At 54.7% G+C, this 42,756-nt stretch carries 35 protein-coding genes and 1 pseudogene; 21 read left to right on the top strand and 15 right to left on the bottom strand.

Annotated elements, in window-relative coordinates:
• From VJ162_RS17995 to VJ162_RS17975, 5 genes and pseudogenes are all read left to right on the top strand, one after another.
• Window positions 1–506 (top strand): annotated as a pseudogene (locus VJ162_RS17995) (hypothetical protein); the annotation flags it as partial.
• A gap of 230 nt (window positions 507–736) precedes the next feature.
• Window positions 737–2,221, top strand: a complete 1,485-nt coding sequence (locus VJ162_RS17990; RefSeq protein WP_324666188.1) for an ATPase domain-containing protein — start codon at window positions 737–739, stop codon at window positions 2,219–2,221.
• A gap of 311 nt (window positions 2,222–2,532) precedes the next feature.
• Window positions 2,533–5,574, top strand: a complete 3,042-nt coding sequence (locus VJ162_RS17985; RefSeq protein WP_324666187.1) for a PAS domain S-box protein — start codon at window positions 2,533–2,535, stop codon at window positions 5,572–5,574.
• Window positions 5,575–5,928: 354 nt separating this feature from the next.
• The gene (locus VJ162_RS17980) at window positions 5,929–6,624 is read left to right on the top strand and encodes a hypothetical protein (RefSeq protein WP_324666186.1); all 696 of its coding nucleotides are present in this window, start codon (window positions 5,929–5,931) and stop codon (window positions 6,622–6,624) included.
• 1,384 nt (window positions 6,625–8,008) lie between these two features.
• The gene (locus tag VJ162_RS17975; protein ID WP_324666185.1) at window positions 8,009–8,227 is read left to right on the top strand and encodes a hypothetical protein; all 219 of its coding nucleotides are present in this window, start codon (window positions 8,009–8,011) and stop codon (window positions 8,225–8,227) included.
• 459 nt (window positions 8,228–8,686) lie between these two features.
• On the opposite strand, the gene VJ162_RS17970 is transcribed toward VJ162_RS17975, so the two are convergent.
• Window positions 8,687–9,043, bottom strand: coding sequence for a DUF7718 family protein (locus VJ162_RS17970; protein ID WP_324666184.1), 357 nt, complete (start codon window positions 9,041–9,043; stop codon window positions 8,687–8,689).
• 329 nt (window positions 9,044–9,372) lie between these two features.
• Between VJ162_RS17970 and VJ162_RS17965 the strand changes: the two genes are divergently transcribed.
• The 5 genes from VJ162_RS17965 to VJ162_RS17945 all read left to right on the top strand — a co-directional run bounded on the left by VJ162_RS17965 (window position 9,373) and on the right by VJ162_RS17945 (window position 13,753).
• Complete coding sequence (locus VJ162_RS17965) at window positions 9,373–9,759, top strand: HVO_A0114 family putative DNA-binding protein (RefSeq protein WP_324666183.1); 387 nt, start codon at window positions 9,373–9,375, stop codon at window positions 9,757–9,759.
• Window positions 9,760–9,919: 160 nt separating this feature from the next.
• On the top strand, window positions 9,920–10,210 hold the full coding sequence (locus VJ162_RS17960) for a transposase (RefSeq protein ID WP_324666182.1): 291 nt from the start codon (window positions 9,920–9,922) through the stop codon (window positions 10,208–10,210).
• Entirely contained in the window at window positions 10,210–10,899 is a 690-nt protein-coding gene (locus VJ162_RS17955; protein WP_324666181.1) for a hypothetical protein, read from the top strand. The genes VJ162_RS17960 and VJ162_RS17955 overlap by 1 nt, the downstream gene beginning before the upstream one ends.
• A gap of 733 nt (window positions 10,900–11,632) precedes the next feature.
• Entirely contained in the window at window positions 11,633–12,802 is a 1,170-nt protein-coding gene (locus VJ162_RS17950; protein ID WP_324666180.1) for an AI-2E family transporter, read from the top strand.
• A gap of 216 nt (window positions 12,803–13,018) precedes the next feature.
• Complete coding sequence (locus VJ162_RS17945; RefSeq protein WP_324666179.1) at window positions 13,019–13,753, top strand: CBS domain-containing protein; 735 nt, start codon at window positions 13,019–13,021, stop codon at window positions 13,751–13,753.
• Window positions 13,754–14,058: 305 nt separating this feature from the next.
• Here VJ162_RS17945 and VJ162_RS17940 read toward each other — a convergent pair whose 3' ends face one another.
• Both VJ162_RS17940 and VJ162_RS17935 read right to left on the bottom strand, forming a co-directional pair.
• Window positions 14,059–15,528 carry a transposase gene (locus VJ162_RS17940; RefSeq protein WP_324666189.1) on the bottom strand — a complete coding sequence of 490 codons (1,470 nt, stop codon included), beginning with the start codon at window positions 15,526–15,528 and terminating at the stop codon, window positions 14,059–14,061.
• Window positions 15,529–15,657: 129 nt separating this feature from the next.
• Entirely contained in the window at window positions 15,658–16,257 is a 600-nt protein-coding gene (locus tag VJ162_RS17935; protein ID WP_324666178.1) for a hypothetical protein, read from the bottom strand.
• Between the two features lie 416 nt (window positions 16,258–16,673).
• Here VJ162_RS17935 and VJ162_RS17930 point away from each other — a divergent pair, with 416 nt between their 5' ends.
• From VJ162_RS17930 to VJ162_RS17915, 4 genes are read left to right on the top strand one after another with little or no spacing between them, the layout of a single operon-like run.
• Complete coding sequence (locus VJ162_RS17930; protein ID WP_324666177.1) at window positions 16,674–17,024, top strand: hypothetical protein; 351 nt, start codon at window positions 16,674–16,676, stop codon at window positions 17,022–17,024.
• Window positions 17,025–17,029: 5 nt separating this feature from the next.
• Complete coding sequence (locus VJ162_RS17925) at window positions 17,030–17,899, top strand: FAD:protein FMN transferase (protein WP_324666176.1); 870 nt, start codon at window positions 17,030–17,032, stop codon at window positions 17,897–17,899.
• Complete coding sequence (locus VJ162_RS17920) at window positions 17,883–18,170, top strand: hypothetical protein (protein ID WP_407066879.1); 288 nt, start codon at window positions 17,883–17,885, stop codon at window positions 18,168–18,170. The genes VJ162_RS17925 and VJ162_RS17920 overlap by 17 nt, the downstream gene beginning before the upstream one ends.
• Window positions 18,170–18,712: a hypothetical protein gene (locus tag VJ162_RS17915; RefSeq protein WP_324666174.1), complete on the top strand. Its 543-nt coding sequence runs from the start codon at window positions 18,170–18,172 to the stop codon at window positions 18,710–18,712. Before VJ162_RS17920 ends, VJ162_RS17915 begins: the two co-directional genes overlap by 1 nt.
• 81 nt (window positions 18,713–18,793) lie before the next feature.
• Here VJ162_RS17915 and VJ162_RS17910 read toward each other — a convergent pair whose 3' ends face one another.
• The 4 genes from VJ162_RS17910 to VJ162_RS17895 form a co-directional block, all read right to left on the bottom strand.
• Window positions 18,794–19,315: a winged helix-turn-helix transcriptional regulator gene (locus VJ162_RS17910; protein ID WP_324666173.1), complete on the bottom strand. Its 522-nt coding sequence runs from the start codon at window positions 19,313–19,315 to the stop codon at window positions 18,794–18,796.
• Window positions 19,316–19,318: 3 nt separating this feature from the next.
• Window positions 19,319–19,606, bottom strand: a complete 288-nt coding sequence (locus VJ162_RS17905; protein WP_324666172.1) for a hypothetical protein — start codon at window positions 19,604–19,606, stop codon at window positions 19,319–19,321.
• Between the two features lie 311 nt (window positions 19,607–19,917).
• Entirely contained in the window at window positions 19,918–21,945 is a 2,028-nt protein-coding gene (locus VJ162_RS17900) for a heavy metal translocating P-type ATPase (RefSeq protein WP_324666171.1), read from the bottom strand.
• A gap of 523 nt (window positions 21,946–22,468) precedes the next feature.
• On the bottom strand, window positions 22,469–22,900 hold the full coding sequence (locus tag VJ162_RS17895) for a universal stress protein (protein WP_324666169.1): 432 nt from the start codon (window positions 22,898–22,900) through the stop codon (window positions 22,469–22,471).
• Between the two features lie 236 nt (window positions 22,901–23,136).
• Here VJ162_RS17895 and VJ162_RS17890 point away from each other — a divergent pair, with 236 nt between their 5' ends.
• Window positions 23,137–25,737, top strand: coding sequence for a cation-translocating P-type ATPase (locus tag VJ162_RS17890; protein ID WP_324666168.1), 2,601 nt, complete (start codon window positions 23,137–23,139; stop codon window positions 25,735–25,737).
• Between the two features lie 19 nt (window positions 25,738–25,756).
• Here VJ162_RS17890 and VJ162_RS17885 read toward each other — a convergent pair whose 3' ends face one another.
• Together VJ162_RS17885 and VJ162_RS17880 are read right to left on the bottom strand one after the other, a co-directional pair.
• Entirely contained in the window at window positions 25,757–26,338 is a 582-nt protein-coding gene (locus VJ162_RS17885) for a VIT1/CCC1 transporter family protein (RefSeq protein WP_324666166.1), read from the bottom strand.
• Between the two features lie 5 nt (window positions 26,339–26,343).
• Window positions 26,344–26,634: a DUF211 domain-containing protein gene (locus tag VJ162_RS17880; RefSeq protein WP_324666165.1), complete on the bottom strand. Its 291-nt coding sequence runs from the start codon at window positions 26,632–26,634 to the stop codon at window positions 26,344–26,346.
• Window positions 26,635–26,736: 102 nt separating this feature from the next.
• On the opposite strand from VJ162_RS17880, the gene VJ162_RS17875 reads away from it, so the two are divergent.
• Window positions 26,737–28,719, top strand: a complete 1,983-nt coding sequence (locus VJ162_RS17875) for an oxidoreductase (protein ID WP_324666164.1) — start codon at window positions 26,737–26,739, stop codon at window positions 28,717–28,719.
• A 163-nt stretch (window positions 28,720–28,882) separates the two neighbouring features.
• Window positions 28,883–29,752, top strand: coding sequence for a universal stress protein (locus VJ162_RS17870; RefSeq protein ID WP_324666163.1), 870 nt, complete (start codon window positions 28,883–28,885; stop codon window positions 29,750–29,752).
• Between the two features lie 329 nt (window positions 29,753–30,081).
• On the opposite strand, the gene VJ162_RS17865 is transcribed toward VJ162_RS17870, so the two are convergent.
• Complete coding sequence (locus tag VJ162_RS17865; protein ID WP_324666162.1) at window positions 30,082–30,927, bottom strand: DUF6920 family protein; 846 nt, start codon at window positions 30,925–30,927, stop codon at window positions 30,082–30,084.
• A gap of 609 nt (window positions 30,928–31,536) precedes the next feature.
• Here VJ162_RS17865 and VJ162_RS17860 point away from each other — a divergent pair.
• The 3 genes from VJ162_RS17860 to VJ162_RS17850 all read left to right on the top strand — a co-directional run bounded on the left by VJ162_RS17860 (window position 31,537) and on the right by VJ162_RS17850 (window position 35,010).
• A complete protein-coding gene (locus VJ162_RS17860; RefSeq protein WP_407066880.1) occupies window positions 31,537–31,974 on the top strand; it encodes a universal stress protein in 438 nt (145 codons plus the stop codon).
• A 266-nt stretch (window positions 31,975–32,240) separates the two neighbouring features.
• Window positions 32,241–34,274 carry a heavy metal translocating P-type ATPase gene (locus VJ162_RS17855; protein ID WP_324666160.1) on the top strand — a complete coding sequence of 678 codons (2,034 nt, stop codon included), beginning with the start codon at window positions 32,241–32,243 and terminating at the stop codon, window positions 34,272–34,274.
• Window positions 34,267–35,010 (top strand): phosphatase PAP2 family protein, encoded by a 744-nt coding sequence (locus VJ162_RS17850; RefSeq protein ID WP_324666159.1) that lies wholly within the window; start codon window positions 34,267–34,269, stop codon window positions 35,008–35,010. Before VJ162_RS17855 ends, VJ162_RS17850 begins: the two co-directional genes overlap by 8 nt.
• A 53-nt stretch (window positions 35,011–35,063) precedes the next feature.
• Here the strand turns inward: VJ162_RS17850 and VJ162_RS17845 are convergent, their stop codons facing one another.
• Genes VJ162_RS17845 through VJ162_RS17835 form a run of 3 tightly spaced genes read right to left on the bottom strand, consistent with a single transcriptional unit; the run spans window position 35,064 to window position 36,663 of the window.
• Window positions 35,064–35,870 (bottom strand): recombinase family protein, encoded by an 807-nt coding sequence (locus VJ162_RS17845; protein ID WP_324666157.1) that lies wholly within the window; start codon window positions 35,868–35,870, stop codon window positions 35,064–35,066.
• A 60-nt stretch (window positions 35,871–35,930) separates the two neighbouring features.
• The gene (locus tag VJ162_RS17840) at window positions 35,931–36,335 is read right to left on the bottom strand and encodes an HVO_A0114 family putative DNA-binding protein (RefSeq protein ID WP_324666155.1); all 405 of its coding nucleotides are present in this window, start codon (window positions 36,333–36,335) and stop codon (window positions 35,931–35,933) included.
• A gap of 22 nt (window positions 36,336–36,357) precedes the next feature.
• A complete protein-coding gene (locus tag VJ162_RS17835; RefSeq protein ID WP_324666153.1) occupies window positions 36,358–36,663 on the bottom strand; it encodes a toxin-antitoxin system TumE family protein in 306 nt (101 codons plus the stop codon).
• A 722-nt stretch (window positions 36,664–37,385) separates the two neighbouring features.
• Here VJ162_RS17835 and VJ162_RS17830 point away from each other — a divergent pair.
• Window positions 37,386–38,543 carry a restriction endonuclease gene (locus VJ162_RS17830; protein WP_324666151.1) on the top strand — a complete coding sequence of 386 codons (1,158 nt, stop codon included), beginning with the start codon at window positions 37,386–37,388 and terminating at the stop codon, window positions 38,541–38,543.
• Between the two features lie 185 nt (window positions 38,544–38,728).
• Here the strand turns inward: VJ162_RS17830 and dcm are convergent, their stop codons facing one another.
• Window positions 38,729–41,008, bottom strand: coding sequence for a DNA cytosine methyltransferase (gene dcm, locus VJ162_RS17825; RefSeq protein ID WP_324666149.1), 2,280 nt, complete (start codon window positions 41,006–41,008; stop codon window positions 38,729–38,731).
• A 91-nt stretch (window positions 41,009–41,099) separates the two neighbouring features.
• Window positions 41,100–42,398, bottom strand: coding sequence for a DNA cytosine methyltransferase (locus VJ162_RS17820; RefSeq protein WP_324666147.1), 1,299 nt, complete (start codon window positions 42,396–42,398; stop codon window positions 41,100–41,102).
• Window positions 42,399–42,756: the final 358 nt, after the last annotated feature.

The raw sequence follows: 42,756 nt of genomic DNA, 5'->3' as shown, positions 1-42,756 counted from the left end.
CCTACCTGCACGCCGATGACCCCGATGCGCTCCCGCTGGGCGAGGACGTGCTTGACGGCCTCCAGTTCGGGGGCAAACGGAACTACGGCTACGGCATCACGCGGCTGAAGGACACGCAGATTGTCGACCTCGACAACCTGGACTACTCCCGGATCGAGGACGGGGATGCCTTCCTCGTGGAGGTGACGACGCCGTTCGTTTTGGAGTCGGAGTACCCCAAGGCCGCCGACCAGGACGTCCCGTGGTGGTGGAAGGAGAGCCGTCGGGATCTCCGTGAGCGAGAGGAGAAAATCCTTGAGCAACGGGAGGTCTACAAGCTCCAGACGGTGGACCACGGGCAGGTCGTGAAGTACGAGGGCGACCGTCCGGTGGAGACCGCAAAGAGTGGTATCCTTCGGGTCGGTAGTCACTCGAAGTACGGCTTCGGAGAGCTTCGAGTGAAGCCGGTCGAGCCTCGATCAGACCTGTGTAAGAAATCAGAGAAGAACGGCGAAACAACGGAGTGAGAAATCCGAACGATGACAGCCGAATCGGCGACTAAACATCACGCGGTTCCGTGAATAAAGAAATCGTATTCACAACAACTGTTATAGTAGACCTTGCTAACCAAGCCACACTGCTTCCCATAGGAAGTCGTTAAAACGGAAAATGGCTGGCATTGATAAACTGTCGGTGTGTAAAAGAGTAACACAGACACTGTCTGTTCGGGATTTCGTTGCCGATACACAAATTCACCATGTCTCTCGATAACACAGAAATCTCGCAGATAAGTACTGGTGTTGATGCTCTTGATGAGCTACTACGAGGAGGATTTATCCAGAATCGGATGTACCTGGTCACCGGGGAGCCAGGGACCGCAAAAACAACACTCGCCATGCACTTCCTCCACGAAGGACTTGCCAACGACGAAACAGTCCTCTATATCCATGGGGAAGAATCCGCCGAGGAACTCAAAACCAATGCCGCCCAGTTCGGCATCGATATAGGCGCTGTGGAGTTTCTCGATCTCGGCCCCGATTCGGACTTTTTCACCGAAGATTCATCCTATGACCTCGTCGATTCCGCTGACATCGACCAAGAACGCTACACGGAGGTGATTCACGAGGCAATCGAAGAAATCGATCCCGAACGAGTCGTCATCGACCCAATTACCCAACTCCGCTATCTCGAATCCTCGGACTATCATTACCGCAAGCGGCTCCTTTCGTTTATCCGGTTCCTCAAAAAGCGAGGCGTCACAATTCTCGCTACGGCCAGCTTAAACACGAATCAAAAAGCTTCCGCAGATATCCGCTCGCTGAGTGATGGCGTCGTCACACTGTCCCGTGTCGCCGATGGGCGGCGCATTGAGGTAGTGAAAAATCGGGGCGTCGGCCAGATTGAAGGCGATCACGGGGCTGAAATCCGCTCTAGCGGACTCGAAGTGTACCCCCATGTTCAATTGGAACCGTCCGACCGTGAATTCGATCCGACCCCAATCAGATCTGGTATCCCCGAACTCGACGAGATGGTCGGCGGTGGGTTCGAACGCGGCACAGTGACCTTCATCACCGGTCCAACTGGTGTCGGGAAAACTACGCTTGCGACATTATATCTCGTCCAAGCGCCACGACAGTTGGGCAAGTCGGTGATCTATCTCTTCGAGGAACGGATCGAAACGTTCGAACACCGATGTCTATCTCTCGGAATCCCAATTGACGAATTGCGCGACGAGGGACTCCTCTCAATCCACGTGATTGAACCGGGGACGCTCTCCGCCGAAGAGTTCGCCCACAAGGTGCGATATGAGGTTGAGGAAAAAGATGCAGAGACGGTTATGGTTGATGGTGTGAGCGGCTACAGCTCGGTGATCAAGGGCCACAAAGACGGTCTTCATCAGGATCTCCAGTCGCTAACTCGCTATCTTGTCAACAGGGAAGTGACCGTCTTCATCACCGACGCAACGCACCAAGTAACAGGCCTCTCATCCGCCACCAGCCACGAGATCAGTCAAATCGCAGATAATCTCACATTCATCAGTTACGTGGAAATTCAGAGTTCGCTTCGAAAGGTTGTCGGCGTACTTAAAAAACGAACTGGTGGGTTCGAATCCAGCTTTCGTGAATTCGAAATCACCGCAAACGGTGTCCAAATCGGTGAGCCTTTGACGGAATACAGCGGGATCATTCACGGTTCACCACGGGCCGGCGGACCACCACAAAGAAACCACAAGTCAGAATAATGACGCAAACACGGACACCCCCCAGCGAACCGAGCGAAACATCTGAGACGGTTCAATTACTCGTCGCCGATGCTGGAAACCGGTCAGCAATCAGTAGAATGCTGGACGACCGATTTGATGTGAAAACGGGTCAGACTGTCACGGACGCTGATCTATATCTCATCGAAGATCACCTTTTCCCCGAGTATCGAGCAGTGTTACGCGAGCGGATCGAGCAAGAAGACCCGGCATTCTGTCCAGTCGTTCTGATTCAACGCGAGAGTACGAATCTAACGCAGAGAAACAAGGACTCGTCTGCCCACGAGGGAGGTGTGCCCTACGACGAGGTGGTGGACGCCCCGATCAATCCACCCCAGTTGAGACGGCGCTTACACTCCTTACTTGTCCGCCGTCGGCAGTCTCAGGAGTTGATGCAGCAGGTCTCGGCATTGGAGGAGCGTGAGCAACGGCTCCGCCGTTTCGAGCAGGGTGTCGAATCGACTAGAAATGGGATCATTATGACCGGCCCTGCCGGCACAATTCAGTACGTGAACCCAGCTCTCGAATCGATTGCCGGATATACTGAAGATGAAGTCCTCGGAGAGTCCCCACAGATGCTCTTGCCCGAAGGGGCTGGAGATGTCTTCGACGATGAGTTCTGGCAAACGTTGGCGGACCAGACGGAATGGGAGGAAGACATCATTATTGCACGCAAAAATTCTCACCGGCGAGTCGTCAATGCAACGACTACCGCTCTCCGCAATGCAGAAGAAGAAACTGATGGATTCGTCATCGTACTCAGTGACATCACCGAGCGAATTCAGCGAGAACAAGACTTGGAAGACAGAGAAGCAGAACTCAATCTGCTTCGCCAAATTTTGACGCGATATCTCCGCCACAATCTGCAAAATAACCTCACCGTCATCCAAGCCAGAGCAGAGTTGCTGAAAGAAGACGAGTCGCTGTCACCAGAGCAGATCGAGTGGGCAGAGACGATCATCGAGAACGCAGAAGATCTCATCAAGATGAGCGATACCGCTCGGACCTACAGTTCACTACTCGGAAGAGGTGCCGAGTTGTCAACGTTTGACCTCTCGAAAATCATAACAGAGGGGGTTCAAGCAGTCCGACAAGACCATTCTGACGTTAGGTTCGAACTCGATGTTCCCGACTCGTGTGACATTCGTGCCCGAGAAGGGATTCAACGTGCGTTCGAGGAACTGATCGACAATGCTGCACGACATAATGATATGACGGAAGCGTGGGTGCGTATTCAGGTACAAGATCGTGACGGTGTACGACTAGTAATTGAGGATAACGGGCCGGGAATACCCAATCTGGAAATAGAGTCTTTGGACAGTAGGGCCGAAACACCGCTCACACACAGTCAGGGTGTCGGATTATGGCTCAGTAAATGGCTGATCGAGGGAGTCGAGGGAGAGCTATCCATCGATATAACGGACACAGGGACACGCGTTACCGTTGATTTTCCGTCCCTTGCCACAATCGGTTCGACTGGGCAAGAAATCACCACGCTGAAAGAGCGTGAACAGCGCTTACAGACGATCAAAGATCGGATGACCGATGCGGTAATCGAGGTCAGTGCCGATTTTACTGTCACTCAGCTCGACGAACGAGCTGAACGCATTCTCGACAAAGAGGCGGATACTGTATTGGGTCACCGTTTGTGGGATGTGTTTCCGGCTCTTACAGACACACAATTCGAACCGGTCATCCGAAACGCTATGGAATTCCGCTCATCAACGAGTGTTGAAGGGTATTTGGAAGAGATAGACACCGGTCTGGAATTTGCCATATATCCTGAGTTTGACGGAGGGCTCACGATTTACACCCGGGACATAACAGAGCGCAAGGAACAAGAGAAAGTACTTACACGCAATACCCGCGCAATAGACAAAGCACCCATCGGAATCACGATTACCGATCCGAGCCAGGAAGACAATCCCATCATCTACGCGAATGACCGATTCCAAGGACTGACTGGCTACTCGGACACGGAGAGTCTCGGCCGGAACTGTCGCTTTCTCCAGGGCGAAGCCACCGATCCCGAACCGGTTGCGAGGATGCGAGAGGCAGTTGACAACGAAGACAGCGTCTCCGTTGACCTCCGGAACTACCGGAAAGACGGCACGGAGTTCTGGAGCCAAGTGTCGATTGCACCCGTCCGTGACGAGGATGGGTCAGTCGTCAACTACGTTGGCTTCCAGCACGATATATCCGACCAACGACGACGCAATCGGGTCCTCCGCGAGATGTATGATATTGTTTCGGATCGACATCAGTCATTTGAGGATAAAGTACAGGCGCTCCTGGAACTCGGTCGAGGTGCACTCAACGCGGAGTACGGGACGCTATCAGAGATCCGTGGTGAGGAGTACTTATTCGAGTTCGTTGCGACGGACGATGACAGCATCCAGTCTGGAGATGTAGTCCCAGTATCAGTCACGAACTGTGAACTCGTCGCCAGTTCCGAAGAAACCCTCGTGGCCGGTGATATCGAACGCGATGCCCCGGAGCAGACTGACAGGGATGGCTTCACCGAGTGGGGAATCGCGTGTTATCTCGGAGCCCCAGTGTTTACCGGGGACGAGGTCTATGGGACATTCTGTTTCTACGGCACGGAGGCTCGATCCGATCAGTTCTCCGGGTGGCAAGTCACGCTGGTAGATCTTATGAGTCGCTGGGTGAGCTATGAAATTCAGCACCGAGAGGCGAACGAACAACTGCAACAGACGAACGAACGATTAGAGCAATTCGCGTCGGTCGTCTCTCACGACCTGCGGAATCCCCTTAATGTTGCTGATGGTCACTTAGAACTGGCGGACAAAGAGTATGATAGTGACCACCATGATGCAATCGGTCGAGCACTTGGTCGAATGGAAGTGCTAATCACTGATTTGCTGGCGCTTGCTCGGGAGGACAAAAGTACGACCGAGAAAACCGCTATCAGGATTACAACGCTGACGGAGAACTGTTGGGATAATGTCGATACCGGGAATGCCAGCATCGTCACCGATATAGAGCGGACAATTCGAGCCGATGAGGGGCGACTGAGCCAGGTATTCGAGAATCTCATTCGCAACGCTGTCGAGCACGGAGGTGACAGCGTGACGGTCCAAGTCGGCGAACTGGACGACGGCTTTTACCTCGAGGACGACGGCCCCGGTATTCCTATGGACGAACGTGACGATGTGTTCGACGCGGGCTACTCGACAAGCGACAAGGGGACCGGCTTCGGGCTGAGCATCGTCAAGCGGGTCATCGATGCTCATGATTGGGAAATCAACCTAACTGAACGTTCCGGGGGTGGTGCGCGGTTCGAAATTATCGGCGTTGAGTTCGCTGCTGAATAGCTGTTCTGGGGTGAGTAATCCGCTCACTCGAAACTGGAGGGAGTCCCATAAGCAATACGCGCGGTCTATTCAGCACTCGCCATTCTACCGAGCTTCGAACAAGTCAATTCGACAACTGCTGAATTTAGAGCGTGAAGTCAGCACACATAGTTCTGTCTCAATCAGCGTTAGACTCACATTCAAAACAACCTAAGTTCGATTATAGCTTGGTGTGTCAGGCCAAACGCAGATGCCGATGAAACCCTGATAGAAGTTGTGTCTCTACGGATTCCAGATTCACTCTCCGATTTCATTGACGAGGTAGAATCCTCCTCGAAGACACTCTTATGGCTTAATCGAAACGAACCGGAGCCGATGGCAAATCTTCTCTCTCGGGTATTCGAGAACCAGTCAGTCACAGTAGCAGAACGCCACATACCAGAGGGCGCTGACAATCTCATTTGTTTGATTGAGAACGGCGAAGTGATCGCTACCTCACCCTTCTGGCCGCTTGCACAGAGTTTTTTAATGGTTAATTCTGATCGCTACCGGACGGGAACCCAACAGTCAAATATTGGTAACTTTCCGGATGTACTGACTGGTCTTGACGAGGTCGAGTTCACCGTTTGTGGCTTTCCACAGTCAAATAAAGAAAAGCTATTATCGGTGCTGATCTCCCGATTCATTGAGTACCGGGCACTTGAATCCGAAGCAGGAACGTTTCACGCAACCTTCCAGCGTTTGTCTCGGCTTGACGATGAATATGGGACAAAACAAATCTATGAGTGGCTCGGCGAGAGTGATGTTGAAACACATGTCTATGGCATTCGAGATGATCCAACTGCCGTCAAAGATATCGATGTCACTATCCACAACGGGTCCTCTTTAGCGTACCACCGCTCGTGGGTTGTTTTGTTTCAACCGCCAGCTGAGAGGTGTACTGAGAGAGATTGTGATGGGCCAGTCGCGTTAGTTGCCGTCGAAATTGATGACAACGTTTGGCGCGGATTGTGGACATACGATGCTGACCGGGTTAGTCGTCTCAAGTCGCATTTGACCCACGTATTCTAATGAATGGCTCTCTGGCGGGGCTTTGTTCACTCCATCGGTGATAGATACGCGCCCTCTCTTGCACACCACATCCCAACCCATCCAGAATGTGTCAGCAACCGCTCTGCAAGACTCAAAAGGGGGCGTTCAGCATGATATCCTCATTACTTTCATGCGGAGGTCAACGAATCAATTGTTCAGCATACGTGCTTATTGGCCAGGCTGATTTGAAAATCGTCTACACTCTTGATTCCGTAAGTCAAGATGGTGAGTTGGGTACGTAGAGCGATGTTGTCTGAAGCGTGCCAATCCTTCGTCTAACCGGCTAAAGGTCTGGTCTAAGTCACATTCTGAACAGGTGAGCCTGTAAGTGATACTGAATATTGAGTGCCCATAGTGATATGTCCTGTCTATGATGTGCCATGGCCAAAATATATTGACCGGTTTGACTATCTCGCTCTGACCGACTCTTTGTGTAAAATAAACTGTACTTTATCTTGCAGATCTCATTCGATCTTTCCAAAAGCTATCAGAATCCGCGTGCCACAGGCAGAGGATGTATGCAGCAGACTCACTCTCCTCGGAGAATTCTCAACCGGCTAGGTGACTGTCTTTCAGAGCAATCAACTGATGTGTACTCTAGATAGTGAGCGCCTCCAACAGTTGTTAGCACTCCATCAGTAACGGGCTGACTGATAGAAAGTGCTGAGCGTGAAATCTGTACAATAACTTTTTTCAGGCGGTTGCGAATGGGACGAGACTGTAGCTCGTCTGCATTTCTGCAAGCATCCAGTACATTACTCCGCTGCCGATCATTACCAGTACAAGTAGGCCATTGAGGTAGAGTCTTTCTCTGACACTAATCATAATATATAATTGTTTTGTATACAGATAATGTTACCGCATCTCTAATATGCAAATTTTGGCATACTGAGTGCAAGATGCCCGCTATTCATCCCTCACGATTTATACCAATCTATTTCTAAGTAGTCAGAAATGTCATACGAAATATTCCCGATTAGTTAATTGATATTTCTAAGGCATTAAAATACCTGAATCCAAAACTTGGCAGACCAACGCTTCTATTAGGTAATTAGAAAGCAGGTATTAGCTATATGGAATCGAAGAGTTCAACTCCAACCCACAGCGGAGCAGTATCTGATGAGACGGTGGTTCAGGTGCGAATATGGCAAATCATTCGTAGTGACAGTTACAGATTTGCAGTGACTATCACAAACCTACTTGTTAAGATTCATCAGCTGAGTCCGATATTCTGTCTCCGTACTGAATACACAAAGTTTTCGTTGGAAAAAGGATGATTTTGTGCTTATATTGTGAGTGGCAAAAAACCTGAGCATGGTAAGCCAGCCCACAGCCCTATATGTCTATCTGATGGGATGTTTGTATGGATAAGCAGAAAAATATTCTGTCTAAGACAGACGAATTAGAGATCCTAGAATCGGAACTCATTCATTCAAATCTGCGGAAGCTTGAAGAGATGGACTCAATCTCATGGAATCAGACGACGAATGAACTTAGTAAAGGACCCCAATGGGATGAAATCGCACCGATCCTTACACTGATGTATGATAACCAAGATGAACTCCCCGATAGGTGGTTCTGAGTCATATCGGATGACGAGCCTCTCTTGTACTAATTGGCCAATTCAGCACAGTAGTTGAAACACACACAGCAAGTTTTGTTATATATCTGCTCTGTACTGACCATTCGCCCGCCGGCAAGCGGGAGATGACTCTGTGCGAGATATGCGCGTTCCATCTTGCACGACAACTACTGACATTATCACACATCCGATAACTGTTTAACCAGATTGTCCAAGAGCCAGTGGGACGTTTCGGCGTCTTTCTCTTACGATTAGTTCAGTAACCGTTACTCAGGGCATCAATTCTGTCAACCACACACCGGATTTCGAGTGAAAACGGGGAATCCGTTACGACTTATTAGACAAGTCGTTACTGTACCGGGATTTACAGACAACGACTTTCTGGAAGGACACCCTGTCAGGTTTCAACCCCTCTCTTGGAGGCCCAGACTCGGTCCCGACTTATTCGGACGCTAAGGACTACTCGTTGTGGTAGATGTGACGGTCGGCGAAGTCCCGCCAGTTCTGTAGGAGGTAGTCCCGCATCCGATAGAAGGCGTAGTCGTCATCGAGCCATACCTTCTTCTCCTCATCGCTGTCTGGGGGAAGATACTCCTTGTCGAGATGTGGCTGGCCGTGACACGTATCCATCCTCACGATTTCGTCTTTTTCGTCAAGTGGTGACTTGGCTTCCTGGACGAGGGACCACCCGTAGTTCTCGGCATCTTTTTCGGGGTCGTAGTCCTCGTAACCGTCGGGGTCTGGTTCGACATACCCGACGAGAAAATAGTTGTCCCCTCGATAGTTTTCGAGGTCGATATTGTCAAAAGTTTCCATCGACCATCACCTGTGCTCCTGTTGTCACCGTGTTCGTCAACATAGTGGATCTCCCGAGAAGCCACTGCTCGCGCGCACCCGTCGTACCAGTACAGCACCCGCTCTGATGCTGGTGATTTCACGGTGTAGAACCCCGCTACTCAGATAGTAGTCGGGTAGAACGCCGGCCGGCGTAGCAGAGATGCTCTCATTATACATAACGAGTGCTGGCTACTTAAAGTTTTCGACAGTACGATTAGAAACAAGATATCGGCTGAAAAGCCCAAAAACAGCACTATCGAAACACTCTTGACCGTTGCAGTTCTAACAACGGTCAGGGAGTAATGAATATGTCTGAGTTTGAAGACCCACCAGCTTCGGTACCCGATCCGAACGACTTCGAGAGCGACGAAGCAGATGTTGATGATCGCTTGGAACGTCGCGCTGCGTTCTCGGAGACGCTCACACAACATGGATACCCGGACACGCTTGTCCTCGCCCGGGAGCGCGCTGAGGACATCTTCCACGATCGCCGCCTTGATCTGCTCGATTACTTGAAAGACAACGAACCCGGCTCGGTCCGGGCCCTTGCCGAGGAGTTGGGGTACGACAAAGGTGTTGTCAGCCGCGATCTTCAGAAACTCGCCCGCATTGATGTCATTGAGTATGTCGAAGACGGTCGCTCGAAAGCACCGCGGCTCAAGCACCAGCATGTCGCCATCGAACCGATCGTCTGAGCCGGAATCTGGAGCCCCATCTTTCTACCCTTTACCCTCGTCTCACGCGGTTAAGAGTGGCACTTCACCGAGATTCCTCTTTTGGTGCAACTTTCTTGGACCTCGCGGACTGCCCGAAACACTCTAGGAACAGTAGCTAGTCATCCTGACACGAGCAGGGATGACTGACCGCACTGAACCGGCTGCCACGAACCAAATTCGGCGTGAAATCGCCTCGACGCTCCGGCTGGACGAGTTCGACGCCGAGGCTTATCAGGGCCGCTCCTATCTTCGGGCTGCCCTCGAGGCTGGCTTCGACGTGGCCGACCTCGCGAGGGCCCACGACGTGTCGAAGAAAACCATCTACCGGGCCATCGACCAGTACGACCTCACACAGGAGCAGCCGCCGCGGAACGGCACTGCTCGATGGCTCTGGAACGCACCCCCGGATGCGGTTCCGGGGGATGACTGATGAGCACGACCGACACCGCTGTCCCTGACGACCCGGACGGCGCCGTCGACGGCGAGCTCGTCCAGACCATCGAGGCCGTCGACGAAGGCGACTTTCTCGTGATCAACGGCGACTCTCGGACCTGGGAGGTGACCGATGTCGTCGACCGGCCCATCGAGGACCCAGCTGACGACCGCCAGTCTAAGCTCGTCCTCCGCCTGGTCAGTCGGTACGCTACCTTCGGGCTGGAACTCGTCGAGTATCCCGATTGCCACGAGGCAACTGTCCACGTCCTGGAGACCAATGACTGCTTCGAGGCCGACCAGACATACGCCGTCGACGATGTCCAGGTGCTGGACCAGCAGGTCCCGTGGGTGGTCGTCGGGAACGGGTCGACGTATCACTTCCCGGACCCACACGCGGCCGCCTACGGCGAAGCCGCACCCGCCTGTGGGGTCGGCGATGGGGACGACAGCTTCCGGATTACCCGCATCAACACAGTCTATCCCGCCTACTCCGGGTGTCGGGACTGTCTGCGCCACGCCAAGCCTGTCGAACTACAGCCGGTCCACTGCCCGAAGTGCGAGAAAGCGATCTGCCACGGGCTCTTCCAGGAGGTCGAGTTCGCTGCCGTCGACGGCCTCTCGATCACGTGTCCGCGGGACTGGTGTGACTTCGACGGTGTCGTCGAGCTCACCGTCGAGCGCTGACCCTGGGGGCATGGTGTCCGACGTGGGGGTACGCTGGATAAACTGTATCTGGCTATATGGTATCTATAATGCTGGCGCTGCGAATACCACCGAATTCGTGCACGAGAGCAGCCTCACTCGGAGAAAATCGCTCCAGAACACTGGTCGGTTCGACAGTCACGACCGCTCCTCAGCGGTGGTGAGGAGCGGTCGGAGAGGGAAGACGAAGCAAATCAGCCGATGCAGACAGTGATGCCTCTCACGAGGAGAAGCACGAAGTGGATTTCACAGCAATGCGCTCACCTCCCGGCGAAGGAATGCACGAAACCGCGGGGCCGTCACCCGCGGTTTCGTGCGAAACTCCACGACATTGATCAATGTCTGGACCAGAAAGTCAACCAGCAGCTACAGATCGTACAGCAGTACCGCGAATCCGAAGTGAAACAGACGAATCGAGAAGTTCGTTGAGGTCGTCCACGGTGCGAAAATCATCATTTCTGAGAAGGGGAATATTCCGTCAAGAATTGTCGAGAAATAACCTTGGCAGATCCAGATCGTCTGTGAATAGATCGCCCGTATTCACACCAACTGATATTGGTTTGGATATCAGTTGAGTCACTGTGGGAGTGACGTGCTGGTCGTCTTTTCAGATAGCCCCTTTGGTTACTTTTCCTCTTCAATTGTCGGTTAACGAGCGAAAGTCAGCACTCCAATATCAACATACCTTTTCCATACCGTTGTAATCATTAGCTGAATGAATTACGACGCAAGACTACGACGACGAATTCTCTTCGGAATAGGAGGGGTAGGATTGCTAATTGCTGTCGTTTTTGTTTTAATTCAGCTTCAGGCGACACTCGTGTTCACGGTCTTTCTCTACTATGCAAGCCGCCCAATTTATCGAAAGCTCGATAACTTCTCGCTTCCACCGCGACTCCAAGGCCGTTACCTTCCATATCGCCGTCAAGTGCTTGCAGTGACTACGATTACTGTTTTCCTACTGCCATTTATCTTTTTGCTCACCTATACCCTTGTGCTAGTGGTACCCGAGATTCAGCGCTTCGTCGGCGGGAACGGTCCCGGTGCAGCATATCTCTCTGCACTGCAGTCGGCACAAGGGAGTGGACTTCCGGCCCCACTTGTAGGGTTAGAGATCAGTGACATACTAGCAATGAGCGTTGAGGAGGTTGCAGCGATTCTCAACAATCCCGCAGTTCAAACATGGGCAGAACGAATGGTGACTACGCTGATTGATTCAGTAGGCCTCATCGCAAACGCAGCACTCCATGGATTCATTCTTCTGGCCGGAACGTATTATTTACTCACCGATGGTTCGCGGCTCGTAGGCTGGTTCCTCGACAATTTTGATGAATCAGGTGTTGTCGAGTCATACGCAGTAGCTGTTGATAATGAACTGTCTTCTATTCTCTTCGGTAACATCCTGAACGCATTTGTGACGGGAATTATTGGGATTCTTGTCTTTTCTGGATATAATCTCGTTGCACCCGGAGCAGTAAGAGTTCCATTTGCGCCCTTAGTCGGCGCACTCACAGGAGCAGGAAGTTTAATTCCAGTTGTGGGGATGAAAATCGTGTATCTCCCCGTCGGAGCGATTCTCGCGGTTGCAGCCGTCGCCAGTGGTCAACCAAGCGCGTTTGGCTTCGTGATTCTGTTTCTGCTTTTAGCGTTCGTAGTCGTCGATACGATTCCTGACTTCCTGATTCGCCCGTATGTGAGCGGCAACCGGACGCATGTTGGCCTACTGATGTTTGCGTATATACTCGGACCGATCGCATTCGGCTTCTACGGTATTTTTCTTGGCCCAATACTGCTTGTCCTCCTCGCAGAGTTCTTTAGAACTATTGCACCGTACGTGCTCACTGGCAGACAGCCACACCAACAATCAGATCTCTCGGACTACTGAATAACGTGGGTTATCCGTGTTCGGTTAACACTCTCAGTAGTATTCTGTGTGGTTCAAGATTGCCTGAGTCGGGCGTACGCGGTGAGACCGACCATGTTCAAGCCGTACAAAACCGTCGATTCGAGGTTAACCGAACACCAGTGAACGTGGACACAGCGGTCAATTGGATACGGACGGAAACGCATAGTTAGCTACGGGCCAACATTCTGAGCATCCATGTACACAATCGCTGACCTGCCCATCGAAAACACCCTCCAGACCGTCGAATACGATCTCGGGCTCGAATCGGCACTCCGTCAGATGTTCGAGAACAGCTACACACAGATCGGTGTCGAACGTGACGGCGAACTCGTCGGGATTGTCACCTACAGGTCCGTGGTCCGGACCCTCCTTGCATTCCAGCGGCTAGAGGTCGGGCACAAAACGCTCGATAAAATCTCTGTCGGGGCCGCAGTTGAAGATGCACACACCATCAGCGAGGACGAGAACCTTCTGGCCGTATTCGATGCACTCGCAGAGTACACGTACATCGCAGTGGATCGAGATGACGAGTGGCGCATCTTGACTGACTACGATCTCCTCACGCGGCTGAAACAGATGCTTGAACCGTTTCTGTTGATCGAGTCGATCGAAATGCAGTTGCGTGATATTTTTGCGCGAGTGTTCGGGGACTCGCTGTCGGAGCAGTTGGCTGAAACGTTCGACGAGGACCACCCACTGCCAACACCGGCGTCAATCGAGCATTGCAGTTACGCACACTACGCACAGTTCATCTCGATTCACTGGGAGGAATTCGAATCGCTCTTCGATGATCAACAGGACGTGATTCGCGAGCTAGTGCTTGAAATCGGGGATATGCGAAATCAGCTCTTCCACTTTCGAGTCGACGACCCAGAAGCATTTGACCGAGATTTGCTTCGCTTCGGTCAGTCGTACTTTTCCTCAGTGTGACTTCTGAGTTCGTGCGCGAGGTGTCCTGAGTATCAGACGGCTTGACGGCAAATTGAGCAATTGGCCTGGGCCCTATGCATTGAGAGAGCCAGTCTCAACTACTGCTTCCAAAGTGAATGTTGAGACTAAAGTGGGTTTAGCGGGCCTGTGATGCGCGAATTTGACTGATTCGGTCAGCGGAAACTGCTCCAGATCACTCTCCAAGCGGCCATTCTTGTCAACCCGCCCAATCTTATGGGCAGATTTTTCAGACGTCCAATAGTGTAGCCACTCAGAAGGCGCGCTAACCCAGATAGAGTGTCTCTCTACCCGATTCCAGTTTCCTTCTTCAGCAGCGTCAGCGTGTTGTCCGCTGTAATCACCGGTGAGTGCTCATACTCGCCAGTCAACTCAACCTGCACGAGCAGATCGATCGCTCGCCAGATCGAGTACAGGAGACACGCAAACGCGAAGTAGAAGAACCGTAACCCGAAGTCCTTCGATGTGGTGGCAGCCATGAACCGTTTGATTGACCTGTACCCACTCTCGATCTCCCAGCGATAGCCATACTCCGTGAGGTGTCCGCTCCCCCGATTCGTCATAAATACCGAGTACTGCCGGTGGTCGTCGTGCTCTGAGTCCTCCTTCCGACGGTAGATCAGCGTCGTCTCGTGCCATTCGTTCTTGCCGAGGTGGAGCTTCCGGTCGGTCTCGTAGCGGTCCTGATTCCGTTGGAACAACCGCTTGGCCTGGGCTTTCTCGCTGGTCTGCATCCGCTTGGGAACGACGTAGGAGTGCCCGCGCTGGCTGATCATCTCCAGGACGTGCTGACTATCGAACTCCCGGTCCATCAGCACGTTATCGACGTGAACGAGGTCCTCAGCCGAATCGAGCAAGTCCTCGACGATTTCTAGTCGTGTCTCTCCCTTTCGGACGGGGCGCGCGTCCAGCACAATCGGGACGGCATTCCCGATCAACTGCACCGTCGCCCACTGGTAGGCGTACTCGTCGGTCTTCTCTTTCGTCCCGATGATTTCGTCTTGGTGGCCCGTTCTGTCGCCCGTAAAGGGGTCAGCTTCGGTAATGTCGATCGCGACGATTCCGGCTCGAAAGAACTGCTCTGTCTCGGCAACTTCGTTTAGGAGACGAGTGATGGCCTGCCGGTACATCTCTCGCACTTGGTCAATCGAGAGGTCCCGGATCTGTTCCCGATGGGCGTGCCCCAGCGGGGTCCGATCCCGAGTCGATTCGTAGAGGAAACTACGAGCACCTTCGTTCGCAGCCAGCCGCTCGCGAAGTCCGAGATATGTCTGCAGGCCCCAGTAGGCGTTCTCGTGGATCTCACAGCCCTCGCCACGGTCCAGCGAGAACGCCGGAAAGACGACACGGCTGACGTGATCGCTGATCTTCGCTGCTTCTTCCAAAACAGTCTGTTCGTCCGGATCGGTCGGCCCAGACTCGTCGTTATGGTACTGGAGCTTCCGTTCCGGATCTCGAGGAACCGAAACACCGGCGTTCTGTGCGTTGGCGAGGAGCGTCCGAGCCGTTCTCTCGACTGTCTCACGGAGATCGGCGCTGAAGCGCTTGTTCCAACTGCGCCAGAGTGTTGACTGGTCGGGAACGGAGTCAAACCCGAGCGAGCGACGGGTTTCTGAGTGCTGCTGGAGATACTCGGCGAGTGCCGTCAGTGAACTCCGCTCGTATAATGGGGTTGAGTCGTATGCTGGCCAGTCGACGTGTGGACGCTGAGCAATTTGTCGAAAGACGTCACGGCGAGAGGAATCACTTGTGACCACTAGATCACCCTGTCTCTGACTCGTGTACGGACTTGTCTCCATCGGAATGTCCGGTACTGTCCGAAACGGACCAATCTAAGCCTGGACGTCATTTCTCTGCTTTCAGGTTGAATCGATACCACTGGAGGCTCAGTCACCGATTGCTGTGATAATGTGGAGTACGATGACGATAGCAGTGACAACAGTTAGCAAGACGTGTATTCGGCGCCATCGTGAAAAGAGAGTCTCTTTGGTAACGGACAGCAGACGGCCAACGACTGACGGTGTCTCATTTCCTCGTCCAAGCCGGACAACATGTCGATGCAGATATCGACCGTACAGGCCACTCGCCACCTCTATACCAAGTAATACAGCAACCGCCAGTCCGAGTCCTTCCCACTCGTCGACAGCAATGAAGTGTGGCAGCGTTAGTGCCGTTCCGATGAGAACAATCCACTGGTGTGTTTGTAACTGATATCGACGGTATCGCACGGGCAGCAATTGCTTTCGCTTTGCAAGACTGTACCCGAGGACACCGACGACGAGAAAGACAACGCCAAGTTCAACCACACCAATGTATGGGGCTTCAATCACTTCGCCACCGAGGCCCCACCAGTCTCCAATCAGACTAGCCCCTTCCTCGTCCTCTTCCGAATCTTCTATGTCATCACCTTCTTCTTCCGCATCATCCACCTCATTCGCGTCCTCAGCGAGAGAAAAAGACTGCTCCGATGGGTTGATACTTGTCACAGCTGCATGTTGATCAGTTACTGGCGATGCTCCCGCTTGAACAGTGCTAACTCCACTAACGACCAGAAATAGTACAACAATCAGTCCGGCTTGTCGTAAACGAGTCTGCATAGAAACAGGTAGGGACACGTCAGAAAAGTTCGTTCGCGTCCATCTATCGAATCGTCGTCCAACCGTCGAATCGTTTCGTACGCGGGGGCAAACAGAGAGAACTAGTTATGCCAGCTGCTCAATAACGAAGTCACAGACGTACACAGGACACACCCCGCGTTCGGAATAGATTCGATAGCTGTACGAAGATTCGAGGGTTGGACGCGAACGGCTTAATGAGACAGTTTCCATCCTCTATTTGCAATGGCAGAAAGCAACGACCGACACGTCGAAGATAGCAATGCAAACACGGGGTGCAGCTGATTATGCGTATCCCGATTCCGAATAACAAGCTCGTCGCCTTCACGCTCGTCGGTGCGCTCCTTACGACTGGCATCGCCGGTGCCCTTGCTATGCCCGGTGGTCTCGCTCAGAGTGGCGCACAGACTACCTCAGCAAACGCAACCACGTCGGATGCATCGCAACAGGTCGCTGCCGATGCTCCGACGCCAAATCAAAACTTCTCCCCTGAAGTTCAGACGCAGTCTGGCTACGAAGATGAAGAACACGAGGAGTACGAAGAGGACGAGGAAGAACACGAAGAGGACGAGGAAGAACACGAAGAGGACGAGGAGGACGACGAAGAGTACGAGGAAGAATACGACGAGGACGAGTGATCAAGATGATAGGGTCGCTTGAATCGGTCTACGAACGGTTCGGGGACGCCCACCGCGAGTTTGAGTGTTGTGATACGACGTTTCGGATCCAGGCGACGGGTGTCCGGGGCGACGCTGCGGTGGCTGCGGCTCGGGAAACGGCTGAATCACTCGAAGCGCAACTGAATGCTTTCAGTTCAGCGAGTGCCGTTAGCCAGCTCAACCTCGAAGGCGAGGTCGTGAACGAACACGTCGCTCGTATTGTCCGCCGTGGATTCGAATACAATGATCGGACCGAAGGGGTGTTTGATATCCATCAGGGCCGCATCGAACAGGATCTCAAAGCCTTCCTGCGCGGTGACAGTGAAACACCAGCAACAAGTTTCGATACCGGAACCGTACGCGTCCATGGATCGACCGTCACCACCGACGTCAAACTGGACCTCAATGGGCTCGCCAAAGGGTACATTGTCGACCGAGCGAGCGAGACACTCGCTGGCTGCGGTCGACAGGGGTTCGTCAGTGGTGGTGGAGATATGTCTCCACCGACGGGCCCGATCGCTATCGAGAGCCCGTACGGTGACGACACTCCGCTGAAGATCCTAGACACGGACTGGCACGTCGCGACATCCGGCGGCTACCGCCGCTCGCGAAACGGCATTGACCACGTCTACGATCCGACTACCGAGTCACTCGGCTCCCGTCACGAGTCCGTTACCGTCCTCGCGCGCCGGGACTGTATGGAAGCCGACGCTCTAGCGACGACGCTCGCTGCGCTCCCGCTCGGAGACGCGAAGGCCCTTGCAGCGGAGTGGGAAGGGCTGGAGGCACTCCTCATCCACGGGGGCGTCTTTCATACGACAGATGGGTTTGAGACACATGTCCTGGACACATAAGCAACGCATCACTATCGTGGCAATCGTCGTTCTGGTGGTGGCTGTCCCCGCTCTCTGGCAGATCGGAGATGTGCGTGCCGCCCAAGCGACCGAAGAGAAGCAGAGTGATCTCGTCGATCAGACTGTGTCAACGAGACAGGCCCCAAACGATTACGATGGTGATGGCATCAACGACTCCGCTGACGAGTGTCCGACACGACCGGAAACGAACAATGGATTCCAGGACACGGACGGCTGTCCCGATGTCGTCGAAACGACGGGGGCATCGTAATGTCACAGTTCGTCTGGCTCCTTGATCGCGGTGCCGCGCTCGTCACGTATCCATCACTGTATTTAGCGGTTCTCACTGGTATCTTCTACAACACGGAGTCGTTTGGCACGCTCCACAGCGCCGCTCGACGCATACATATCGAACTATCTGTGTTCGCGATGATCGTCACGTTGCTACACGCGGGCCTTGGTATCCTCGACACGTGGTTCGTCTTCACCGGACAGGTCCCCGCACCGGCATACTCGATGCCATACTTCCTCGGCGGCGTCGCCGTCGGTGCGGGCGCACTATTGATGCTCGTCGTTGCAATGCTTGGCTTTACAGATGCAAAACGGTTCCAGCAACCGTGGGGGCCACGTGTCGTCCACTCGTTCGCGTACGCTGGGTTCGCGTTCGGGACAATCCACGCAGCTGCAATCGGGACTGATATGATGGGCCTCGTCCGTCCCCTGCTGGGGCCCTCAGTTGCGTTTCTCGTGTACGTGCTGTTGTTACGTTTGCTGGTGCTTCACGGGATACCCTCAAACGCGACGGCGAGTTAGTGCCGCTTCAGGTGTTAATAGCTAGATTCCTCCGGTCAGCATATCTCGGTTAATTTTAAGCAGTTCACACTTGACGCGGCATTAGTAGCTGTCCCAGAGGCCCAGAATCCGGTCGACTACTTTGTCAGTGAACGAGCGCTGGTGAACCGTGTAGAGGTATTTAACTCGGTCAGGATCGCTGACCTCGTAGACGACACTTCGTCCGTCGCGCTCCTTCGTGACGAGGTCAGCCTCGGCGAGCTTCGAAAGATGCCACGAGACGGTCGATTGCGCCTTGTCCAAGCGGTCGCTGAGTTCGGTTGTCGGGAGCGGACCATCCGCGAGAAGATGTGCGAGGATGCGGCGACCGTATTCCCGGCGCAGCGCGTTCATCACTGTTCGATCGGCTTCGTCGAACTCGGCGGCCGGATAGTACCGCGTGTACTTACCGTCGTCCGAGACGTCAATAAGGTCCTCGTCAGCGAGCCACCTGAGCTGGTACTGGAGCGTCCCCTGTGCGTACTCAAGATCGTCGAGGAGCGCGCGAAAGTGAACGCCCGGTGTGTCGGCTATCCGCTGGTAGATTTCCCGCCGAGAAGCCAGTTCGAGATCCGGATCCGACATTGCTCAGTCCCGCGTCAAAGCGACGAAAAACGCTAAGAGGCCACCGAGGATCAGGATTGCACTCCCGTGTTCGAGCAATTCCAGGGTAGCGTACGGGAAATACGGAAGCAGTGGATACTCGAGAAACACGATGAGTCCGTAGACGGCGAACATCGCGTACCCGAGCATGACAATCCGCATACGGACATCACGCTCCCGCCGCCATGCGAGGAAGCTGAGTACACTCAGGCCTGCAGCGAGGACGAAGATACCGAGACTGACGTATTGTTCGAGAAGTTGAGCGAGTGGCATACGTTACTATCTGTACACGCGGCCCGTGCGACGTACTCGACGCGCGTTACAATTCAATTGATGGAGGTGTACGGGAAAACAATTGGCGTCCAACCGTCGAATCGAAACTCTACGAACTGCTGGTGCTCCAAAAGAGGCTTCAGGCGATACCGAGCCGGGTTTCCGACAGTGCATTCGACAATCGCGGAGCCAATCGAATGATAGACAATTCTACCCGTTCATTAATCGATGCTGGGTCGTCACGAGATCTCTACCCATCCCCGGTCAAAAGGGGGACTCGCTGATGGCAGTCGAGATAGGAACGTCACCGGTCAATCGTCGAACCGCAACAGCCGTAGCCCATTCAGACTAACGAGGACAGTAGAGCCCTCGTGTCCGACGACTGCCAGGGGGAGCGGAATTCCCGTGGTGAGTATTGCGGTCAGCATGATCGCGATTGCACCGAAGGCGATTGCGAAGTTGACGTGCAGCGTGCGGCGGGCCTTCCGACTGAGCGCGAACGCGTAAGGTAGTCGACTGAGGTTGTCGGACATAAGCACGATATCGGCCGTCTCAAGTGCCACGTCGGTGCCGGCGCCACCCATCCCGATACTGATATCTGCCGTGGCGAGCGCCGGGGCATCGTTCACCCCGTCCCCGACCATCGCGACGGCTTCGTGGCGTTCTTGCAGCGCCTCGATATGGTCGATCTTTTCGTCGGGGAGCAACTCTGAGTATACCTCGTCGATACCGAGTTGCTCCGCGATGTGTCGGGCGACGCGTTCGTTGTCGCCCGTGAGCATAACGATTTGTTCGACGCCACGTCGCCGGAGCTGTTCGACAGTCTCTCTCGCGTCCGGCCGGATCGTGTCGGTGAACGCGAGCCAGCCTAGTACACTCAACCGGCCGTCTACCTCACCGACCACGAGGACGCTCGTCTCGCCGTCCTGTTCGAGGTCACGGACAGCGCTGAGACCGGTTTCCAGGCCGTCGATCGGGTGGTCGTCCAGCACAGTCTTGACGTACCGCGGGTTCCCGATGTGGATAGTCCGCCCTTCCACGGTCGCCTGGACTCCTTTCCCGACGACAGCCTCGAAATTATCTGCATCAGGGATCTCGATTGAACGAGCTTCGGCTGCCTCGACAGTCGCCTCAGCGAGGTGGTGTTCCGAGCGAGACTGGACTGCTGCTGCGAGGGCCAAGAGTCGATTCTCAGTAAGCAAGTTTGAGGAGCGCGTGCTATCCCCGAACTCGCCGCTTTCGACACCCCCGTCAGTCGACATGAGAACGCCGTCACGCGCGTGTAGCTCGGTCAATCGCGTGTTGCCTTCCGTGAGCGTTCCCGTCTTGTCGAAGGCGATAGCGTCGGTGTTGCCTGCGGTCTCGATGTGTTCACCGCCCTTGAACAGGAGCCCCTGGCGCCCGCCCGCAGCGATTGCCGAGAGTACCGCTGCCGGCGTCGAGATAATGATTGCACACGGCGACGCCGCGACCATAAGCGTCATCGCGCGGTAGAATGTCGGCTCGAAGGGGCGACTCATAAGCACCATAGGGACCGCAATCGCGAGCGCGGTCATCGTGAACACACCCAGCACGTAGGGCTGCTCCAAGCGGTCGAGAAGCTGTTGAGTCGGCGCTCGCTGCTCCTGGGCCTCCTCGACCATACGGATGAGTCGAGAGAGCGCGGACTCGTCGGGTTCCCGCGTCACGCGTACCTCGAGACTCCCAGTCTCATTGATCGTACCACTGAAGATTTCCTCACCGGGCTCTTTGGGGACTGGGACTGACTCCCCAGTGAGCGACGATTGATCGACTGTGCTCTCGCCGGATTCGACGACTCCGTCAAGAGGGATTCGGTCACCTGGCCGCACGACGAACACGTCGCCGATTTCCACATCGTCTATGGGGGTTTCGGTTTCCTCACCGTCGTCGAGAACCTGTGCGGACTCTGGTCGCATCTCGACTAAGGACTTGATGGCCGACCGTGAGCGCCCGATTGCGTACTCTTCGAGCACGCCCGACAGTGAGAACAGGAACAACAGCATCGCACCCTCGAACGGCGCACCGATGTAGAGCGCCCCGAGGGCAGCGACGATCATCAAGAAGTCAATTTCTATCGCAGGCTCCCGAAACGCCTCGATGCTCTCTTTGAATCCGTACCAGCCACCGAACACGTAGGCGGCGCCGTAACACCCCCAGATGAGCCACGACGGCGCATTCGCCCAACTTCCCACCAGTCCACCGACCATCCCGAGGAGCGTAATCGCGACGAACACAACCTGACTCAGGATCTCCGGCCGTTCCGTCAACGCCGCGAGACGGTCAAGCACATCTGACGTCGAGCTCGAATGGACGTCCATATCAGACGGATAGTTCTCAAAGGAAAATAAGAGTTACTAATATCTATATAATCTTTTGGAAAACCTAAATTTAGTTTGCCAAAACCTTAGGAGGGCCTAAATCCCTGACTCCCACTCTAATTATTACAAATGTGTGATGTTTCGATTCAGCGCGGTAGGAGTTGCGATAGGCTGTCAAAAGCGCTACTGATAGCGATTTGTTGACTATGTGTTATCTTGCATTACCCCCTGAGAGGCCTACTCAGCAAAGTATAGATGTTTACAACTGGCCACTGATTTGTTGACGGAGACCGGTCGCTGTTTCCGTCGTGAACCATTCACTTACGGTTATCTGAGAACCGTATGCATTGAGACGACCAGTCTCAACTACTGGGAAGTTTGGTAGCACTCGATGTTGAGGCGTACCTTGACACAGCCGTATCAGAACCTGTATCGAAAGTAAACGCTGGCTCTAACGCCAGCTAATCACGAGTATATGTCCGGGAAAATGGATATCAGGTGGAGTGGTAGAGAGCAGTGGTTTTCACTTGCCTGCGCTGTTGACCACCAAGACGGGAACTTGATCTGCCCATAGAAGCGCCTCCGTTGTGCTGCCAAGGAGAATCGTCTTGAAGGCTGATTTACCTTTCGCACCCATCACTACGAGGTCAATTCCTTGATTCTCACTGTACGAGAGAACCTCTTCATGTGGGACTCCTTCCCGAACCGAGCTGACAACGGTAACATCGGGCTTTCCCTCCGTCTCAACGGCCGTGAGCGCTTCCTCACCATCCTCTCGGAGGTTCTGCCGTACGGTCTCGGGGTCAACGATAGCGTTATCGTATCCTGTTCTGGTTTCGATAACGTAGACTGCGTGGAGTTCGGCTCCGTATTGCCGAGCCAGGTCGAGAGCGTGGCCTGCAGCCCGATGTGCATTGTCACTCCCGTCTGTTGCGACGAGAATCCGATCGTACATCACACTCCACTACGTGTTGGGGAGTAAATAACTCGGGGCAAATCAGCACCATGTCCTTGCATAAACGAACGCAGCAGAATCCGAACACCGAGAATATGAACGAGAGGAGGAAAAAGACTGTATATTAGCCAACATAAAACAATAGTGTCACGTGCCCCACCACATATCTGCTGCGGAGCAGCTAGCCGCACGATACCGACCTCCGAATATATCGCATCTAACTTAGTTGGAGAATTATGGACTGGTACAGCTATTCGCTCGATGAGACCTACGAGGAACTGGGTACGTCGGATGGCGGACTGGATGTGGCGACTGCCGAGGAGCGCCGTGCGCGGATGGGCCCAAACGAGATCACTGGCGACCACGGACGGGGACTGTTTCAGATTCTCCTCGCACAGTTTTCGAGCGCTCTCATCTGGGTGCTGCTCGTTGCGGCCGGTCTCTCCTTTGCTATCGGGCACGTCGTTGACGCCATCCTCATCGGTATCATCCTGCTGTTGAACGGGGTGTTCGGGTTCGTTCAAGAGTACCGAGCAGAACAGAGCCTCGATGCCCTTCGCGAGATGGCGACGCCGAATATCACTGTCCGCAGGGAGGGAACTGAACAGGAGATCGACTCGACAGCGCTCGTCCCCGGGGACGTAATCCTGCTGGAACAAGGGGACGTTGTCCCAGCAGACGCTCGGCTGGTCGAGGCGGGGAACCTCGAAGTCGACGAGGCTGCACTGACCGGGGAGAGCGTCCCGGTTGCGAAAACCACGACACGGGTTGCCGAGGGGACACCACTCGCCGAGCGCGAGAATATGGTCTACAAAGGCACGAGCGTCACCCGCGGGCGGGCCGTGGCCGTCGTCGTCGAGACGGGGATGCAGACCGAAGTCGGCGAGATTGCGACGGCGCTCATCGGCGCTGAGGACGCCCGGACGCCGCTCCAGCGTGACTTGGATCGACTCGGGCGTCGGCTGGGATTCGGGGTGGTGGTGCTTTCCGTTATCGTCGTTTCCCTACTGCTGGTCAGTGGTCGTGGCCTCGTCCAGGCCGGCTTGACTGCCGTCTCGCTGGCGGTGGCTGCGGTCCCGGAGGGGCTACCGGCGGTCGTCACGCTGACACTCGCGCTGGGCGTCCAGCGCATGGCCGGCGAGAATGTCCTCGTCCGGACGCTCCCGGCCGTCGAAGCGCTCGGGGCGGTCGACGTTGTCTGTACGGACAAGACCGGGACCCTGACCGAAGGCGAGATGCGCGTCCAGCGAGCCTGGATTCACGACCGGACCGTGCCAATTGACGAGGACTGCGATGACGAGCGACTGGACCGCCTGTTCGAAGTCGGTGCGGTCTGCAACGACGCGACTAGCGACGAGGGTGACCCGACCGAACGGGCCCTCGTCGCAGCTGCAGCCGATCGGGGACTTGATGTCGAAGCACGTCGAGAGAATCGCCCCCGGCGTGACGAAGTACCGTTCTCCGCGGAGCGAAAGCGGATGGCAACAGTGCACGACGACGTGATATACGTGAAGGGGGCCCCGAGTGTTGTCCTCGAACGCTCGACGCGAGTCCTCGGGCCGGATGGCCCGGTCGAACTGGACGCGGAGACCCGCGCCCACATCAGCGATCAGGTCAACGAGTTCGCTGGGGACGCTCTTCGAGTCCTCGGATTTGCATACAAAGAGCGGGCGGACAAGGACGGCCCAGAAGAGAACCTCGTCTTCGTCGGGTTACAGGGCCTACTCGACCCACCGCGAAAGGAGGTCCGCGATGCTATCGCGGACACGCATCGAGCCGGTATCGCTGTGAAGATGATTACCGGCGACAACGCGGTGACGGCCCGAGCGATTGCCAGCGAGGTCGGTATCGAGTCAGACGTCCTGACTGGCCAAGATGTGGCGACGATGGACGACGAAACACTTCGTGAGCGCGTCAAAGAAATCAATGTATTTGCACGTGCCGAACCGACACATAAGGTTCGGATTCTCGAAGCACTACAGGCAAACGGCTATGCGGTGGCAATGACTGGTGACGGCGTCAACGATGCACCCGCGCTGAAGAACGCCGACGTGGGAATCGCGATGGGTATTCGCGGGACGGACGTGGCAAAGCAGGCCAGCGACATTGTCTTACTGGACGACAACTACGCCTCGATTCGCGCCGCAATCAAGCGTGGGCGGACCATCTTCGACAACATTTGGAAGTTTGTCGCCTACCTTCTCAGCGCCAATGCCGCAGAGGTAGCGGTCGTCTTTATCGCGTCCCTGTTTGGCTACCTCATCCTCCCGGCAGTCCAGTTACTGTGGATAAATTTGTTGACTGACGGACTCCCAGCGCTAGCTCTGGGGACTGACCCCGGTGGTGACGTGATGGAACGGGAGCCCCGGGACCAAGTAGCGGGAATAATCGATACAGAGATGCTCGGCTTCATCGGTGGGGTAGGCCTGACAGCGACGGCCTTGTTGCTTGGATTGATGTTCTACACGCTGGAGGGCGCATCTGCGGTCACACCCTACGCCATGACGATGGTGTTCACTGGACTCGTCATCTTCGAGTTCGTCAAACTGTATGTCGTTCGATGGGTTAGGGGAACACCCGCACTGTCGAACCCCTGGCTTGGCCTCGCAGTCGTGGCATCGTTGGGATTACAACTTGCTGTCCTCTACACGCCACTGAATCAGTATTTCGGAACCGTTCCACTCGGGAGCGCCGACTGGGGGCTCCTGGGTCTTGTTTTGCTCGTAGGTGCCCCGATTCTTGTGCTGGTGGGTTGGCTCGTCAAGCGCCACGCGTCCAATGGGCGCGCGATGGACCCGGGTCGACCCGAACGCTCGCCAGACACACAGGACGATTGAAACCCCGACGGCGGAAGCGCTACCCCGGCAGAAAGAGATTGATGATGGCGACGACGAGACCCGCCAGTCCCATTCGAATCGCCGACACGTACCACCGCTGTCCCGAAATCGACCCCATGTATGCGCCAAAGACGGCGAGGACGCCGATACCGAGGGCGACACCGACAACGCCTGCTTCCGCCATCGAGAGGGCGGCCCCTTCAGCCAGGAACGGTGTCAGCGGAATCAAGACTCCAATAAGTGGGCCGAGACCGCTCGCAGTCGCATGGATCACGCGCGCACCGCGCTGTTCCCGCTGGACGCGCGTGTCGTCTAAGTCAGTTAGCATCGCCGCTTCGATTCGGAGAATCTCGGCTCGCGTTTCGGCTCGTTCAATCTCCCAGACGCTCCAGACGGCCGATGTCCCCAATCCGACAGCCGCACCGAGCCCAATTTTGATGACTGTGCCGCCATCGGGGATACCCGTCAAGACTGCGCCGACGATGATACCGATACACGTCAGTGTCCCGTCGAACCCGTTCGAAACGAAGTATCGACGGGAGATAGAGCGGACATCTTCACGGCCGAGCAGCGAGCGCAGTAGCGCACGTTTCGAGGGCACTTTGATCAGTCGTCTTGGGGGGTTCGTTGCTCCGTGACCACGAACTCCCCGTAGGCGACCTGGTCGACGGAGTGAACGGTCCCGCCGAGGCCCCCGATAACCTCCTCAATTGCCTCGTAGTCGAGGTCCTCCCCCTCAATGGTGAGTTTGACGTTCTCGACTTCTCGGTCAAATTCGATGAGTGAGGCGGTGACGCCGTCGATGCATTCGACCGTGTCGATGCGTTCCGCAAATTGGAGCAACGATGGTTCATGCGGTTTCAGCACGTCGAGTACGATACGTCGGAGTGTTGTCATTACAATATCTTCGGCAGCATCCCAATTAATACCACGCCCTCACAGACACTCTTTTCATCTCGCCAACCTATATCAGGAGTCGAGAGTCGAAGAGACTTCGATATGTCCAACGAATTCACCCACCTGTTTCAGCCCGGGCGCATCGGTTCCACCGACATCCGAAATCGACTGGTGATGGCCCCAATGGGGACGAATTTCGCGAGTGAACGGGGCGAAGTGACGGACCAACTCATCGACTACTACGCCGAGCGGGCGAAAGGCGGAACGGGCCTGATTATTCTTGAGGTGACTGCCGTTGACCATCCGGTATCTGATACGATAGCCAATCAGCTCAGAATTGACGACGCTGGCTGTATCCCCGGTCTCGCGAGACTGACAACGCGACTCCACAATCACGGTGCGAAAGTTTTCGTCCAATTACATCACGCGGGGGGCCAGACAACAGAGTCAAAGACCGGTGGGATCCGTCCCGTTGTCCCATCACAGGCCGATCAGGGTTACAGTGCCCGGAACCCGAGAGTTCTGGAGACCAAAGAAGTCGAAGATCTGGTTAGAGCCTTCGTTGACGGAGCAAAACGGGCCCGCAAAGCAGAGTTCGATGGCGTCGAACTGCACGGTGCGCACGGCTATCTCCTCGAACAATTCATCTCTCCGCGGACGAACAGTCGAGACGACAAATACGGCGGCAGCCTTCGGGAGCGAATGCAGTTCCCCATAGAAATTATCGAAGGTGTCCGTGATGAGCTCGGCGACACGATGGCCCTCTCCTTTCGAATGAGTGCCGATGAATTCGTTTCGGACGGGTACGGAGTAGAACAGAGCAAGCAGATGGCCGAGTTGCTAGAGGAAGCCGGTGTTGATGTACTCCATGTGTCAGCCGGCACATACGGCTCCGCACCACAGACGCTCGAACCGATGCGATTTGAGGAGGGCTGGCGGAGCTATCTGGCTGACGAGATCGGTTCAGTCGTAGATATTCCGACTATTGCCGTCGGCGTGGTACGGCAGCCGAAGACAGCAGACGAAATTATTGCGGCGGGCAAGGCAACGTTCGTTGCAATCGGTCGAGGGCATATCAGCGATCCACAATTTGCACAGAAGGCCAAAGACGGACGGTTAGAGGAGTTGAATCGGTGCATTGGATGTAATATCGGCTGTATCGGTGAGGGATTCATGGCCGACAAACAGATGGGGTGTACGATCAACCCGACAGTCGGCCGGGAGCGCGAGTTCGCCACCCGAGAGCCAGCAGCCACACCGAAAGAAATCGTCGTCGTAGGGGCAGGCCCTGCTGGTGTTCAGGCTGCCATCCGGGCGACAGACTGCGGTCACAATGTGACACTCTACGATGTCGCTGATAGAGTCGGCGGCCAACTACACATCGCCGCTGAGCCACCAGGAAAAGGGAAAATCCAGTGGTACATCGAGTACCTCGAAGAGCAACTCTCACGCCGGGCGGTCGAGATTCGGCTCGGTAAACGCGTCGACGTCGAGCTAATTCGAGATGTTGAGCCGGATGCGACGGTAGTAGCGACGGGCGCCCATCCGAAAAAACCCGAGTTGCCGGGTATTGACCAATCTCACGTCGTCCAAGCGTGGGACATTTTGCGTGGGTCAGTCTCCGTTGACGGTGACACGGCCGTGATAATCGGAGGTGGTGACGTCGGCTGTGACGTCAGTAACTATCTTGCTGCCCAAGGGACGGCAGTCACCATCATCGAACAGACAGATCGAATAGCACCCGACAAAGAGAGAATCAGCCGCCTCGATATGCTCCAACACTTCGACGAGAACGACCTGATAGCCACCAAAACTGGGGAGACGGTTGTTTCCATCGATGAATCGGCCGTTATCACGACGACTACATCCGGCTCCGAAACCATCTACGAGGCGGATACGGTCGTCGTTGCTGTGGGCCACGAATCGAACGACGAGCTCGCAACAGAACTGGAATCCGATTCAACCGAGGTGTACGTTGTCGGCGATGCGCGCGAATCGCGGAACATCCTCCGTGCGACACACGACGGAACTGAAGTAGGTATCTCCATTGGAAGCGCCTATCCCATGTACAGCCCACGATATTGAGTGCCGTACTGTCCTACTATCGATTCGTGGCTGTAGCGTTGCTTAGCTCCGATTTGTCCGGTTCAATACTACCGACAGACCCAGGTGGTGTCCGTCGGCCAACGGTGTGATACGTGGCGTGCGAACTGCTTTGTGACTATTCACCGTATCTTACGGTAGTGACATGTACGAGTCGATTCTGCTCCCGGTTGATGGCAGTGAACACGCCGCAAAAATCGTCCAGCACGCGGCCGAACTTGCACAGTGGACAGAGGCGAAGATTCAGGTGGTGTTCGTCGCCGATACGAGTCGGGACAGCGTCACCGTTGTCGACGGAAGCGTCGTTGACGCACTAGAACAGGAGGGGGAGCCTATCGTCTCAGATGTCGTAAGTACACTCGATAGCCTGGGCGTCAAGCACGGAACTGACATCATTCAGGGTAGTCCAGCCCCGACAATCGTCGACTACGCTGAGCGATACGACTACGACTTAATCGTCTTACCGACCCACGGTCGGACCGGCATTCCGCGATATCTCCTTGGGAGTGTCACGGAGAAAGTGGTACGCCTGTCCGATGTACCCGTGTTGACCGCCCGAATGAAAGCTAATGAGCAGCTGCAGTTCCCCTACGAGGAGATTCTCATCCCAGCCGATGGGAGCCCCGCTTCGACCGCAGCCGCCAAGCATGGCCTCGCACTTGCAGAGACTCTTCACGCTACTGTCCACATCCTTTCTGTCGTAGATGATACGTCACTGGGTCCCGACGTTCGCTCTGCACTCCCGGCGAACGAACGTGAGCGTCCGGCGACTGAGGCTGTCGAAGATGTGGCTGCAGAAGCTGCTGACCACGAGCTTACAGACGTCCACACGTATGTTGAACATGGATCGCCCGCAGAGGTAATTAGAGAGCAAATCGAAACGAGTGATATCCACGCCGTCGTGATGGGATCCAGTGGGCGCCGTGGTGTCGATCGTATTCTGCTAGGGAGTGTCGCCGAAAAGACGGTCCGCTCGGCACCGGTTCCAGTTATCACCGTCCACGAGCAGCCTTAGTCGAATGCATTGGTGTGGTAGAATACTTGAGCTACCCACCGCTGAACATTCGATGCTGAGGACTGTTCACCTTTGCTCGGTCGTTACGACCGCATCGTCGAAGACGCCACACAGCGATCGGCCTACGCTGGCATGAAATTAGCGGTCATAGAGAAAGGCCACGTCACCAGCGCGCTCGCCTCAGACATCCTACGTGGACATATCCTGAATCATCTTCCGGCACAGGAGGAAGAGTGGGACGCTCAATGAAATCGACGGTGGGGAGACCGTGCCTGTTGGCAGCCCCGACAACGCACACCGTATCACGCTGAGGACGACGGCACCCCAGTTCAATAGTGGTATTCGATGGACGTAACGTTCGCCCGCCAGTAGGGAAAGTCACCATCAGGAGGATTCCACTCGACGAACGCCTCAGTCGGGACCTGTATTCCGTCGTGCCGACGGTACTTTTCGAAGTAACCGGTCCAAGGCGCGAAATCGTCTTCTTCCTGTCGGTACCGTTCGGTAGCGATCACTCGTTCGACTAAAGCGTCGTCGTCGAAGTGGAAGACGAGCGACGCAGTGGTACCCCGGTCCTCGATGGTCGCCCGGGCCGACCGATCATCGATGGGTTCCCACTCGACGCCCGCGTCCGGGAGTAGTGCTGTCGGAAACCAGACGGCCTCACCGAGGTAGCGCAACAACTCCCCCTCGTCCATCTCCGGCCCGGGTTCCGAGGCGGCCACGGGTATCGTAGAAACGAGCATCGCGCGAAGAAATCCCCGTCCGAACTCGTAGGCGTCGACGACGCGCACTGAGAGCAAAGGGAGGATTGTGACGTCTGCGTCCCAGATAAATCCGGGCGGGTCGACGGTGTAATGCTGGGTCGCGGTCATCGGCTTCCAGGACCCGGTTCGTCCACCGAGTCTCAGTGCTCCCTCTTGCTCGAGTCGTACGGAGCGAACGTGAGGCTGGCCGTCTTCTAACACTGTCTCGAAGTACCGCCTGACTGGGGTCGGGAGGGCGTCAGCGACGTCCGACTGGTACGTCCGTTCGGCTGGCACATCGCCAGCCGAACGTAGTTCGTCGACGCGCCGTTTCGTCTCGCGTTCGAGACGGACGGTTCCGAGCGCGACGGCGGCGACAGCGGCAAGACAGGCGGCCAGGAGTACGCGCCGGATAGACGTCGATTGCATGATCGTCACTTCGAGACGAATCGTCGTGAGTGTTCGCCCGCGAATTGCTCCGCGACAAATGCCGTGACCACGACCGTCCCGACTGGGGCCCAAACCTGCCGAAACCGATGAGGATTGAATGGGCCCACGACGCTTCCATTCCGCTCGCCGCGAGGGCGCCCTGAATCACCCAAGTGAAGGCGTACGTAATGCCCAGAAACTACGCGAGACGGTGGCGATTAATCCATCTTCGGACTCCGGGGTCTCGGGTCGGTTCAGTCATCGGTAGTCTTGCTGGGGTGCAATTTTGTGCACCCGTTCTCAGTGCCAGCCGTGTTCGTAGTCGAATTGCTCCTATGCGAAGCAAAAACCTACTAATTTCTAATGTTTTGTCGAGCACTCTGCCCCACACCTGAGTAGAAGGGAAGTGAATCAGGTACTTAGCCGGCAGTGACTATCTCGTCATCGGAGACGTCAACCGGGAATTTCAATCGTCGCTACTGGGAAACCGTTCCAGAACGACGCGCTGGAGTGAGCCACAAATTCCTGATTTGTCGATACGTGACAACACCCTTAGCCACGGTGTTCTGAGCGGGACACTCTTTGCAGTTCGCATCGAATTCTATTCAAATACCTGACACCGTTCTCATCGCCTTCGACGGGTCGCCGCTTTCCGAGCGTGCGCTGACGTATGCTATCGAGACTTTCTCGGAGGCAGCCCTCACCACGATTTACGTCATCAATCCGATTGACTCGGTTATCGACGTAGAAGCTGGCGGCTTACCGGTCGCCGAGGACTGGTACGACAATGCCCAAGATCGCGCAACCAGAATCCACACGACGGCCACGGAGCTCGCGGCAGAACACGATATCGCCCTCACGACCGCCACGGTAGTTGGCAGACCCGCACCAGCGATCCTCGAGTACGCTGCCGACCAAGGCGTCGATCAGATTGTAATGGGGAGTCACGGCCGCACAGGAATAGACCGTACGCTCCTCGGAAGCGTGGCCGAGACAGTTACCCGTCGAGCTCGGATTCCGGTGACGATCATCAGCGGACTATCATAACGGACGGATCGCATACCCGTGAATCTCTGCAGAGTCGAGAAATTGAACTCATATGACATCGAACGGGGACTCATCAGCGTACATAAAATGTCAAATTCATCTATACCTTTGATAGAGAGAACGTGTCCGTGACTGACCCTCTCTCCCTGGCAACGTGTACTGTCCGCATTGAACGACGAGGTGGTCGTGGCGAAGCGGGAGCGCGGGCACTTGAACGACACCTCCAAAATATCTCCGGCGTCCACGACGTCGATGTATCGTTCCGGATGGGGAGCGCTAAGATCACCTATGATGGGGAAATCACATCCGAGGAGGCGATTCGAGACGCAGTTCGCGACCGGGATATCTCGATACGAGACGACCCAGAGAGGGATACGGACGACGTAAGCAGCCGTTCAGAACTCAGGCGAGAGGCGGTGTTCGTCGGGCTGACGCTGCTCGGGATGGTGACTGGTCTGGTGACGGGATGGCTCGACGTCCGGCCACCCCTCATGTGGACCAGCTACGGCGTCGCGTACGCTTTCGGCGGCGGGTACGGACTCAAAGGGGCGGTCAAGACGCTCCGCCACGGTGCTGTCGATATCGACCTGTTGATGATTGTCGCCGCCCTCGGTGCTCTCTCGATTGGGGCCCCGTTCGAGGGGGCGATGCTCCTCTTCCTGTTCTCGTTGTCGAATACGCTCCAACACTACGCGATTGGGCGCTCACGCCGGGCGATCAAGTCTCTCATCGAGATGCGGCCGGACGAAGCTCAGGTGCTCCGCGATGGGGAAGAAGTCACTGTCCCCATCGACGACGTCGCCGTCGGCGACGTGTTCGTCGTCCGGCCCGGTGACAAAATTCCGCTGGACGGCGTCGTCACGTCCGGCGAGGGCACGGTCGACCAAGCCTCGCTCACCGGCGAGTCTGTGCTCGTACCGAAGGAACCCGGCGACGAGGTGTTCGGCGGGACAATCAACGAGAGCGGGAGCCTCGAGATTGAGGTTACACGGCAGGCCCACGAGTCGGCCATCAGCCGCCTCATCAATATGGTCGAAAACGCACAGAGCGAGAAGGCACCGACACAGCGGCTCATCGACCGTTTCGAACAACCGTACGTCCTCGGCGTGTTCGCACTCACAATCACAGCTATCGCGATTCCGCTCGCTCTTGGAAGCGCGTTCACCAGTACGTTCTACCGAGCGATGACGCTCATGGTTGCGGCCTCGCCGTGTGCGGTCATCATCTCGACGCCCGCAGCGGTCCTGTCGGCGATCGCTTCGGGCGGCAGGCAGGGTGTCCTGTTCAAGGGCGGCGAGCACGTCGAGGCGGCAGCGAATATCGACGCTGTCGCGTTCGACAAAACAGGCACGCTCACGCAGGGCGATACGCAGTTGACGGACGTCTTCGTCAGCGAGACGGCAGACGAGTCACTGACCGACAATGGGCTGCTCTCACTCGCGGCCGCAGTACAGGACCGGTCAGAGCATCACCTCGCTCGTGCAACGGTGACGGCAGCGAAAGAGCGGTCACTCGACGTTCTCGACGCACAACGGTTTCAGTCAGCTGCAGGAAAAGGCGTCCGGGCTGAAGTCGAAGACAGCACGATACACATCGGGAATCGGAGTTACTTCCGGACTGTCCTCGCAGACGCAGCAATCGAGGGACTCGAACCCGGCCTCAGCCGGCTCCAGTCGCTAGAATCAGAGGGGAAAACGAGCGTCATCGTCGCCCGAGAGGACAGCGACGGTGTCACCGTGTTAGGGTGGCTCGCGTTCACCGACACGGTCCGTCCCGGCGCTGCCGAAATGATCGACGAACTCCGCTCGCTCGGGGTGGAGCATATCGTCATGCTGACGGGCGACAACGAGCGCGTCGCACAGCGGATCGCAGACGAGGTTGGTATCGACGAAGTGCAGGCCGAACTGCTGCCGGAGGAGAAAGTGGCAACCATCGAAGCTCTGGTCGATCGTCACGAGAACGTGGCGATGGTCGGCGACGGTGTCAACGACGCGCCGGCGTTGGCGACCGCGACACTCGGCATAGCGATGGGCGGTGCGGGGACCGACGTAGCACTCGACACTGCCGACGTGGTATTGATGGGAGATGATCTCAGCAAGATCCCCTATGTCTTCGGTCTCGGACGCAAGACCCGCCGGACGCTCACCGTCAATCTCGTTATCGCCTTTGGCGCGATTGCACTCATGGTCGGCACGATCCTCCTCAGAGGTATCCCGCTTCCACTCGCAGTGGTCGGTCACGAGGGCTCAACGGTGCTCGTCTCGCTGAACGGCCTTCGGTTGCTCGGCTATCGTGGTTGACATCCTCCCCGCGCTAAAGGGTGAGGATTCCCCGAAGGGGAGTTTGGGGTTCCGTGTTTCCTCGCGGTGCAAGAATTTCTTCTTACTTCCTCGACCTCCAGGCGCGGGTGAAGCACCTGCCATAGCGTGGCTTCCAGCTATCTTCCAAGGCATATTAGCTTCGATCGCGACTGGGTCTGGCCCCGGATTTCCGAGTGGCCACGCCTTTGGGAGTACTCTGGTATGGGGTGGATTCGCACTCGTCGTCTTCGAAGACGAATTATCGCCAAGGTGGCTCGGAGTCGCAGCCGTCGTCGGTCTCGTCTCGCTCTCACGACTCGTCTTGGGCGTCCATTACCTCGTTGATGTCGTGGTCGGGGCTGGTCTCGGAGTGGTGGTACTGGGCGTGCTCTATGTAGTCGCCGATCGTGGTACTGCCCCCTCTCGAGTGCTCCTCATCGCGGTCGGCGTCGGCGCCGTTGGACTAATCCAAGGAGCCTCCTTTGAGAGCGTAGCCGCACTTGGAAGTAGCGTCGGCGGATGGCTTGCCTGGCATGGAATTGCCGATTTGACAGCCGCTCAGCCGTCAAACAGCCGAGAAGCAGCTGCTGGATTCCTTGTATTCGGATTGGCAGGCGGTTTCTTCGCCGTGGTGTATGCTGTCGAACCATCATTGCTGGCCACGTTTTTCGGCTCCGCGATCGCCGTCAGTGGGGCCGTTGTCGCCCCTCTAGCCGGTGGGAAGCTCATATATTGACAATAACTGTTGGAACATCACGCACACAGAGTCGGCCGCTGTTGATAGGATAGCTATTGCTGGTGGCGCTGAATCTCATCGCGAACAAGAGTGCGAATTTCCTGTTCGGGCAAGCTTGTATCTGCAGGAATATCCGGTTCCTCGAGTGGTTGAAGTTCCTGAGCGGCAGCTTTGAGTCGCTTATCTTCGGCTTCAGCGTAGAAATATAGCTCACGACGGTCGTCAAAGAGGGCCCGCAACGTTGATTCGGCAACAGGCGTTCCGTCAGCTGCTTTAGCGTAAGTATAGCCTTGCTCGACGCGTTCGAGCGCACGTCGAATCGTTAGGAACTCGTCGGCGTTGACCTGGAGATATCCGTCTTCGACGTCGAACCCGGCTGGCGGCCGTCCGGTCCATCGGCCGGCCTCTTTCGCGGCGTCGATACCGGACTGAATCCGGCGGAGCTTCTGTTTGTGCTCGACACGAGCGAGGTCGCCCATCACACCAGCAATAAGTTGGCTCACCGCTCTGTCGACGAGGTCATCCTCAAGGCTAATTTCCAACCCGACTTCCAGATCCTGAACGCCAGTTTCGTGACTAAGACAGAACTCTAGGAACTCGTGGATTTCGCCAGCGCCGAGTCGGGAGAGTCGGGACAGTTCGTGGACGACGACTACATCCAAAAACCCGTTTTCGACATCTGAACGGAGACGCTGGTACTCTTCACCGCGGTCAGTTTTGGTCCCACTGATGATGTCTGCGTAGGCGTGAATCTCTGGCTCGTCATACGTGTCTTCGGCAAACTCCCGAAGTTCGTTGATCTGTCGTTGTGGGTCCTGGTCTGTCGTTGAAACACGGGCGTAGATGCCGATCTCAGGCATACTTCTTGCGGCCTCAGCCGAGTGTATAAGTTATCCACTTTTTGTCGACTTCAGTAACTGTCATGGAGCAGCAGCACCAATATTATCGCTCGATCCAGCAAACGGAATATCGATTTCGAGCCCATCGTAGGTCAATAATGGTTTTTTTGCCTGCCCGGAGCCCCCTCCTTCGAACTCAATGACACCGATCGATTCGAGTTCAGTGAGATTCCGATGGACCTGTTTGTAGTCTCGGTCGACGAGTTCAGCAGCCTCGCGAATACTGTCAGGGCCGTGGTCCGAGATTGCCTCTAGCAGTTCCAGATTCTTTGGACTGAGGAGCCGACTGAGTTCAGTGTACGATTCGAAATTGAGCACTGGTTGGGCGTCCTCAAGGTCCTGGCCTTCCTGTGCAGCCTTGATGCGACTGCGGGTACGCTGATCGAGACGGTTGCGTTCACCGACAGTGACTTTGAGCGTTGGCATAATGTGTTCTCCTGGAGGCGTCCTACGGTGACCAGTCCCATGAGACGGGCGACAGTTCTTCAGCTTCCTCTTTGAATCGGTCATAGAGCGTGAGCATCCCGGGGAAATCGATATATTCGATATCGGTCTGGGTGTGGCGCTCGTGTCCTTTCTGTCGTTCGTGAGCGTTGTCGTATCGAATGATGGTCTCGCCACCAACTTCGCCGAGGTGTAGGCTGTAGTCCCAGCCACAGGGGTACTTTTCATCGTCCGTCTGCCGGATGGTCACTGCAACAACGTAGCCGTCTTCGACATCCCGCCAGTCTTCGATTGTCGTATAGGACGCCATCCGCTAGCCTATGTTATTACCTCCATAGACATAAGCCTATGGAGTGAACCCCATAGATTGTGAAGATTCTGATCGGGACTTTCTGCGGTGACTGCTGGATTAATAAACTAGCCGGGTTTTGAACAATCCGTACAAACCACTAGCTTTCTATGATTTGTTTTATTTCCACCGTTTATATGCTAATGTATGTAGGGGTCCCGAAATGCGTCGTTCTTCAGCAACCGAGGGTAGGATCAAATAAAAACGCCCGATCCGGTAGCTCAATTCAATCAATCTGCATAACTCAATCGGCGAAATATATGCACATCTCTGGTCACCGAGGACTCAGAATATGCATACATCGAGGATCGTGAATACATCTACGTCTGACCCCGGGGAGTCATCGCTTGATCACTGTTATAGAAGATGTGGTGCGAGTTCAGTTCTATTCCATCTCCCTGCAGCAGAGTGCGAAATTGAATCTGATTAACGCGATAATTGCGACCACTGTAGAATCTCCTGTTCAATCCGATAGAATAGACCACTCGTCTGCATCGTCGCTTGTTACCATAGATGGCTCTCTTAATGGTCCGACCTTCCGGACCGAGAGCGGCACAAGCGACGGGTCGCGTGTCCGTTGGGGTACTGGGGTACTCTGTGGGACGGATACTTTTGATTTCCGCCGACATCGAGCCTTTCCAGCTAAATTTATCACGACACACTGACTGTCATATCCTACACCTATGGGAAGGTACGGTGACCAGTATGTTGTTGATGAAGAGTACCGGAACTCAACAGCACTTGAGACTAATCAATACCATAAGTGGCTGAATGGGCCACTAGATGGAGGTATTAATCCCCAAATGGGGATCGGGAAACTTGCAAACCCTGACACAGGGCAATGTGAATTTCTTGTCTTCTACTCATCGGATAGCCAGTCCCAGAGACGAGATCCATGGGATGATATAATAAATATGGAAGACGGGATTGCGTATTTTTGGGGCGATTCTAAGGCTGGAGATGGGCCGGATCCACTGGAGCGTGCTGGGAACACGTGGGTAAAAAACGAATACTGCCGCACATACGCGCAAAACCGACGTTCCGAGGCCCCTCCCGTACTCCTATTTCAAAAGGAGCATACCGGATACGTGACGTTCAAAGGCGTGTGTCTTATTTCGAGTGTCAATATCGAACGACATAAGGACGGCGCTGATACGGTTGTTAATTATCGCATCGAACTGGATATCCTTGATGCAGACGTTGTCGACTTAGAATGGATACACCGAAAAGCACGAACTGGCGTAGATACCGGTGGGCCCAAAGCGTGGAACCACTGGGTGGATACTGGTACTGTCCGGCGCTACTCGATCTATAAAGAGCGAATCCGCTCAAAAGTCGCTCAAACACCAGAGGGACAGCTTGCTGACCTGCACTCCGACATACGGTCACGACTCGATGGATCAACAGTTGAGCGGGGGAAAAAGCTGGAATTACTGCTGAAGCGAGTCCTAGATAGTATGGACCATGTCTCTCGCGTCGAACTCACACCCAGCAGTGGTGACAGGGGTATCGATTTGAGCGGAAAAATAGATTTGATGGCTGAAACCCATCTAAGTGAGCCAAACACAAAAATTGATTTCAAAGCACAAATCAAGAACAAGGCTGATAGCGTCGGCGGACGAGAACTCAGCCGCCTTGCATCGCGGATTGATGATGGTGAGATTGGACTATTTTTTACGATGTCATACTATACTGAAGGCGCTCAGAAAGAGAATCTCTCGACCTACCCTGTTCGCCTATTTTCTGGGCGTGATATCGCTGAATTACTGGTTCAAACCGATCTGGCAAGCAAGGATCGGCTGAACGATGCTGTTGTTGATGAGATCAACAATTCGGTATAAATGGCTCTCTGAGCAGACCACTGGATGGCGTATTTCGGGGTATCAGTGGGCTAACTCTCCTCATTGGTCCTTTGGGTACAATGGAAATTCATTTTCTTGGAAGCGGTGACGTTTACTACAGTAAGTTGGTGGAGGTGCCAGATGACGTGTACTGAAAGAGTTTAGATTTATTGGTGAGAAATGAACTAGTCATCTGAGATAACAGATTCGGACATACTAGCCTCCCCTTTTATCGACAATTCAGAGTATCCGGTCAGTATATCTGCAAGTAGATCTCCAATCTGACGGCCTGCCATCGGTGGGACAGCATTTCCAATTTGTCGGAACCAACTTGTGAACGGCCCTAGGAAGATCCAGTCATCCGGGAACGACTGTAATCTGGCAGCCTCTCGGGGAGTAATTCCCCGGTTTCGACGCTTGTCTGCCTTGCTTCCATCATCCTGAACATGTTCATAATAATCAGGCAAAACGAAGCTATTAGCATCTTTCGCCAGATGGGCCACTACCGTGGGTGCGGGTTCATCCCACTCCAGCATCCTGTATTTGTCTTTGAATCGAGGATTCTCTTCTGATCCGACATCATATTCAATCAAGTCCGCATATTCGTCGCTCTTTTTATACTTCACGTCCCATCCCGTGTCTCCCGGATCCAGTGCTTCGTCAAATAGACGCTGGTCTTTAGACATCGGATGCTCACGAGCTCTATGATTGAACGAAAGATAAGTGTCACCAGAAATCCCGTTATTTGACATATAATCACTCGGTCGACCAGGCTGTTTCCCCGCAACTACACGGCCGCCTTCACCACGTAGCAGCTTAGGAAGTCCTGCCAGTGCCTGTCGAACCGTCTGCTGTTCCAGCTGATTTGCACCGAGCTCCTCGAACAGTCTTTCAATTGAGCTATCGTCACTGAGGATATCCTCCCGGATCCCGAGAAGTATGACCCGCGACCGAGACTGAGGGAGACCAATAGTCGAGAGGTCCACGAGCTGATACTGGATCTCGTAGCCGTATTCAGCAGTTTCACCAATTGCATCGAATCCTTCGAGTACTCGGTCAATGACGCGAACACCTGTATCGCCCACTTTAGTCATAATCCCCTCAACATTTTCCATAATAAGTGCGCGTGGTTGCAGTTCCTGAATGATCTCTAGGTATTCTTTATATAGAGATGTCCGCTCGTCATCAAGGACGCTGTATTCGTCGTCAGTTGCGAGGCGAGATCGATACCCAGCAACAGATAGCGATTGACAGGGTGGGCCGCCTACCACCAAGTCTGGCTCCCCCACAGCCTTCTGGATCTTCTCCGCAGCATCAATCTCGCGGATATCATCACAGACCACATTCTCGTGGGGTATTTTTGGGTGGTTCAGGCGGTATGTCGCCGTCGCATGACTGTTGTAATCGATTGCCCACTGGACATCAAACTCGGTATGAGCCAGTCCACAGGACAGACCACCCGCACCAGCGAACAGATCAATCGCAGTCAGGCCATCCCAGTCCTGTTGCTGGGCGCGGAGTCTATGGGAAAGCAGGAATTTCTTGATCTCACAGTTATCGCCACACTGGTCGGTACTCCCTTCCCAAGCGTGGCCTGCAAGTGCTCGGTGGAGCATCGGGAGCAATCGATCTGTTATTTTGTTTTCAAGTATTTCATGCCTGCCGGAACTGTTTTCAGCTTCTCCAGGTGTGAGGAGGCCCAATGAGCATAGAAGTGAGTCAACCTGTGTGTCTGCTGGCCAGACTGGTTTATCAAATGCAGTTAGCAGGAGCCAGCATGCAGTCTCCTCAGAGATGCCCGGCAGTTCGGATAGTACCTCTTGGAAGCGAGAGTACGACAGTGTACTGAAATTACACAGAGTAACCTCATCAGTGTACTTGAGGTCCTCTACCGACTCAAGAAGCTCCAGAAGCATTTCTGTAACACTCTCATCAAGATGATCGGTTGGATTGTTTTGGCCAATGTAGTCATGGATAACGTCCCTGTCGCTACTTGCAACGTTCTTCCACGACCCGAATTCTTCTCGAAGATTGTCTATGAATTGCCGTTCCTTTTTTGCAAAATAGAGAGAACTTGGGGGTTTGTCTGAGCGAGCAAGGGCCGCTGCTGCAACTGTGTCGAGGGGATCATCACTCCCTGCGAGTGGATCTCCACAATTACAGATAGCGCCCGGACAGGGCTCTCCGGACGGGTCATGAATCGTAGTGTACTGACAGGGATAGGAATCATCATTGGTGCGCCTTCTGGCGAGTGATTCAGGGGTTGCAGTTGGGCAACAGCTCGGGAGATCTCGCTGGTGATGTATTTGTTCGGCAGTCAGGACATCAGCGATGAATTCGAGATGTTCAAGAACAAACTGTCTGTGAAAGATCTGTTCTGTAGCAGGGGCATCACGAACAACGGATGGGATGGAAAGAAAATCGCGTGGCTCATCCCGAGATGGCATGAGAGAACCGTTTCTCATGGGAGTATAAATAGCACCTGGTATCGAAAATCAACCGCTCTGGGTTAATCTGTAATAGACCTGACCAGTAGATCGAAAAAGAGGATCCAGACTAAAGTAATTCGGAGCGAATAGCTTTCCCAGCTGCTTGGGCAAGCAGCGGTGGCACAGCGTTGCCTACAAGCCGAAACCCACTCGTACGAGATGTGGGTAACTTAAAGGAATCGCGGAAAGATTGGAGTCGAGCAGCCTCTCGAACGCTCAGTGAGCGGGCTTCACGTGGATGAATAAACATGTGACCGTCCTTCTGCAGATGTGCGACGATGGTTGATGCTGGCTTCTTTGGATTCTGCTTCTTGTAGCTATCTGGAAAAATATCCGCTCGATAGGGGTCAAGATGACTTGCGATATCACCGATATTCCAGCCAACACCCTCCCCCAAGATTTTGTAGAGTGTCAGGTCCTTGTGATTGTGACCCCGTGAACTATGATTCGACAGAGTAGCGTCTTCCCACTCAGTCTCCTCCGATAAGTCGCGCGCCCACTCCTGATACTCTGATAGAGCAGGAACAGTGTACTCTGTCGCTTCCTTGGGAGGCATTCCACCACCAGGTGATAGTGGGGGAAGGTCCAGTATGGCATCTGCTACAGTCACAAATGGTAATTTATCGCCCGGATGTTTCTGGAATTCATGATTAAAACCGGTAACATCGACGCCGAATTCCGTCATAGTCGTCTGCGAGGACTCAGCGCTCTTTTCTGTTCCATCTCGCTGTTTCATCTGCCGTTCTGTTTCATTCCGCGGTTCGCGATGGGTTTCCCACTCTTCGAGGTCAATTCGATCCGATTTGTCTCGCTGTCCGATGAAAAATAACCGTGTCCTGTGCTGTGGAACACCGAAATTAGCTGCGTCTACCTTCTGGACAGTTACACTGTAATCGAGTGCTTCCATCTGCTTGCGAATGATGTTGACGATGGGTTCACCGTTTGCACCAGTTGATGAAAGCATTCCAGTCACATTTTCCATCAGGAACGTCCGGGGAGTAAGATGTTCTACGAACCGCAGAAAGTCTTCATACAGGTGGTGACGATCATCTGATTCGGGAGATTGACCGTCAAGTGATTTGATTTTGGACCGGCCGATCTTTGAGAAGGTCGGACAGGGTGGACCGCCAGCAATCAAATCCAAGTCATCTGGTTCAATATTCTTTACAGCGGTTTCTGGTTCCAGTTCAGACAGGTCGCCTATTTCGGCACCGTATTTTGTGTCGGGGTGGTTTTGCCGGTATGTTTCGATGGCGTCTGTATCACTATCCACGGCCCACAGCACATTGAAGCCGGCCTGTTCAAGTCCCCTAGAGAGCCCACCTGCACCACAGAATAGATCAATCGCAGTAGGGCGGTCTGACATTGGTAAGTTCTGATTCGTCGGCCCTAATGATGGTTTCGAGTCACTGACTCTATAGCTGATTGGAGATTGACGACGCTAGGAGATGCTCTGGCGTGTATTTCGAGTAGGGCCACCAAGATCAGGAAACGTAACGGTAGCGAGCTCAATCGACGATACGGTCAGTCAGTAATACGGTCTATCTCGTTTTCGGTGAAAAGCATAGGCATCAAAATCTGGCCAACGCCATCAATCGAGTTTTCGGCACTGTAGTTTCGCTAGACGCAACAGCTACGACTGCGTTATCTCGGTAGAAAGCGAAGAGACAGATTGGTTTGACATCCGAAATCCGTCTCTTCACTCGTGTTACGGTCGCTAAAGC

This window comes from Haloarcula sediminis (assembly GCF_035656455.1).
GTDB classification, from domain to species: domain Archaea; phylum Halobacteriota; class Halobacteria; order Halobacteriales; family Haloarculaceae; genus Haloarcula; species Haloarcula sediminis.
The sequence above is the reverse complement of the archived record's forward strand: the minus strand, read 5'-3'. Positions and strand labels throughout refer to the sequence as shown.

What these genes read in the sequence shown, in the direction of transcription:
- VJ162_RS17865 (WP_324666162.1), bottom strand. Translation starts at nt 30,927, where the DNA reads ATGCAATCGACGTCTATCCGGCGCGTACTCCTGGCCGCCTGTCTTGCC.
- VJ162_RS17855 (WP_324666160.1), top strand. Translation starts at nt 32,241, where the DNA reads ATGGGGAGCGCTAAGATCACCTATGATGGGGAAATCACATCCGAGGAG.
- VJ162_RS17965 (WP_324666183.1), top strand. Translation starts at nt 9,373, where the DNA reads ATGTCTGAGTTTGAAGACCCACCAGCTTCGGTACCCGATCCGAACGAC.
- VJ162_RS17900 (WP_324666171.1), bottom strand. Translation starts at nt 21,945, where the DNA reads ATGGACGTCCATTCGAGCTCGACGTCAGATGTGCTTGACCGTCTCGCG.
- VJ162_RS17915 (WP_324666174.1), top strand. Translation starts at nt 18,170, where the DNA reads ATGTCACAGTTCGTCTGGCTCCTTGATCGCGGTGCCGCGCTCGTCACG.
- VJ162_RS17880 (WP_324666165.1), bottom strand. Translation starts at nt 26,634, where the DNA reads ATGACAACACTCCGACGTATCGTACTCGACGTGCTGAAACCGCATGAA.
- VJ162_RS17975 (WP_324666185.1), top strand. Translation starts at nt 8,009, where the DNA reads ATGGATAAGCAGAAAAATATTCTGTCTAAGACAGACGAATTAGAGATC.
- VJ162_RS17930 (WP_324666177.1), top strand. Translation starts at nt 16,674, where the DNA reads ATGCGTATCCCGATTCCGAATAACAAGCTCGTCGCCTTCACGCTCGTC.
- VJ162_RS17835 (WP_324666153.1), bottom strand. Translation starts at nt 36,663, where the DNA reads ATGGCGTCCTATACGACAATCGAAGACTGGCGGGATGTCGAAGACGGC.
- VJ162_RS17845 (WP_324666157.1), bottom strand. Translation starts at nt 35,870, where the DNA reads ATGCCTGAGATCGGCATCTACGCCCGTGTTTCAACGACAGACCAGGAC.
- VJ162_RS17890 (WP_324666168.1), top strand. Translation starts at nt 23,137, where the DNA reads ATGGACTGGTACAGCTATTCGCTCGATGAGACCTACGAGGAACTGGGT.
- VJ162_RS17925 (WP_324666176.1), top strand. Translation starts at nt 17,030, where the DNA reads ATGATAGGGTCGCTTGAATCGGTCTACGAACGGTTCGGGGACGCCCAC.
- dcm (WP_324666149.1), bottom strand. Translation starts at nt 41,008, where the DNA reads ATGAGAAACGGTTCTCTCATGCCATCTCGGGATGAGCCACGCGATTTT.
- VJ162_RS17945 (WP_324666179.1), top strand. Translation starts at nt 13,019, where the DNA reads ATGTACACAATCGCTGACCTGCCCATCGAAAACACCCTCCAGACCGTC.
- VJ162_RS17875 (WP_324666164.1), top strand. Translation starts at nt 26,737, where the DNA reads ATGTCCAACGAATTCACCCACCTGTTTCAGCCCGGGCGCATCGGTTCC.
- VJ162_RS17920 (WP_407066879.1), top strand. Translation starts at nt 17,883, where the DNA reads ATGTCCTGGACACATAAGCAACGCATCACTATCGTGGCAATCGTCGTT.
- VJ162_RS17950 (WP_324666180.1), top strand. Translation starts at nt 11,633, where the DNA reads ATGAATTACGACGCAAGACTACGACGACGAATTCTCTTCGGAATAGGA.
- VJ162_RS17955 (WP_324666181.1), top strand. Translation starts at nt 10,210, where the DNA reads ATGAGCACGACCGACACCGCTGTCCCTGACGACCCGGACGGCGCCGTC.
- VJ162_RS17970 (WP_324666184.1), bottom strand. Translation starts at nt 9,043, where the DNA reads ATGGAAACTTTTGACAATATCGACCTCGAAAACTATCGAGGGGACAAC.
- VJ162_RS17910 (WP_324666173.1), bottom strand. Translation starts at nt 19,315, where the DNA reads ATGTCGGATCCGGATCTCGAACTGGCTTCTCGGCGGGAAATCTACCAG.
- VJ162_RS17870 (WP_324666163.1), top strand. Translation starts at nt 28,883, where the DNA reads ATGTACGAGTCGATTCTGCTCCCGGTTGATGGCAGTGAACACGCCGCA.
- VJ162_RS17840 (WP_324666155.1), bottom strand. Translation starts at nt 36,335, where the DNA reads ATGCCAACGCTCAAAGTCACTGTCGGTGAACGCAACCGTCTCGATCAG.
- VJ162_RS17980 (WP_324666186.1), top strand. Translation starts at nt 5,929, where the DNA reads ATGGCAAATCTTCTCTCTCGGGTATTCGAGAACCAGTCAGTCACAGTA.
- VJ162_RS17905 (WP_324666172.1), bottom strand. Translation starts at nt 19,606, where the DNA reads ATGCCACTCGCTCAACTTCTCGAACAATACGTCAGTCTCGGTATCTTC.
- VJ162_RS17820 (WP_324666147.1), bottom strand. Translation starts at nt 42,398, where the DNA reads ATGTCAGACCGCCCTACTGCGATTGATCTATTCTGTGGTGCAGGTGGG.
- VJ162_RS17960 (WP_324666182.1), top strand. Translation starts at nt 9,920, where the DNA reads ATGACTGACCGCACTGAACCGGCTGCCACGAACCAAATTCGGCGTGAA.
- VJ162_RS17895 (WP_324666169.1), bottom strand. Translation starts at nt 22,900, where the DNA reads ATGTACGATCGGATTCTCGTCGCAACAGACGGGAGTGACAATGCACAT.
- VJ162_RS17990 (WP_324666188.1), top strand. Translation starts at nt 737, where the DNA reads ATGTCTCTCGATAACACAGAAATCTCGCAGATAAGTACTGGTGTTGAT.
- VJ162_RS17830 (WP_324666151.1), top strand. Translation starts at nt 37,386, where the DNA reads ATGGGAAGGTACGGTGACCAGTATGTTGTTGATGAAGAGTACCGGAAC.